This window comes from Pseudomonas sp. MONT-RG-20F-20-E-7-02, assembly GCF_022662395.1.
Lineage (GTDB): Bacteria > Pseudomonadota > Gammaproteobacteria > Pseudomonadales > Pseudomonadaceae > Aquipseudomonas.
Map to the genome: position 1 here is coordinate 224993 of NZ_JAKNQN010000006.1, position 56530 is coordinate 281522.

Consider the following 56530-nt stretch of genomic DNA (forward strand, 5'->3'; position numbering starts at 1 on the left):
AGCTAACGGTAACTGGAAACCGGCTGAGCCTTATGTCATCACTGCTGGCCCCCCATCCGGCCAAGTCAACGTTGCCCCATCCCAGATGCCTTGAACGCCGCGCCCGATGCTGAACATTGGGTGTTTTGGCTCGACGTTACTTATAAGCGTCCAGGTCAAGTACAAAAAAAGGGCCTCGCATCGCAAGGCCCTTTCTTGGGGGGTTGAAACATTTCAACGCTCTATTCAACTCTGCGGCCTCATGCCCTGAGACATCCCGAACATGAACAGCAACAACTCATGATCAGGCTTGACCGCCACACTCGTCTTGGCGACGCGCGGCAACAGGCACTGCCCGCTACCTTGCACCGCACTGAGCACTTGTGTGCGAGGTTGTTCCCACGCAGCCAATGCGAGGGCTGCAATGCCCAACGCACCGACCAGGAACAAACCTCGTGCTATTTCTAGCTTCATCTGGTTAAACCCTTGATAGCGCTGCCAAACGCCGTCTCGTAAAAGTAGCTGAGTTTTTTCCAGTCTGTATCACTCCACGACGAATGGCGCCGCAGTTGCTGCATGTCATGGGAGGCGGCCCGATAAGCGGTCAAACGCTGGCGGCATTTCTCAAAATCCAGCAACGCCACTTCCACATTGGCCGAGTCGCCCTCACCTGTCACCCGTAAAAAGATGTGCTTGATGTACAGGCAACCATGTTGCCAGCGGCCCTTGTGCATACGCGCCAGGGTGCCCGCCACCTCCTTGAGCACACGCTCATGCACCACCTCGCCATACTGCTCGCGGCCACCGGCGGCGTACCAGTTTTCGATCTCGTCGAAACCGTCGAGCGACGCGGTCACCAGCAGCGCTTTCCACTGGTGCTCGGGGTCACGGCGCGCCTCGCAGAACACCAGTTCAGGCACCCGTACATCCAATGAACGCAGGCCCTTGAGGGCATCACGTTCACGCAACACTGTCGGGCGCCCGAACGGGTGGAGCAAGCTACGGTAGATATGCCCGGTCTGGCGCTTGCTGTAGAGCAAACGACCATTGGGGCTGATCACGCGTTGCACACCACTTTCACCACCGCGTCGACGATTGGGTTCCTCGACCCATTCGCCCTTCAGGCGCCAAAAATAATCAAACCGTTCTTCGGGAGCTACATGACTGCCTACTACGCACTCAACTGCCATCCTGTTACCTCTTACGCAATACATACACACGCCACATGGCGTAGAGCGGTATGAAGTCCAGGGATTCCTGAACACGGAAACCGGCCTGCTCGAACTCTGCCTCAACAGTAGCAGCCGGTAACACGAACCGGTTTTGGTAACCTTCCTGCTCACCTTTACTACGACGTTTCACTTCGGCGCGCTTGCGTTTCCAAGCCTTGAAATTGCCGTCCACCCACAGCGAAATAATCACGCTGTCGCGGGTAACCCGCTGAAATTCCCGCAGTATCGTCATACGGTGCGCCGGGTCACCAATGTGGTGCATCAAGCGCATGCAGAAGATGCTGTCGACCGAATTGTCAGGCAAATCGATATCAAAGGCAGATGTCTGCAAGGGTCGTACCCGTTTAACCACGTCCGCCGGCTGAGCGACGGTCGCCACCTTCAACATCGACGCCGAATTGTCGGCCCCGATAATCACTCGGTTGGGTTTCTCCGCCAGCAACGGCCAAAAACGCCCGGCCCCGCAGGGCAGGTCCAACACCAGGCCAGGTTCGCCAGCCATGGCCAGCGCACCGCGCGCCAATTGCTCGTCGCGTTTGTGGGACAACCGGCGAGCCAGATTGTCCTGATGCTTGAGCAAATAATTCTGCGCGTGCTGATCGTCGTACTTTTCGGAAAAATCGAGCTTGATCGGGGTAGACATCAACGGATCTCCAGTAGCTGATGCCTACAACCTTAAGCACCGCCCTGTGATCAACTGGTCAACCCGTTGTGAAAAACTTGTCCTGTCCAATCTCATACATTTCAAGACTTTACAGACACAAGCAATATCATGGGGCCATCTTCGCCGAATTACGGCGATGTCTGGCAGGATAACGGCAGGGACTTGCGTCAGGGCTTGACCTGACTCAACTGGACGTGAAAACGGCAGCCGTGGGGGTCCATCGGGTTGAGGCTGACCGTCCAGCCCTGGTTCTCGCAGATGCGCTGCACCAGCGATAAACCCAGGCCAAGGCCTTCGCCACGCTTCTCGCTGCCACGCACAAACGGCTCGAACATCGCCTCACGCTTGTCTTCGGGGATCCCTACACCGGTGTCTTCCACCACAAAACCGCTGGGTTCAAGGGTCAGGCGGATAAAGCCGTGTTCGGTGTAATGCAGGGCATTGCGCAACAGGTTGCCCATGACCGCATGCAGGAAGGTGGTGTTGTAGCGCGCATCCGAAGGATTGCCGGGCTGGTAAATCAATTCCAGCCCCTTGCGCTCGATTTGCTCGCGCCAGATGCCGAGCAAATCGTCAGCGACCTGCGCCAGCGTCACCTGCGGTGACATCGCCGCTTCATCATGTTCGGCACGCGCCAGCATCAGGAAGGTTTGCACCAGTTCACGCATTTCTTCGCAGGCACGGGCGATGCGTTCCACTTGATTACGCCCGCGTTGGTCGATGGCCGGGTTTTCCAGCAGCAGCTCGCAGGAACTGGCCAGCACCATCAATGGTGTGCGCAATTCATGGCTGACATCACTGGTAAACAGCTGCTCGCGCGACAACGCCTGGCGCAAGCGGCCCAAGGTGGCATCGAAGGCCACCGCCAGTTCGCCGACTTCATCGGCCGCGTAATCCGGCGCCAGCGGCGGCGCCAGGCCCAGCAGTTGGTCGCGATGTCGCACCTGGCGGGCCAGCCGCACCACCGGCGCCATCACTTTGCGCGCCAACACCCAACCGAGAAACACCGCCAGCGCCAGGCTGAGCACGAAGCCCACCAGCACCACGGCGAACAGAACACGCTCGCGCTCTTCAAAATCGCTTTGGTCTTGCAACAGCACATAGCGCCGGCCATCCACCACTTCGACCATGGCGTGATACGACAGCGACTCGCGGAACACCTCGTGAAAGCCCGGTTCCAGATGGCGCAAATCCTTGGGCAGTTCGAAATCCCCGCGCCCACCGCTGAAATAGAACAGCTGGTCGGGCTCGGGCCGGTGGCTCCAGTCCTCGACGCTGTCCATCAGCAACAAGCGTTGCAAGTCGCCGCCCAGGCCTGCCGAGATGAGTTTTTCTTCCACCAGGTGCACGGTTGCGACGATGCCCATGGCGAACGCCCCCGCCACCAATGCACTCATCAATGCAAAGGCGATGATGATCCGTTGAGCAAGGCTTTGCTTAAACTCCATCACGACCCTCGGCCAGGCGATAACCCACACCGTGTACCGTTTGCAGCAGCGGCTTGGCGAACGGTTTATCGATCACTTGGCGCAATTGGTGAACATGGCTGCGCAGGCTGTCGCTGTCAGGGCAGTCATCGCCCCACAGGGCTTCTTCGAGAATCTCACGGCGCAAAACATGCGGGCTCTTTTGCATCAACACCGCGAGCAACTTCAAGCCCACAGGGTTGAGTTTGAGCAGGCGCCCTTCGCGGGTCACTTCCAGGGTGTCGAGGTCATAGTTCAAGTCGCCAACCTGCAGGGCACGGCGGCCGCCACCTTGGGCGCGGCGCAATACGGCTTCGATGCGGGCGGCCAATTCCGACAAGGCAAACGGCTTGAGCAGGTAATCATCGGCGCCGGACTTGAAGCCCTGCAGCCGGTCGTCCAACTGGTCACGGGCGGTGAGCATGATCACCGGCGTGTCACGGCGCGCGTCTTCACGCAGGCGTTTGCACAAGGTGTAGCCATCGATGCCCGGCAGCATGATGTCGAGCACGATCAAGTCGTAATGCTCGGTGGCGGCCAGGTGCAGGCCTGATAAACCGTCCTGCGCACAGTCCACGGTGTAGCCCTTCAGCCCCAGGTAATCGGCCAGGTTGGCCAGAATATCGCGGTTGTCTTCAACCAATAAAATTCGCATGGGCAGTGTCTCCGTACGCGGTAACGGCCGTGTTGGCTCGCGCAGCTTAAGGCCAAGTGTGGCTCAGGGATAGACCTTGAGGGCCTGTCGATAAATGTTTTCAACCAATTGCACGAACCAACAAGTTTTTCACTATAGCTTCACAAACTGACTACAGTGTCAGGCTGAAGATCACCGCCCATTGATATAAGGAATGTAGACATGGGGTTTCTCAAAACGGCGCCTATGCGCTTTTTGCTGCTCGTCACCGGCGCCTGGCTGGTTGTTTTCTTGCTGACGCGCAGCGTGCTGCTGCTGACCCATCTGGATGAAGTCGGCGGCAACCTGCTGCCGGTGTTTGGCGTGGGCCTGTTATACGACCTCGGCTTCCTGGCCTATGCCGCCTTGCCGCTGGGCTTGTACCTGCTGCTCTGCCCGCCTGCGCTGTGGCGCCGCCGTGGTCACCGCTGGTTTCTGCAGGCAGTGCTGACCGTCAGCCTGTTCGCCATGCTGTTTACGTCGGTCGCCGAGTGGCTGTTCTGGGATGAGTTCGGCGTGCGCTTCAACTTTATCGCCGTCGATTACCTGGTGTACTCCGACGAGGTGTTGAACAACCTGCTGGAGTCTTACCCGATCGGCAAGCTGCTCAGCCTGCTGGCAATGCTCGCGGTTGTGTTGAGTGTGGTTCTGCGCAAGCCGTTCAATGCCGCCATGAACGCACCCTTGCCGCCGCTGCGAGGTCGCCTGCTTAACGCCCTGTGCCTGTTGATTGTCGCCGGCCTCAGCCTGCAACTGATCAGCCAGGACAGCCCGCGTACCCAAGGTGGCAACGCCTACAAGAACGAGCTGGAGAGCAATGGCCCATATCAATTCTTTGCGGCCTTTCGCAACAACGAGCTGGATTACCCACAGTTCTACCAAAGCCTGCCCACCGAGGTGGTCGCCAAGCAGTTGCGGGCCGAACTCAGCGAACCCAACGCGCGCTTTATTGGCAAAGACCCGTTGGACATCCGCCGCGCAATCAACAACCCCGGCACGTTGCGCAAACCCAATATCGTGCTGGTGACCATCGAAAGTTTCAGCGCCAAATACATGGGCAGCAATGGCGACGGGCGTAACCTCACGCCGAACCTGGATGCCCTGCGCAAACAAAGCCTGTACTTCAATAACTTCTATGCCACCGGCACCCGCACGGACCGTGGCCTGGAAGCGATAACCCTGGCGATTCCACCCACGCCTGGCCGTTCAATCGTCAAGCGCATCGGCCGTGAAAGCGGCTTCGCCAGCCTCGGCCAGCAACTCAGCGCCATCGGCTACGACAGCGTGTTCGTATACGGCGGCCGCGGTTATTTCGACAACATGAACGCGTTTTTCAGCGGCAACGGTTATCGGGTGGTCGACCAGAGCAGCGTGCCGGAAACCGACATCTCATTCAAAAACGCCTGGGGCATGGCCGATGAAGATCTTTATCGGCAAACCCTGAAACTGGCCGACGCCGATTACGCCAGGCAGCAGCCCTTTTTGCTGCAACTGATGACCACCTCCAACCATCGCCCCTACACCTACCCGGACGGGCGCATCGATATCAAATCCGGCAATGGCCGTGACGGTGCGGTGAAATACACCGACCACGCGATCGGCGAGTTCCTTGAGGCGGCACGCCAGAAACCGTGGTTCGATAACACGATCTTCGTGTTCGTCGCCGACCACACGGCCGGCAGCGCGGGCAAGGAAGACTTGCCCATTACCAACTACCAGATCCCGCTGTTTATCTATGCACCCAAGCTGATCGACGCCCGGGAAACCGCGCAACTGGCCAGCCAGATCGACTTGGCGCCGACCTTGTTGGGCCTGATCAACCTGAGCTACGAGTCGACGTTTTTCGGCCGCAACCTGTTGCAGGACAACCCGCTGCCGCCGCGCGTGGTGGTCGGCAACTACCAGCACCTGGGGTTGTTTGACGGCAAGGACCTGGCAATCCTCAGCCCACGCCTGGGCCTGCGTCGCCATGACCAAGCCTTGGCCGAGAGCCAGGAGTTGCGCGTGGGCAGCGATGACCCATTGATCCTGCGCGCGATCACCTACTACCAGGCCGCCAGCTATGGCTTCAAACAGCAATTGCTGAGCTGGAAAGCGCCGAAGGATGAGCCTGCGGCCATCAGCATCCGCTGACAGCCCCACTCAAGCCCTTGCCTGCCACAGGGCAAGGGCGTAACACTTGCGCCCATTCCCTGGCGACGACGCCCGTTCATGTCCGACACCCTGCTGCTGATTGAAGATGACCGCCCACTGGCCGCGCTGACCGCCGAGTTTCTGCGCGCCGAAGGTTTCACCGTGGCCATTGAGCACCGGGGCGACCGCGCCGCCCAGCGCATTCGCGACGAGCAGCCGGCGCTGTTAATCCTGGACGTGATGCTGCCGGGTATCGACGGCTTCACCCTGTGCCGACAGATTCGCGACCAATACCCTGGGCTGATCCTGATGATGACGGCACTGGACGAAAACGCCGAACAGCTCACCGGGTTCAACGTCGGGGCAGACGATTACGTGGTCAAGCCTGTCGACCCACAGTTGTTGCTGGCCAGGATTCGCTCGTTGCTGCGCCGCCACCCGCAAGCCCCTCGCGCGTATTACCAGTGGGGCGCGTTTCGCTTGGACCTCAACAGCCATTTCGCCTGGCTGAATGACGCGCCCTTGCAGTTCTCGGTTGCGGAGTTCGAATTGCTGGCGATTTTTGCCCGCCATTGCGGCGTCTTGCTGACGCGGGAAAAACTCCTGCAAAGCCTGCGCGGCCTGGAATACGACGGGCTCAACCGCTCCATCGATATGCGCGTATCGCGCTTGCGCAAAAAGCTGATGAGCCTGGAATGCCCGGTGACCATCCAGACCATCACGGCCCAAGGCTATCTGTTCGTCGAAATCCCGCAGGAAGCCGCGCGTGTTCTCTAAACTGCGGCCCTGGATGGTGGCGACGGCCGGCGCGGGCTGGACCGGCTTGACGCTTTACCTGCTCTGGCTGTGCACCAACGCCTCAGTATTTGTGGGTGACGACAGCTTCTTGCGCCTGATGGCCGGGCCGGGCTACCTGGTGGCCGAACAGCTCAAAGGCGTGCCCGCCGACCAGCGCGAAGCGCGGATGGATACCCTGCGTGCGCACTTTCAGTACCCGGTGAACCTGATCGCGCTGGACGATGTGGAGCTGCCGCCGGAAGCCATGGTCATGCTGGAACATGGGCAACCGGCGCTGAACAGCGACGAAGACATCAGCTACTTCCCGCTCGACGACGAAACCGTGATCCGATTCGGTCCCATGTGGGGCAGCGCCGAGGTCAAGGACCTGCTGAAATTCCCGGTGTTCTGGATCACAGCCTGCGTCGCAGGCTTGCCGGTGCTGCTACTGCTCGGGATTGGTTTACGCCTGCACCGTCGGCGCCACGCCGACCTGCACACACTCAATAACTGCCTGGCGACACTGGCGCGCAGCCCGAACGTGATGTTGCCCGCCATGGGCAAGGAATGGACACCGTTGCTGCTGACGCTGCAACAGCATGCACGGGACATCAGCGCCATGAGTGAACGCCACCGCGAAGTCTCCCAGGCGGTGTCCCACGAACTGCGCACGCCCCTGGCGCGCATGCGCTTTGCCTTGTCGCTGCTGGGCAAAAGCGAAGACCCGCCCACCCGAGCGCGCCTTCAAGAACGTTTGCTCATCGATGTCGAAGAGCTCGAAGCCTTGGTTCGCGCCAGTTTGGCGTTTGCTCGCCTTGCGGGCGCGCCGACCGACTTGCAGCACGAACCGATCAACCTGCGTGACTGGTTGCATCAAGAGTTCGCCTTGCTCGACGGGCACCATCGACGGTTGAGCCTGGAAACCGAGCCGGCCGGGCTGGAACTGGTCGGCGACCGCGCCTTGTTACACCTGATCGTACGTAACCTGTTGAGCAACGCCATCACCTATGCCCGCGAGCAAGTGTGTGTCAGCGCGGCGTATCAGGGGCAACATCACTTGGTGCTGCACGTGGATGACGATGGGCCCGGCATCCTCGCGGAAAACCGCGAAAAGGTCTTCGAGCCCTTTGTGCGGCTTGCCATGGGCGGCGACGCACCCGGAGGCTTCGGCCTCGGCCTGGCGCTGGCCAAACGTGCGACCCAGTGGCACCACGGTGAATTGACGGTGGCCCGTAGCCCGCTGGGTGGTGCACGCCTGACCCTGGTGTTGCCGCTGCGCCCACTCTAGATAGCGTGTTACAGCCGGTGACAGCGAAACGCTGCCATTACCCCTACTCTCTGCCGCCTGAATCCCAGGTTGGAGAGCCCGTACATGCGTCCCCCCAAGAAGCATTTGTTCACGCTGCTGCTGTCGTTGTGCATCGTCACCGGCACAGCGTCGGCCTTGCCACTGGCGGTCACACACTCGCCAGCGCAGCGCATAGACCAATACGTCGCCGACTACACACGCAAAGCCGTGTGCTACCCAAGCGTGACAGGCAAGGTCGTTGTAGCCGAACACCGGAGGCGGCCCAGAGCCACCCGCGCTGAAAAACTCGCGCACCTGCCTGTCACTCACCCACTCAACGAAGCTGCTGCACCGCAACCCCTGGCACTTATGCCGCATGCCGAACTGATGCTGGCCCGGGGCATGACCTTCAAAAAGCTGTTGCGGCGCCGCTCCATCGGTTGATGTATTGAATAAAGCCCATAAAAAAACCCCGCCTGCATCGCTGCAGGCGGGGTTTTTCAGTAGCCGGGTGAGGCTGGCTTACATCATGCCGCCCATGCCACCCATGCCGCCCATGTCTGGCATACCGCCGCCAGCCGAGCCTTCTTTCTTCGGTGCATCAGCAATTGCGGCTTCGGTGGTCAGGATCAGACCGCCGATGGAAGCTGCTGCTTGCAGTGCCGAACGAGTCACCTTGGTAGGGTCCAGGATGCCCATTTCGATCATGTCGCCGTAGACGCCAGTCGCAGCGTTGTAACCGTAGTTACCTTTGCCGTTCTTGACTTCGTTGACCACAACGCTTGGCTCGTCGCCGGAGTTGGCAGCGATCTGGCGCAGCGGTGCTTCAACGGCACGACGCAGTACAGCGATACCGACGTTCTGGTCAGCGTTGTCGCCTTTGAGGTCAACCAGCGCTTCCAGAGCACGGATCAGCGCAACGCCACCGCCAGGTACCACGCCTTCTTCAACGGCTGCACGGGTTGCGTGCAGGGCGTCTTCAACGCGGGCTTTCTTCTCTTTCATTTCAACTTCGGAACCCGCGCCAACCTTGATCACTGCAACGCCGCCGGACAGCTTGGCCAGACGCTCTTGCAGTTTTTCACGGTCGTAGTCGGACGAAGTTTCGGCAACCTGGGCACGGATCTGAGTGATGCGCGCCTGGATGTCCTGCTCTACGCCAGCACCGTCAACGATGATGGTGTTTTCCTTGGAGATGGTCACGCGCTTGGCGCTGCCCAGGTTTTCCAGGGTGGCGCTTTCCAGGCTCAGGCCGATCTCTTCGGAGATAACGGTACCGCCGGTCAGAACAGCGATGTCCTGCAGCATGGCCTTGCGACGGTCGCCGAAGCCTGGAGCCTTGACGGCTGCGACTTTAACGATGCCACGCATGTTGTTCACAACCAGCGTCGCCAGGGCTTCGCCTTCAACGTCTTCGGAAACGATCAGCAGTGGGCGGCCGGCTTTGGCAACGGCTTCCAGTACTGGCAGCATTTCACGGATGTTGGAGATTTTTTTGTCGACCAGCAGGATCAGCGGGCTGTCCAGCTCGGCAACCATGGTCTCTGGCTTGTTGACGAAGTACGGGGAAAGGTAGCCACGGTCGAACTGCATGCCTTCTACAACCGACAGTTCGTTTTCCAGGCCAGTGCCTTCTTCAACGGTGATCACGCCTTCTTTACCGACTTTTTCCATGGCTTCGGCAATGATATCGCCGATGGAGCTGTCGGAGTTGGCGGAGATGGTGCCTACCTGAGCGATAGCCTTGGTGTCGGCGCATGGCTTGGACAGGTTCTTCAGCTCAGCAACAACGGCGATGGTCGCCTTGTCGATGCCGCGCTTGAGGTCCATCGGGTTCATGCCGGCAGCGACGGCTTTGTAGCCTTCGTTGACGATAGCCTGAGCCAGAACGGTGGCGGTGGTGGTGCCGTCGCCTGCGTCATCGTTGGCACGGGAGGCAACGTCTTTGACCAGCTGCGCGCCCATGTTCTCGAAACGGTCTTCCAGTTCGATTTCTTTGGCGACGGAAACGCCGTCCTTGGTGATGGTCGGAGCGCCGAAGCTCTTCTCGATGATCACGTTACGGCCTTTAGGGCCCAGGGTCGCTTTTACTGCGTCAGCCAGGACGTTAACACCGGTGAGCATTTTTTTGCGGGCGGAATCGCCGAATTTAACTTCTTTAGCAGCCATGATCGATATTCCTTAAATACTTAGTAGTAACGGGAAAATGAGCGGGGAATCAGTCTTCCAGAACGGCGAGAATTTCGTTCTCGCTCATTACCAGCAGGTCTTCGCCGTCGACTTTCACAGTGTTGCTGCCGGAGTAAGGGCCGAAAACAACCTTGTCACCCACTTTCACAGCCAGCGCACGTACTTCACCGTTTTCCAGAGCCTTGCCTGGGCCTGCAGCGATGATCACACCGTGGTTGGCTTTTTCAGCAGCCGAACCTGGCAGAACGATACCGCCAGCGGTTTTCTTTTCTTCTTCGCTGCGACGGATTACGACGCGGTCGTGCAGAGGACGAAGCTTGCTCATTGTCGATCTCTCCTAATTGTGTTTTTCATCGGCCGGTATCGGTACCGGCGGGTTGTATTCCGGCGGTGCCGGTCGCGCCTCGCCAAGCAAGACGCGGAAGTCTGTCTGGTGTCGCCACCAGAAACCTTGCGGTGACCGTTACATAAGGGCGCATAAGCTTATTACAAGGGGTCGCAGCGGAAATTTTTTGTGTCTGCCGGCAACCAAATGCAACACGGCACCCGAAGGTGCCGTGCTCATAAAGCGGTTATTTGCTGTCGCGGTGTTCGAACTCGCCTTCGATCACATCACCTTCACGCCCCAACGGCTGGCGCGGGGCCGGGCCGCCACGGGGTTGCAGGTCGTCGGCGAACGCACGCTGGCGAATCGCAGCCTCTTCGGCGCGCTGGCGCATCTTGCCGGCCAGCAGCTTGCGGGTGACCGGCAGCAGCATGACCAGGCCGACCACGTCACTTATGAAACCCGGCAGGATCAACAGGCCACCGGCCAAAGCCATCATCAGGCCTTCAAGCATGGTCTGGGCCGGCAGTTCGCCGCGATTCAAGCTTTCACGGGCACGCAACGCCGTGGCCAGGCCGGCGACGCGCAGCACCAGAACGCCGAGCATCGAGCCGAGAATGATCAGCAACAGGGCCGGGAAAAACCCGATCGCACCGCTGACTTGTACGAATACGAACAGCTCCAACACCGGAAATAGCAGAAAGAGCAATAAAAAAGGGCGCATCAAATGGTTCCTCAACGCAAGAATGCCTTGCCAGTCCACCTTAGATGACGTCGCCATTTCGTGAATTCAAGCGCTGGCAGGCTCTTTTTTCGGCCAGACCTCGGCGTGAGCCAATGAAACCAGGGCTTCGCGTACTTGTGTCGGAGTGTTGCAAGACGCTGCGAAGGGCAGCCAGTGCAACGACTGGCCAATGCGCAAGTGCATGCCTTCGCTGTCGATGCCGGCCAATTGCGCCGGTTCAAAGGTCGGCAAGCCGGTCAACGCGACGTAATGCGCGATGGCCTTGGTGTGATCACTGTTCATGTGCTCGATCATGCTGCGCTCGGCCTTGCCCGCGAACGGATTGGCCAGGGTCAATTGATCGACCCAGTGAATGGCGCCAAACCCGCCGATATAACGATGACGCACAGGCTTGAGCAGCCAGAAGTCGAAATCGTGGGCCTTGTGGTAGTTGGCGGAATCGGGGAAGTAGCGGTAATAACGCTCGGCGGCCGCGTCAATGGCGTCGGCGTCTTCGAGTTTCTCGGCTTCGGCCAGGTACGTCAGGCGGCCGACGGCCTGTACATCATCGGCCTCGCGCTCGCCTACCAGCAGCGAGCACTTGGGGTCTTTCTGCAGGTTATGGGTGTGCTGGGCGATACGGCTGATCAGGATCAGCGGTCGGCCCTGCTCGTCGAGGCAATACGGCACGACCGAGCCAAAGGGAAACCCGGGCATGGCTTTGGACAATGTGGAGAGAGCCCCACGGTATTCCTTGAGCAACAGCTCTCGGGCGTTCTTGGCAACGTGCGCGCTCAACGTATGACTCCTCGGGTAATCAGCCGCCCATAGCCTATGGCGTCTATGGGAATGAATCTCAACACAAGGTAATCAATAACCGCGCAGGTTGCCAGAGCGCTCCGTGCTGCTTTTACCAGGCCACGCCAAAGCCTGCGGTATAACGGGTCTTGCTCAAGCTGCCTTGCGAATCGCCATCAATGATGTCGCGTTCGGCCTTGAGGTTCAGGGACGCCCACTCGGTGACTTTGTAGCGCAGGCCCATTTCCGAATCCAGCGAGTACTTGGCCGGCCCGGAGAGTGGCTTGCCCACTTCACCGTTAGTGAAGAACTCAACGGTTTTGCCCACCAGGTAGCGGTTGTAGTTCCACTTCATGGCCAGGGAATAGAAGTTGGTCTTGCGATCATCGGAATATTCATAATCGGTGCGGTTAACCAGCGAGCCGAGGGAGAACGCCCCCAGTTCGTCGTCCCAGAACTGGTAGCCCGGGCCTGTACCGACGGTGCGCTGGCGGGACAAGTCTTCAACCTTGTCGCGCTTGTAGGTCAGGCGGCCCTGCCAGAACCAATGCTCGGTGAGGAAACGGTCCAAGTCATATTCCAGGGCCCAGTTGTCGGTGGTGGTGACATCGTCCTGGAACTCGCGGTTGTATTCGCCCTGGCCGGTATGACGCCACTGGCCGTGACGGGCGGTGGTCTTGAAGTCGACGTCGTAGTCGTTGGTGTCTTTGTCGGCACGCTTGTAGTCGAGCGCCAGGTCGACGTTGCCCTTCCACACCAGGTCTTCAATCACAGGCTTGGGCTTGATGATTTGCTGGATGCTCGCCAGCTCCACGGTTTTGGGGGCTTCGCCATTGGCCAAGACCACCTTGCCATCCTCCGCTGCCTTCAAGGACTTGGCCTTCTCGCCGCTGTAGGCGTCCTGCTTGACCAGCAATTCCTGGTCGCTTTCCAGGGTTTTCACCTGTTTCCAGTCCACCGGGATTGCCCCTGCATAGTCGGTCTGAATCAGCAGTTTGCCACCGTCGAAGACCTTGATCTTGCCCGTCAGGCGGTCACCGTTCTTCAACCAGACGGTGTCGGCGAGCAAGGGCGTGGAGGCGCTGAAAACAGCGAGGCACAGCAGGGTTCTGGACAACATAAGCGTATTGGGGGCTCGGAGTTGGCGAAAAAGGGGCGTTATCGTGTTAGATAGCTAGGACTGACTCAAGTATTTATATTGAGTTCAATTCTCACCTGCATGATTACAGACGTTTCTTACAAAGACCCTGACGATGCCCACAGAGAATTCACCCGACGATACCCCTCAAAGCCCGGCCGAAATGCGCCGCACGGCGCTGTACCTGACCTTGGCGCAAGTGCCCGAGGGTTGCGTGGTGAGTTACGGCGAACTGGCCCATCTGGCCGGGCTGGGCCGCGCGGCCCGCTGGGTCGGGCGCACGCTGAGCCAACTGCCGCAGGACACTCGCCTGCCCTGGCACAGAGTGCTGGGTGCCGGTGGTCGGATAAGTCTGCCGGTGGGCAGTGCCTCAGGCGACGAACAACGTGCGCGTTTACGCAGCGAAGGTGTCAGTATCCTGAACAATCGCGTTGATATTCAGCGTCATGGCTGGCGCCCGGTAGAGCACAGCGGTTAGAGTGCGCGCTTTGTTTCCGCAAATCTGAGGCAGACTCCAGCCCATGCCCCGTAAAACCTGGCGCGCCGCGCTCGCTGCCTATGCCAGCCCCTCGACGTTAGTACTGTTGTTGCTCGGCTTCGCCGCCGGCTTGCCTTACATGTTGGTGTTCTCGACGCTTTCAGTGTGGTTGCGCGAGGCCGGTGTGGCCCGCGAGACCATCGGTTATGCGAGCTTGATCGGTTTGGCCTACGCCTTTAAATGGGTCTGGTCGCCGCTGCTCGACCAATGGCGCCTGCCGCTGCTCGGTAAACTCGGACGTCGTCGTTCCTGGCTGGTGCTGGCCCAAACGCTGGTGATCCTCGGGTTGATCGGCATGGGCTTTTGCGACCCGCAAAAACACCTGTCCTGGCTGATCGCCATTGCCGTCATCGTTGCCTTCGCTTCGGCTACCCAAGACATTGCGGTGGACGCCTACCGCCTGGAAATCGCCGACGACAGCCGCCAGGCAGCCCTGGCTGCCAGCTATATGTCCGGTTATCGCATCGCGGCCCTGCTGGCCACGGCCGGCGCACTGTTCTTTGCCGAAGGCTTCGGCTCGACCGGGTTCAACTATAAACACTCGGCCTGGACCGGCACCTACGTGTTGTTCGGCGTGCTGATGATCCCCGCCTTGCTCACCACCTTGTTCATGCGCGAACCCAACGTGCCACTGCGCACCCAGTTGCAGGCCGGCCGTTACAGCTTCGTGCACCAGCTTGTTTCTGTATTTGTGCTGATCGTGCTGCTGGTGTCGGTCCCGGCGATGTTCACCCAGCTGTACAACACCGATTTCGCCAGCGTGTTGTTCCATGGCGTGAGCCTGTGGGAGCTATTGATGGAAGACCGCGCGTTCCTGCGCGCCATTCTGTACATCATCCTCACCACCCTGTGCCTGTCGGCCATGGGCCGTCGCGGCCTGGCGCCGGTGCTGACGCCGGTCAACGACTTTATCCTGCGCTATCGCTGGCAGGCGTTGCTGCTGCTTGGGCTGATTGCCACTTACCGCATGTCCGACACCGTGATGGGCGTGATGGCCAACGTGTTCTACATCGACCAGGGCTTTACCAAGGACCAGATCGCCGGGGTGAGCAAGATCTTTGGCCTGATCATGACCCTGCTCGGCGCCGGTATGGGCGGCCTGCTGATCGTGCGCTTCGGGATCCTGCCCATCCTGTTTATCGGCGGCGTGGCCTCGGCCGCCACCAACCTGCTGTTCGTGATGCTCGCCGACATGGGCCCCGACCTGCAGATGCTGATCTTCACCATTTCCCTGGATAACTTCAGCTCGGGCCTGGCCACGTCGGCGTTTGTCGCCTACTTGTCGAGCCTGACCAACCTGAAGTTCTCGGCCACTCAATATGCGTTGCTCAGCTCGATCATGCTCTTGCTGCCGCGCCTGATTGGCGGCTATTCAGGCGTGATGGTGGAGAAGTTCGGTTATCACAACTTCTTCCTGATCACCTGCCTGCTGGGCGTGCCGACGCTGTTCCTGATTGCCTTGCATTGGTTTCAGGAAAATCGACGGATTCGGTTGAGCCCGCCTGAACAGGAGTGACACTCCTCGGTCAATGTGGGAGCTGGCTTGCCTGCGATGCAGACGACGTGGTGTATCTGATACACCACGGTGATCCCATCGCAGGCAAGCCAGCTCCCACAAAGGCCCTGCGCCAACAAAAACACCCCGCGACCTCATGCCTGTACTCCGGCAGCAACCGCCCGTACAATCCCAAGTCATTTCAAGTCCAAGCAACCGACAACGGCCTACCATGCGTACCAGTCAATATTTGCTCGCCACACAGAAAGAAACGCCTTCCGACGCGGTTGTGATCAGCCATCAGCTGATGCTGCGCGCCGGCATGATCCGCAAGCTGGCCTCCGGCCTGTACACCTGGCTGCCCATGGGCTTGAAGGTGATGCGCAAGGTCGAAGCCATCGTTCGCGAAGAAATGAACGCCGCCGGCTCTCTGGAAGTGTTGATGCCGAGCACCCAACCGGCTGAGTTGTGGCAGGAATCCGGGCGCTGGGAAGAGTACGGCCCTGAATTGCTGCGCTTCAAGGACCGTCATGGCCGCGATTTCTGCGCCGGCCCGACCCACGAAGAAGTGATCACCGACCTGATGCGCAACGAGCTGAGCAGCTACAAACAGCTGCCGCTGAACCTGTATCAGATCCAGACCAAATTCCGTGACGAAATCCGCCCACGCTTCGGTTTGATGCGCGGCCGCGAATTCATCATGAAGGACGCCTATTCGTTCCACGCCGACCAGGCCTCCCTGCAGGTCACCTACGACCGCATGCACCAGGCCTACTGCAACGTGTTTACGCGCCTGGGCCTGAAATTCCGCCCGGTTGAAGCGGACAACGGTTCCATCGGCGGCGCCGGTTCCCACGAATTCCACGTGCTGGCCGAGTCCGGCGAAGACGATATCGTCTTCAGCAACGGTTCCGACTACGCGGCGAACATCGAGAAAGCCGAAGCCGTGCCACGCGAGACCTCGCGCCCGGCACCGGCTGAAGAACTGCGCCTGGTGGACACGCCAGAGACCAAGACCATTGCGGCCCTGGTGGAAAAATTCAATCTGCCGATTGAAAAGACCATCAAGACCCTGATCGTGCGCGCCGAAGAAGAAGGCAAGCTGATCGCCCTGGTCATCCGTGGCGACCACGAGCTCAACGAAATCAAGGCCGCCCAGCAACCTGGCGTGGCCAGCCCGCTGATCATGGCCACCGATGCCGAACTGCGCGACGCGATTGGCGCCGGTGCCGGTTCGCTCGGCCCGCTGAACCTGCCGCTGCCGATCATCATCGACCGTTCGGTCGAGCTGATGAGCGACTTCGCTATCGGCGCGAACATCGACGACAAGCACTACTTCGGCGTGAACTGGGAACGTGACCTGCCGGTGCCGACCGTGGCCGACCTGCGTAACGTGGTGGCCGGCGACCCAAGCCCGGACGGCAAGGGCACCCTGGAAATCAAGCGCGGCATCGAAGTCGGGCACATCTTCCAGCTGGGCAACAAGTACAGCAAGGCGATGAAGTGCGAAGTGCTGGGCGAGAACGGCAAGCCGATCACCCTGGACATGGGCTGCTACGGCATTGGCGTATCCCGCGTGGTTGCCGCTGCCATCGAGCAGAACAACGACGAGAAAGGCATCATCTGGAGTGACGCCCTGGCGCCATTCCAGGTGGCGTTGGTGCCGCTGCGTTATGAAACCGAGCAAGTTCGCGAAGCCACCGACAAACTGTATGCCGAACTGACGGCTGCCGGTTTTGAAGTGCTGCTGGATGACCGGGACAAGAAAACCAGCCCGGGCATCAAGTTCGCCGACATGGAACTGATTGGCATCCCGCACCGGATCGTGGTCAGTGACCGCGGCCTGGCCGATGGCAATCTGGAATACAAAAGCCGGACCGAAGCCGAAGCCCAACCGTTGCCGGTGGCTGACGTGCTGTCTTTCCTTCAGGCGCGTATTCGTCGCTGAAAACCAGATCAAGAGAAGTCATGTTCAAGCGAAACACCAGAGCCCTGGGGGGCGCCGCCTTGTGCGGCGCCCTGTTGGTCAGCGGCTGCGCCAACCAGATGTCGCAACGCAGTGAGCACGAGGAGCGGGTCGAGCGAAAGTTGCTCGACCACAGCCTGCAGATCGATGTAGGCGAACCCAAAGTGCTCGAACTGCCGCAACGCCGGGTTCGCATTCACGAGCAGAAGACCTTTGAGGTCACCGAATACGAAGTCACCCGCCGTTACGATCGCTACACACCGTACCAACCCTGGCGCAAAGTCTACGAAATGCCCCTGGGCGCGGTCGCTTTAGTGGCGGGCGCGGGCGCCAACGTGGCGAATATCTTCGCCCTCGGCAACCTGCCCACCAGCATGACCCGCGACTGGCTGAGCTACGGCGTGGACGGCATCAACCCGTTCATGAACGTGCAATCCCACGGCCGTGCGCAACAGAACCTGGCGGGTATCGATGAAGTCCAGCGCGACAAACGCACGGAGTATTCGAGCCTGCCGTGGAGCGAACGCCCGGTACAGGTCACCGCCGGCAAGCAAACCCATGAGCTGACCACCGACCGTAATGGCGTCCTGCGCCTGAACCTGTTGGACAGCCCATTCGCCGAGCAGGACCTGAACCGCATCAGCACCTTGAAGATCAGCGTGGAAGATGGCCAGGACGATGTGCATTCGGACTCGACCCTGGCGATCAGCAACACCCTGCGCGGCAAGTTGCTGGAAGCCCATGGCCTGATTTACGACGACCTGGAAGACGACGAAGTCAACCAGTGGGTGCACCGGGTCAAGCGCCTGTCGGAGCTGGGCCTGGAGGAAGAAGCCAGTGAACTGGAACAGAGCCTGATCGAACTGACCCGCAATGATCCGGAGTTGCAGCAGGAATTCCTGCAGGCACTGACCAAGGATGCGGGGCGGCTCGTCGCAGACCCGGGCGCTCACTGAGATTCCAGGCTGGATGAAAATCCAAATGTGGGAGCTGGCTTGCCTGCGATAGCGGTGTATCAGTTAAAGCATCAATAACTGACCCTCTGCTATCGCAGGCAAGCCAGCTCCCACAGTTTTTTCCGGTTTCTACCAGGGAAACTGAAGCTGCTCATTACCACTGCTCAAATCCAGCAACCTCACCCCAATCCCCAGCAACCGCACCGGCTTGCCGCCCCGATTGAACGCCTGGGTCAACAGCTGTTGATAACTTTCCAGGTCCCGCCCTGCCCCGGCCTGCTCCAAGGTGGTCTGGGTAAAGTCATGAAACTTCACTTTGACGAACGGCTTGCCCGCGCGATAGCTGCTGTCGATGCGCGCCATGCGCCCGGCAAGGGTTTCCATCAGTTCGGGGAGCTTCGCCAGGCAACTTGAGAGATCCGGCAGGTCCACATCGTAGGTGTTTTCGACACTGATGGATTGCCGGCGGCTGTCGTTCTGCACCACACGGTCATCAATCCCACGCGCCAGGCTCCACAGGCGCTCGCCAAAACTGCCGAATTCACGCACCAGCGCCAGCTTGTTCCAGTCACGCAACTGCAGGCAGTCTTCAATGCCCAGGCGCGCCAGCTTGTCGGCGGTGACCTTGCCGACGCCGTGCAGCTTTTTCACCGGCAACTGGGAGACAAAGTCTTCGATCTGATCCGGGGTAATCACAAACAGGCCGTTGGGTTTTTTCCAGTCGCTGGCGATCTTGGCCAGAAACTTGTTCGGCGCAACGCCTGCGGACACGGTGATATGCAACTGGTTGGAAACCCGACGGCGAATGTCCTGGGCAATACGCGTGGCGCTGCCGCCGAAATGCGGGCTGTCGGAAACATCCAGGTAGGCTTCATCCAGCGACAGCGGTTCGATCAGGTCGGTGTAGTCACGAAAGATCGTCTGGATTTCCTTCGACGCTTCCTTATAGGCATCCATGCGCGGCTTGACGATGGTCAGGTCCGGGCACAGCTTCAAGGCGTGGCGTGACGACATGGCCGAACGCACCCCGTACGCCCGCGCCTCATAGTTGCAGGTGGCGATCACCCCTCGCCTGTCCGCCGAACCGCCAACGGCCAGTGGCTTTTGTGCCAGGCTCGGGTCGTCGCGCATCTCGATGGCGGCGTAGAAGCAATCACAGTCGACGTGGATGATTTTGCGCTGCGTCATATAAACAGAGGGTGTAATCCAACGGGTGGCCAGTATCGCACTCACACCTGTATATAGCACCAGTAGTTTGATTCTTCCGCTTGAGCGGTAGGAAATTTCACAGATGAATTTATTTTCTCAATCGAAATCAGCCTTCCGATAGAGCCGAAACCCACGGCCTGACTGGCCCCGAGCCATTCCAAACCCCACCTTGGAGAGCTAAACGATTGAACCACAAGCTCTTTTCTTCAATTCACAGGTTGACACATCTGCGTTCCTCTGTAGAATGCCGACACACAGACGCGGGATGGAGCAGTCTGGTAGCTCGTCGGGCTCATAACCCGAAGGTCGTCGGTTCAAATCCGGCTCCCGCAACCAAACATCAAAAAAGGCTACTCGAAAGAGTGGCCTTTTTTGTGCGTGCCTGTTTTTGCTGTGTATGAAAATTGTAAGACAAAAAAGTCTTTGCCCTTCGCGCACTTACCGTGCGTAGCCGGTTCAAAACAGCTATTTCACACTAATTTGACCCATCAGCCCATTAACGGTTGACACCCCGCCGCTGGGCTGTAGAATGCCGCCCACAGACGCGGGATGGAGCAGTCTGGTAGCTCGTCGGGCTCATAACCCGAAGGTCGTCGGTTCAAATCCGGCTCCCGCAACCAAACATCAAAAAAGGCTACTCGAAAGAGTGGCCTTTTTTGTATCCGGTGAAAAAGTTCTTCTGAAACAATGGCATGGCATCTTTCATGAAACCCTGCGCGGTTTGTTGAGTCCATGTCTTTGCAAGCTATGCTCAATGCTCAAGCGCTATCCTCTACGACCAATGGCCGCAGTCGCCGCACCCGGCGATACGCGTTAATATTTGTAATTATTTTGTCCATAGGGATTGGTAACTTGGCTGGATACCTCCATCCTGTCGCGCACAATCCACGAGGTGATTGATGCGCGCCAACTCGTCTGAACCACAAGACACCGTCACAGCGACACAACCGATTCCACCCACCCGTTTGCGTTGGCTGGATCTGTTGAGTAAATACCGTCAGCCCATTGGGTTGGCCGTTACTCTGTTGCTGTTCGCAATCGCCCTGATCGCCTGCCGACACCTGTTGCTGGAGCTGGACCTGTACGCCCTCCACGACTCGATCCTGGAAGTGCCCAAGCCTGCCCTGCTCGGCGCGTTTGCGGCGGCGGTCGCCGGTTTCATCATTCTGCTCGGTTATGAATTCTCCGGCGCACGCTATGCCGGAGTGAAACTGCCGGCCAAGACCCTGGCGATGGGCGGCTTCACAGCCTTCGCCATCGGCAACGCAATTGGTCTGTCGATGCTCTCGGGCGGGTCGGTGCGTTACCGTCTCTATGCACGCCATGGCATCGGCGCTGCCGAAGTCGCCCACATGACCGTGTTCGCCAGCCTGGCCCTGGGCACCGCCCTGCCGCCACTGGCCGCGTTGGCCACCCTGAGTAATTTGCCAGCCGCCTCTACTTACCTGCATTTGTCCCAAGGATTGCTCGGCGGCATCGCCGCTGCAGTACTCGTGCTGTCCGCCGCGCTATGCATCGGCATCTATCGTCGTCGCCTGCCGGAGCAGCCCTACCCCGACAACCTGCTGGTCAAGGCCGGGCGCCGTACCCTGCGCCTGCCGGGCCGGCGCCTGACGTTCCTGCAACTGATCATCACCGCGCTGGACGTCGCCGCTGCCGCCACCGTGCTTTATATGTTGCTGCCGGAAGCACCGCCGTTCGGCCCGTTCCTGCTGGTGTACCTGCTGGCCCTGGCCGCTGGTGTGCTCAGCCATGTGCCGGGTGGGGTGGGTGTATTCGAGGCGATTCTGCTCGCCGCCTTCGCCGACAAGCTCGGCGCCGCGCCGTTGGCCGCCGCCCTGCTGCTGTACCGCATGATCTATGTGGTGCTGCCGCTGCTGATCGCCTGCATATTCCTGCTGGTCAACGAAGCCCAGCGCCTGTTCCAGACCCAGCAAAGCCTGCGGGTTGCCTCAGGCCTGGCCGCACCGGTGCTGGCCGTGCTGGTTTTTTTGTCCGGCGTGGTCCTGCTGTTTTCCGGCGCAACGCCGGAAATCGACTCACGCCTGGAAAACATCGGCTTCCTGATTCCCCACCGCCTGATTGACGCCTCGCACTTTGGCGCCAGCTTGATCGGCGTGTTGTGCCTGTTGCTCGCCCAGGGTTTGCGTCGGCGGTTGTCAGCCGCCTGGATGCTGACCATGGTGTTGCTGCTGACCGGTGCCCTGCTCTCGCTGCTCAAAGGCTTCGACTGGGAAGAAGCCAGCCTGATGATCATGACGGCGGTGCTGCTGGCGATCTTCCGGCGTTCGTTCTACCGCGCCAGCCGCCTGACCGAATTGCCGTTCTCGCCGCTGTACCTGGTGGCCAGCGTCTGCGTGCTGGGCGCCTCCATCTGGCTGCTGCTGTTTGCTTATCAAGACGTGCCGTACAGCCACCAACTGTGGTGGCAGTTCACCCTGGACGCCAATGCCCCACGCGGCCTGCGCTCGCTGCTGGGCGCGGCAGTGCTGTTGGTGATCGTGTCGCTGACCTGGCTGCTGCGCACCGCGCGCCCGGTGATCCACCTGCCGACGCCGGACGAACTGGAACGCGCCACCAAGATACTGATGGCCTCGTCCCAGCCCGACGGCGGCCTGGCGCTGACCGGCGACAAAGCCTTGCTGTTCCACCCTAACGATGAAGCCTTCCTGATGTACGCGCGTCGCGGGCGCAGCCTGGTGGCCTTGTATGACCCGATCGGCCCGACTCAACCGCGCGCCGAAATGATCTGGCAGTTCCGTGACCTGTGTGACATCCACCACGCACGCCCGGTTTTCTATCAGGTCCGCGCCGAGAACCTGCCGTACTACATGGACATCGGCCTCACCGCGATCAAGCTGGGCGAAGAAGCCCGCGTCGACCTGAAACGCTTTGACCTGGAAGCCAAGGGCAAAGAGATGAAGGATTTGCGCTACACCTGGAACCGTGGCACCCGGGACGGCTTGTCCCTGGAGATCTTCGACCCGGGCCAGGCGCCGATGGATGAACTCAAGGTCATCTCCGATGCCTGGTTGACCGGCAAGAACGTACGGGAAAAGGGCTTTTCCCTGGGCCGTTTCAGCGACGACTACCTCAAGCACTTTCGCATCGCGATCATTCGCTTCGAAGGGCGCCCGGTGGCCTTCGCCAACCTGCTCGAGACTTACAACCACGACCTGGCCAGTCTCGACCTGATGCGTGCGCACCCGGACGCGCCGAAGCTGACCATGGAATTCATGATGGTTGGCCTGATTCAACATTATAAGAACCACGACTACGCCCGCTTCAGCCTCGGCATGGTGCCGTTGTCGGGCCTGCAACCACGCCGTGGCGCGCCGTTGACCCAACGCTTGGGCTCGATGGTGTTCCGCCGTGGCGAGCAGCTGTATAACTTCCAAGGTTTGCGCCGCTTCAAAGATAAGTTCCAGCCTGACTGGGAACCCCGTTATATGGCCGTGCCCGCAGGACTTGATCCGCTGGTGGCACTGGCCGATACCGCCGCCCTGATTGCGGGCGGCTTGACTGGATTGGTGAAACGCTGATGATTCGACGCTCCTGGCGGTATGTATTGGCCTTTGTAGTGCTGCTCGCGCTGATCGCGGCGGGTGGCTTTTGGTACTGGAACCGCCCTGCCCCGCAACCGACCCTGGAACAACTGCCCCAGGCCGACGGTTCGGTGATGACCCGTGTCACCCCTGCCGGTTCGGCAAAAGCCCGCGTGGCTGTAGCCGTATTGGCCGATGCAACCTTGACCGACAGCCAACTGATTGCCCTGAGCCAGGGCGGCTCTGCGCAAATCGTTCAAGTGATCCTGCCCAAAGACGACTGCAAGTTGCAGGAACAAGCGCTGCAAAGCGCCCTGGGCCAGCTTAAAGGCCCGGCGACGCTGGTCAGCGGCATCGGCCCTGGCGCAAGCCTGGCGTGGCGCTGGTTGGCCGCACAGACCGACGACAAGGCCAACGCCATCTCGGTCGGCTTCGCCATGACCCAGGAAGGCTGCAAGGACCCACTGCCGAAAACCGCCGCCCACGGCAATTGGCTGGTGGCTTGGAACGATAACCCTGACGATGATGCCGCCAGTTTCGTGCGCGACACCCCGCGCGCCACCACCAGCATCAGCGACTACGACATTCATTACCCGCAAGTGCTGAACAACGAACTGCGCAAGCAGCTGGTGGGTTCTGACAACGGCGGCCTGGCGATTCCTGTGGTTGAAGTACCGGCCGGCCAAGCCAAGGACACCGTCACCCTGTTCCTCTCCGGTGACGGCGGCTGGCGCGACCTGGACCGCGACGTGGCCGGTGAAATGGCCAAGATCGGCTACCCGGTGGTGGGCATCGACACCCTGCGCTACTACTGGCAGCACAAGACCCCGGAACAGAGCGCCAAAGACCTCACCGAGTTGATGCAGCACTACCGGCAGAAATGGGGCACCAAGCGCTTCGTGCTGACCGGCTACTCGTTCGGTGCAGACGTACTGCCCGCGATCTACAACCGCATGCCGGAAAACGAACAACAGCGTGTGGACGCAATCATCCTGCTGGCCTTCGCGCGTACCGGCAGCTTTGAGATCGAAGTGGAAGGCTGGCTGGGCAACGCCGGCAAAGAAGCCGCGACCGGCCCGGAAATGGCCAAGCTGCCGGCTGACAAAGTGGTGTGCATCTATGGCGCCGAAGAAGTCGACGAGAGTGGCTGCACCGACAAGACGGCGGTTGGCGAGGCGGTGAAACTGCCGGGCGGGCATCACTTTGATGAGAACTACCCGGCGCTGGCACAGCGCTTGGTGGACATCATCGTGAAGCATCAGGCCAAGGATAAGGCCGAGTAACTCCGGCCGCCCACAAAACTAAAGGTGGGCACTTCTGTGGGAGCTGGCTTGCCTGCGATAGCATCACCTCGGTGCAACTGAAAAACCGAGGTGCCTGTATCGCAGGCAAGCCAGCTCCCACATTTGTTTTGTGGTGGGGCTGAGTTTTAGCGCGGCTCGATATGCGCAATCATCAACTGCACAGTTTCATTCCCACGAAACTCGTTCACGTCCAGCTTGTAGGCCAACTCCACCCAACGCACCGTCGGGTTCGGCCAGACTTCACGGTCTACACCAAACGCAATGCCATCGAGCTTCACAGACCCGCATTCGCTCTTGAGCACTACCTTCAGGTGCCGCTCTCCCACGACGCGCTGCTCGACCAACTGAAACACGCCGTGAAACAACGGCTCGGGAAAGTGCTGCCCCCACGGCCCGGCATGCCGCAAGGCGCGCGCCAGTTCCAGGTGAAACTCTTCCACCGCCAACGTACCGTCAGACAGCAATCGGCCAGTCAGGTCTTCTTCACGCAGTTGCCGACGCACTTCAGCGTCGAAGGCTTCGGCAAACAGTGGGAAGTTTTCTTCGCGCAAGGTCAAGCCAGCCGCCATCGCGTGGCCGCCGTATTTGGCGATCAGGTTGGGATGCTGGCTCGCCACGACCGCCAGGGCGTCACGGATGTGAAAACCCTGCACAGAGCGCCCTGAGCCCTTGAGCAGGCCATCACCGGCGTCGGCAAAGGCGATGGTCGGGCGGAAATAGCGCTCTTTCATCCGCGACGCCAGAATGCCGATCACACCTTGGTGCCATTCCGGGTCGAACAGGCACAACCCGTAAGGCATCGACTCCACCGGCAAGTCCTTGAGCTGGGCGAGCGCCTCGCGCTGCATGCCCTGTTCGATGGATTTGCGGTCCTGGTTCATGCCGTCCAGTTGCGCCGCCATTTCCCGCGCGGCAGCGACGTCGGTCGTGAGCAGGCATTCGATGCCCAGGCTCATATCGTCCAGGCGCCCGGCGGCGTTCAGGCGTGGCCCGAGGATAAAGCCGAGGTCGGTGGAGGTGATGCGCGCGTGATCGCGCTTGGCGACTTCAAGGATCGCCTTGATCCCCGGCCGCGCTCGGCCGGCGCGAATACGTTCCAGGCCTTGATGGACGAGGATGCGGTTGTTGGCGTCCAGGGGCACCACGTCGGCGACGCTGCCCAAGGCCACCAGGTCAAGCAATTCACCAATGTTCGGCTGAGGCTTGTTGTCATACCAACCCAGGCTGCGCAACCGCGCGCGCAAGGCCATCAGCACGTAAAAGATCACGCCTACACCGGCCAGCGCCTTGCTGGGGAACTCACAGCCAGGCTGGTTCGGGTTGACGATGGCATCTGCCGCCGGCAACTCATCACCCGGCAAGTGGTGATCGGTGACCAACACCTTCAACCCTGCCGCTTTTGCCGCCGCTACGCCTTCGACGCTGGAGATGCCGTTGTCCACGGTGATCAGCAGCTGTGGCTCGCGCTGCAGCGCCACCGCGACGATTTCCGGGGTCAGGCCGTAGCCGTACTCAAAGCGGTTAGGCACCAGGTAGTCGACATGGGCCGCGCCGAGCAACCGCAGGCCCAGGGTGCCCACGGTGCTGGCTGTGGCGCCATCGGCGTCGAAGTCACCGACGATCAGGATGCGCTGGCGCTGCTCCAAGGCCACCACCAGCAGGTCCACCGCTGCATCAATCCCCTTGAGCTGCTGGTAAGGAATCAACCGCGCAAGGCTCTTGTCCAGCTCGGCCTCCGACTGCACCCCGCGTGCAGCGTAGAGACGGGTCAACAGCGGTGGCAATTCACCGAGAAACGGCAGGACAGCAGGCAACGGGCGAGGATCGATACGCATGGGGTGACGGAAACTTCTCTTCTAGTACAACGGTTAAACAACAATGCTGAAAACAACATGGATCAACTGTAGAAGCCGGCTTGTGTAGGAGCCAGCTTGTGTAGTAGCTGGCTTGTGTGGGAGCTGGCTTGCCAGCAATGCAGACACCTCGGTCTTTCAGCCATACCGAGGTGATGCTTTCGCGAGCAAGCCCGCTCCCACACAAGCCCGGCTCCCACATCAAGCCAGCTCCCACACAAGGCGGCGCCTACAGGGTCAACCGCGCTCGCCGGCCAGCCATTCCAGCTGGACTTCGTGCTGGCCACGGTCGTCAGTCACAAAAACCGTGCCTTCGCTGATCATCACGTCCCACTTGATCACCCGTGGCATGTCCTTGGCCAGGGTTTCCAGGATTTCCTGGGGCACGGCGGCGATGTGCACATTTTTCAGGTTTTTCGCCACCGGCACTACTTTGCCTTCCCAGACGCGCAGGCTGCCATAGGCCAGCAACGTGGTGCGTTCGGTGCGACGGGAACACCAGGTCAGGCGCTCCGCATCCGGCTGGCCCACTTCGATCCAGTGCAGGACGCGGTCATCCAGGCTTTTTTCCCACAAGGCTGGTTCGTCTACATCTGACAGGCCACGACCAAAAGCCAGCTGCTCGTTGTAGAAAAGGGCGTAGGCCAGCAGGCGCACAGTCATGCGCTCTTCGGTTTCCGAAGGGTGGCGGGCGATGGTCTGTTTGACGCTCTCGTACACCGAACGATCGAGGTCGGTAAGGTTGAGTTCGAATTTGTAGGTCGTGGACGGCTGGGCCATGAACGGGCTTCTAGAGACAGGGAAAGGCGGCCAGTCTAACCGATGGTGGGGCCAATCAACGAATACTGCGCTGCATCATCCTTATCCCTGGGCCGCTCGCCTATGTTAAAAGGCATCACACCACCGCCCTGCGCTTGCTAAGGATCCTCATGTCGTTTAATGCCAAACCGCTTGCCGGCCTGAAAGTCATCGAACTGGGCACCTTGATCGCCGGCCCGTTTGCGTCACGCATTTGTGCCGAGTTCGGGGCCGAAGTGATCAAGGTCGAATCCCCGGACGGCGGCGACCCACTGCGCAAATGGCGCAAGCTGTATGAAGGCACGTCACTGTGGTGGTTTGTGCAGGCACGTAACAAAAAGTCGCTGACACTCAATCTCAAGCATCCGGATGGCCTGGCGATCCTCAAACAGTTGCTGGCGGATGCCGACATCCTGATCGAGAACTTTCGCCCCGGCGTACTGGAAAAACTCGGCCTGAGTTGGGAAACCCTGCATGCCCTGAATCCCAAGCTGGTGATGGTGCGTCTTTCAGGTTTTGGCCAGACCGGGCCGATGAAGGACCAGCCGGGGTTTGGTGCAGTGGGCGAATCAATGGGCGGCTTGCGCTATATCACCGGTTTCGAAGACCGACCGCCGGTGCGCACCGGGATTTCCATCGGCGATTCGATTGCCGCCTTGTGGGCGGTGATCGGCGCGCTGATGGCGCTGCGTCATCGCGAAGTCAACGGCGGCCTGGGCCAGGTGGTGGATGTGGCGCTGTATGAAGCCATTTTCGCCATGATGGAAAGCATGATCCCGGAGTTCGATGTGTTCGGCTTTATCCGCGAGCGCACCGGCAACATCATGCCCGGCATCACGCCGTCGTCGATCCATACCAGCGCCGATGGCAAGCATGTACAGATCGGTGCCAACGGTGATGCGATCTTCAAGCGTTTCATGAGCGCGATCGGCCGTGAGGACTTGGCCAATGACCCACAATTGGCCAGCAATGATGGGCGCGACAGCCGCCGTGATGAGCTGTACGGCGTGATCGACCGCTGGGTCAATTCGCTGCCGCTGGACCAGGTCGTCGAGCTGCTCAACACGGCAGACGTGCCCGCCAGTCGCATCTACAGCGCTGAAGACATGCTTGGCGACCCCCAGTTTCTGGCGCGGGAAATGTTTCTCAAGGCGCAGTTACCGGGCGGCAAGGACTTCAAGATGCCGGGGATTGTGCCCAAGCTCTCGGACACCCCCGGCAGTTGTGAATGGGTCGGCCCGCAGTTGGGCGAGCACAACAGCGTGGTGCTCAACGCGTTGGGCTATGACGCGCCAGCCATTACCCGCTTGCGTGAGGATGGCGCGATCTGATGGCTCGTCCGCGCAAGCGCCGGTTCATCCGTGTGTACCTCGCCGGCGCGATGTTCGGCGTATGGCCATTCTTTGCGCACGCCGAAGAAACCTTGATTTGGCTGCTGCGCGACTTGCCGCCCATTACCATTTTCGAGGGCCCGCAGAAAGGCCAAGGGGCGCTGGACCAACTGCTGCCGATACTCAGCGAGCGCCTGCCGGAATACCGCCACACAGTCATGCACGTCAACCGTGCGCGCGGCATTCAAATGTTGCGCGCGCCCTCCCTCACCTGCGACCCGTCGCTGTTGTGGACCGCGGAACGCGCCAAGTATGTGGTGTTTTCCAAACAGGCATTCGTGGCGGTGGCCAATGGGGTGACCATCCGACGCAGCCAGCAGCAAGCACTGGCGCCGTTTATCGTCGAGGGCCAATTCGACCTGCAAGCCTTTCTCGACTCCCATAAGGCACGGATCGGCGCAACCGCCGAGCGCAGCTATGGCCCTGTGATCGATGAACAGCTCAAAGGCGTTGACTCACACACCTTGGCACTCCATTACGGCAATGACGCCCTTGGGAGCCTGTTGCAAATGCAGCGCTTGGGGCGATTGGAAGCGGTGTTGGGCTATTGGCCAGAAATTCGCTATCACGCCAAGCAACAGGGAATCGCCGCCCAAGACCTGATGTTCTACACCATCAAAGGCTCAGCGCCTTACCAGCGCACGCATATCGGTTGCTCGGACACGCCGCAAGGCCGCAAGGCCATGACGCGCATTGACCAGGTACTACGCGAGATCCCACAGGCGCAACTGCAGCAATCCTACGCCTCATGGTTGGACCCGGGCATGCGTGAACAGTATTTGCGCGACAACCCGAGGTTTTTCCAGGATTCCCCCGAGCCCTGAGCAGCCACAGGGTAAATCGCAGGCAAAAAGAAACCCCGAAGAGTGGGGAGACACTTCGGGGTTAAACGTGGCCTACAAAGACCAGTACAACAAGCCACAAACACCGGAGCACAATGTTTGCTCTTGCTGTTACAAAATCTGACCGGCCATGCTGTAGGAAGTTTCGCCGATTAAATTTTTCTTCATGCGACGGCAGCGCCACGCGTCTGTGCAGCGTTACGCAGGGCCGCGATGACCGAGGGCTCCAGGCGACCTTCGGCGATTTTCAGGTCGCGCAACAGGCAATCCACCACATCCACCAAAACGCGCTTGTCGGTCAATTGTGCGCGGTCGACTTCACGCTCGACTACGATGGCACCGGCCGGATTCTTCACGGTCACCAGGCACTCGTCCTGCATACCCGAGGTGGTCAACGTAACCTGATAAGGGCTCAGTGCTTCTTCGAGCAATAGGCTGATATTTTCCATCTCGATCACCACTCAATAGTTCGGGAACAATCGTTTCAACGGCAGCTGCCTCTATCCTAAGTGACTGGTTATGTCGTAGGAAAGTTCGCTTTATCGTCTTTACGCGGTCGTCAGGGAGTGACGTGAACCAGCATGCGCTTGCAACATGACAGACAAAAAACGCCGCTGACCCAAGGAAGGGAAAGCGGCGTTTTTGTCTACGCGGTTCGCCTTACAACGGCTTGCCCCGATTCCCGTGCTGGCTGACAAACGCCTGCACTGTCTTCAGGTCATTGGCCAGCACCGTGCAACGCTCTTCACGTTCGAACAGGTCAGCCAGGTGCTCCGGCAATTCCAGCGCCTTGCCCACACCTGCCTTCTCCACCGCTTCCGGGAACTTGACCGGGTGAGCGGTGCCGAGGATCACCATAGGAATGTCCAGGCTACGACGGCATTCGCGTGCAGCCTTCACGCCGATAGCGGTGTGCGGGTCGAGCAGCTCGCCGGTCTGGGCGTAGACTTCGGCGATGGTTTCGCAGGTCTGTGCATCGTCCACGGCCAGGGAGTCGAACAGCTTGCGGGTTTCGGTCCAGCGCTCCTGTTCGACGCTGAAACCGCCACCGCTCTTGAAGCTGTTCATCAGCTCGGCCAGGGCAGCGCCGTTGCGACCGTGCATGTCGAACAGCAGGCGTTCGAAGTTCGACGAGACCATGATGTCCATCGACGGCGACAGCGTCGCGTGCAGGGTTTCCTTGACGTACTGGTTGCCGCTCATGAAGCGGTGCAGGATGTCGTTGCGGTTGGTGGCGACGATCAACTGGTTGATCGGCAGGCCCATGTTGCGCGCCAGGTAACCGGCGAAGATGTCGCCGAAGTTGCCGGTCGGCACCGAGAACGATACCGAACGCGCCGGGCCGCCCAGCTGCAGCGCTGCATGGAAGTAGTAGACGATCTGGGCCATGATCCGCGCCCAGTTGATCGAGTTCACCGCCACCAGGCGTGTGCCTTTCAGGAAGCTCTGGTCAGCGAAGCTGTTCTTGACCATTTCCTGGCAGTCATCGAAGTTGCCTTCGATGGCGATGTTGTGGATGTTCTCACCAAAAATGGTGGTCATCTGGCGACGCTGTACTTCCGACACGCGCTTGTGCGGGTGCAGGATAAAGATGTCGACGTTTTCGCAGTGCTTGCAACCTTCGATGGCCGCCGAGCCGGTATCACCCGAGGTCGCACCGATGATCACCACGCGTTCGCCGCGTTTTTCCAGCACGTAATCCAGCAGACGACCGAGCAGTTGCAGGGCGAAGTCCTTGAACGCCAGGGTCGGCCCGTGGAACAGCTCAAGCACCCACTCGTTGCCATTGAGCTGACGCAATGGCGCGATGGCGCTATGGGAAAACACGCCGTAGGTTTCTTCCAGGATCTTCTTGAAGTCTGCATCCGGAATGCTGCCGGTGACGAACGGGCGCATCACGCGGAACGCCAGTTCGTGGTACGGCAGGCCGGCCCAGGAAGCAATTTCTTCCTGGGTGAAGCGTGGCAGGTTTTCCGGCACGTACAGGCCGCCGTCAGTGGCAAGGCCTGCCAGCAAAACGTCTTCGAAATTCAGGGCCGGTGCCTGGCCGCGGGTGCTGATGTAACGCATGACTGGCTCCTCTAAAACATTCTCGAACAGGGGCCGCCGAATGCGCGGGGCCCCTGGAACAAATCGGTTAGTTCAAGTGCTCGACGCGAATCCGCACCACCGGGCCGACCACACCTTGCAGGGCTTCGAGGGCGGCGATGGCATCGTTCATGTGCTGCTCGAGCACGCGGTGGGTCAGCAGGATCATCGGCACCTGGCCGTTTTGCTCCTCGACTTCCTTCTGCATGATCGACTCGATGTTGATACCGCGCTCCGACAGGATGCTCGCCACCTGGGCCAACACGCCCGGATGATCCTGGGCCTGGATGCGCAGGTAGTAAGCGCTTTCGCACGCTTCAATCGGCAAGATCGGGTGAGCCGACAGCGAATCGGGCTGGAAGGCCAGGTGCGGTACACGGTTTTCCGGGTCGCTGGTCATGGCGCGAACCACGTCCACCAGGTCAGCGATCACCGACGAAGCAGTTGGCTCCATGCCGGCGCCCGCGCCGTAGAACAATGTAGAACCGGCAGCATCGCCGTTGACCATCACCGCGTTCATCACGCCATTGACGTTGGCGATCAGGCGGTCGGCCGGGATCAGCGTCGGGTGCACACGCAGCTCGATACCGGCCGGTGTGCTGCGCGCCACGCCCAAGTGCTTGATGCGGTAGCCCAGCGCTTCGGCGTAGTTCACGTCGGCAGTGGTCAGCTTGGTGATGCCTTCGGTGTAGGCCTTGTCGAACTGCAGCGGGATGCCAAAGGCGATGGACGCCAGGATAGTCAATTTGTGCGCAGCGTCGATGCCTTCCACGTCGAAGGTCGGGTCGGCTTCGGCGTAGCCCAGGGCCTGGGCTTCGGCCAGCACGTCTTCGAAGGTACGGCCCTTCTCGCGCATTTCGGTAAGGATGAAGTTACCGGTGCCGTTGATGATGCCGGCCACCCAGTTGATGCGGTTGGCGGACAGGCCTTCACGGATCGCCTTGATCACCGGGATGCCGCCGGCCACGGCGGCTTCGAACGCAACGATCACGCCCTTCTCGCGGGCCTTGGCGAAGATCTCGTTGCCATGTACGGCGATCAGCGCCTTGTTGGCGGTGACCACGTGCTTGCCGTTCTCGATGGCCAGCAACACCAGGTCACGGGCCACTGTGTAGCCGCCAACCAGCTCGATGACGATATCGATTTCAGGGTTGGTGGCCACGGCGAAGACATCGTTGGTAATCGCAATACCGGTCGTTTGGAACTGAGGCTTTGGCGAACGCGTGGCAATCTGCGCCACTTCAATCCCGCGCCCTGCACGGCGGGAAATTTCTTCAGCGTTACGCTGAAGTACGTTGAAGGTGCCGCCACCGACGGTCCCTAACCCACAGATGCCTACTTTGACCGGTTTCACTGAAGAACTCCCCATGAAACGGCCGACTCAAGGTCGGCCGTGGAAAACAGCCGCACAACTGCGGCTCTCAATTAATGACCCGCCGACTGTTCGGCGGGCCATGATCGTCAAGGCTCGACGATTACTGCTTACTCGCACCCAGTGCCAGTTTGGCAACTTGTGGCGCCGGCTGGTAGCCCGGAATCACTTGGCCGTCAGCCAAAACGATGGCCGGCGTACCGTTCACACCAATCGACTGGCCCAAGGCGAACTGCTTGGAAACCGGGTTGGCGCATTTGGCGGATTTGATTTCCTTGCCATCGACCATTTTGTCCATGGCGGCTTTCTTGTCGGCCGAGCACCAGACTGCCTGCAATTGCTCGTCACCCGGTGAACCCAGGCCCTGGCGCGGGAACGCTACGTAGCGCACTTCCACGCCCAGCTTGTTCAGCGCAGGCACTTCGGCGTGCAGCTTGTGGCAGTACGGGCAGGTGGTGTCGGTGAACACGGTGATGTGGGTCTTGGTCTCGCCGATGGCCGGGTAAACCACGGTTTCAGCCACCGGAATACCGTTGATCAGCTTCGACACGCCCAGGCGCTCGGCTTTCTCGGTGAGGTTGACCGGCTTGCCATCTTTCAATTGGAACAGGTAGCCCTGGACGATGTACTGGCCATCGGCACTGGCGTACAGCACGCGGCTGCCCTTGAGCTTGACTTCATACAGGCCGGCCATCGGGCTGGCACTGATGCTTTCGATGGGTGTGTCGAGCTGCAGGTTGGCCAGGCTCTTGCGAATCGTTTGCTCGGCGGCGTCGTCGGCGACAACAAAGGTGGAAACCAACGCAATCGCTGCGGCGGCAATAATCTGGGTCAAGCGCATGGGAACTCCTGAAGGCAGATGCAGGGACGGGAAGGAACACCGGTCTGAAAACACGGGCTGAGGCCGTCCCCTTTGCTAACCGGCAAAGCCTACCACAGTTGGGCCACAGGGCAGACTGCGGTGGGTAAATTGGGCCGTTTCCCACGTAATTTCATCCGCGCGGATGGTGCTTGGCGTGCATATCCTGCAAGCGCGCCCGCGCGACATGCGTGTAGATCTGGGTGGTGGATAAGTCGCTGTGCCCAAGCAGCATTTGCACGACGCGCAGATCCGCACCGTGGTTGAGCAAATGGGTGGCAAACGCGTGACGCAAGGTGTGAGGCGAGAGCGCCTTGCCGATCCCGGCCACTTTGGCCTGGTGCTTGATACGGTGCCAGAAGGTCTGGCGGGTCATCTGCTCGCCGCGCAGGCTGGGGAACAGCACATCGCTGGGCCGCCCACCGAGCAATTCGCCACGGGCATCACGCATGTAGCGCTCGACCCACACAATCGCCTCCTCACCCATCGGCACCAACCTTTCCTTGCTGCCCTTGCCCATCACGCGCAGCACGCCCTGGCGCAGGTTGACCTGCTCCAGGGTCAGGCTGATCAGCTCGGTCACGCGCAGGCCGCAGGCGTAGAGCACTTCCAACATGGCACGGTCGCGCTGGCCAATGGCTTCGCTCAAGTCGGGCGCAGCGAGCAAGGCGTCGACGTCGGCTTCCGACAGGGATTTGGGCAATGGCCTGCCGAGTTGCGGCATATCGATTTGCAGGGTCGGGTCGACGACGATCAACTTTTCCCGCAGCAGATAACGATAAAAGCCACGCACACCCGAGAGGAATCGCGCGGTGGAACGTGGCTTGTAGTTCTGCTCCAGGCGCCAGGCCAGGTGATCGAGGATCAACTCGCGACCGGCATTGATCAATTCGAGGTTTTTCTCCTGCAACCAGCCATTGAACAGGGCCAGGTCGCTGCGATAGGCCTGGCGGGTGTTGTCTGACAGGCCTTTTTCCAGCCAGAGGGCGTCAAGGAAGCGGTCGATCAGAGGGTGGTCAATGGCGGGCATAGGGGCTCAGGCTGATTTCTTGGATATCTGGTAGATCCTATCGCAGGCAAGCCAGCTCCCACATGGGTTTTGTGTTTTGCCTGATAGCAGGATCAACACCGAACAAATCTGTGGGAACTGGCTTGCCTGCGATAGCCGCGACTCGGTACCGGATCAGTCAACAAACCCGGGCAATACCGGCACCGGGCGCTTGTCGGCATCAATCGCGACAAAGCTGAACACGCCCTGGATCGCCTTTTCACGACCATCGGCGCTCATGCTCTCGACAAACACTTCAACTTCCACCTTAAGGCTGGTATTGCCCACTTTGATCACGCGGCCGATCAGCTCGACGATGGAGCCGGCCGGGATTGCATGGTTGAAGTCGATGCGGTCGGTAGACACCGTCACCAGCGGCAACCGGCAAAACCGCGTGGCGGTGATGAACGACACTTCGTCCATCCAGGCCAACGCAGTGCCGCCGAACAGGGTGTTGTGGTGGTTGGTGGTCGGCGGGAACACGGCCTTGGTCACGTGGGTCACGGACAAGTCGGTACGACGCTGGATTTCTTCGAGGCGGGTGGTCATGTGGGGAATTACCGGCAAATTGACAAATTTCAGGCACAAAAAAGCAGCCCGTAGGCTGCTTTTTTCTGCATCGGGAAGCTGGACTTAAGCCAGTTTTTCCTTGATGCGAGCTGCTTTACCGGACAGGTCACGCAGGTAGTACAGCTTGGCTTTACGTACGTCACCGCGACGCTTAACGGCCATGCTGTCGATTTGCGGGCTGTAGGTCTGGAAAGTACGCTCTACGCCAACACCGTTGGAGATTTTACGAACAGTGAAAGCACTGTTCACACCACGGTTACGCTTGGCGATTACCACGCCTTCGAACGCTTGCAGACGCGAACGGTCGCCTTCCTTCACTTTCACCTGAACGACAATAGTGTCGCCTGGGGCAAAGGTAGGGATCTCTTTGGTCATCTGCTCTGCTTCGAGTGCAAGGATGATTTTGTTAGTCATGCTGTGCTCCTAAGGTAAGTCGTCGGACCTACCATCGATACGTTGTTAACTATCGTCCCGCGCGAGGATGTATTCCTCGAGCAGCTTCTTCTCTTCTCCAGAAAGCGAGCGGCTTTCCAGAAGATCGGCGCGTCGTTCATAGGTCCGACCAAGGGACTGCTGTAAACGCCAACGCCGGATGTGTGCGTGATTGCCACTTAGCAATACGTCGGGAACACGCTGATCCGCATACACCTCCGGTCGGGTGTAGTGCGGGCAATCCAGCAAACCATCCGTGAAGGAATCTTCCTCCGCGGAGTCCGCATGCCCTAAAGCTCCAGGCAGCAGTCGTGTAACCGCATCTATCAGGACCATCGCCGGCAGCTCGCCGCCAGACAGAACATAGTCCCCAATCGACCACTCTTCATCGACATGAGCTTCAATAAACCGCTCGTCAATGCCTTCATAGCGACCGGCAATCAGGATCAGTGCTTCCTCATTCGCCAGTTCGCGTACCGCAGCCTGTTTCAGCTGACGGCCTTGAGGGGACAGGTAAATTACCTTCGCCTTCTCCCCGGCGGCGGCCTTGGCCTCAACCAACGCGTCTTCCAGGGGCTTGATCTTCATCACCATGCCCGGGCCACCGCCAAATGGGCGATCGTCCACAGTGTGATGTCGATCCGTCGTGTAGTCTCGCGGGTTCCAACAGGTAAGCTGCAACAGCCCCTGTTTCACCGCCCGACTGGTGATGCCGTACTCGCTGATGGCGGAGAACATCTCGGGAAACAAACTGATCACTTCAATGCGCAAATTAGCCACGCTTAGAAGTCCGCGTCCCATTCCACCTTCATCTCGCCCGCTGCCAGGTCGACGGCCAACACACATTGCTCGGTATACGGCAACAGGCGTTCGCGATCATCCAGGCTGCCAGCGCAAGGCTTGACCACCATTACATCATTGGCGCCGGTTTCCAGAAGATGATCGATTTTCCCGAGCAATTGCCCGAGTTGATCAATAACCTTCAGACCTTCCAGCTGGTACCAGTAGTACTCGCCGTCGGTCAATTCAGGGAACAGGTTGCGCGGCACGCAGATCTCATAACCGGCCAGAAGACGCGCTTCTTCACGATCATCAAGACCCTTGAGCTTTGCGACCAGGAACTTATCGCTCCCGCGTCCACTGACCAGCTCAACCTGTTTCACACTCCCTTCGCGCTTGAGCGTCCAGGTTTTGTACTGCAACAGGTTTTCAGTCGGATCAGTAAAGGAATACACCTTCACTTCGCCGCGAACGCCATGAACAGAGTAAATCTTGCCGATAACGATCAAATCATCAGCAACAGCTGGCGTCGCGTTCATATTGCTCAGGCTGCGGCCTTAGCCGAGTCCTTCAACAGTTTTGCTACGCGCTCGGATGGCTGTGCACCCACGCTCAGCCAGTAGGCTACGCGCTCTTGGTTCACGGACAGACGAGTTTCCTGACCACGAGCAACAGGGTTGAAGAAACCAACCTGTTCCTTGTGCGAACCGTCGCGCGGGTTGCGGCTGTCGGTTACGGTCAAGTGGTAAAACGGGCGCTTTTTGGAGCCGCCAAGGGCAAGACGGATTGTTAGCATGTGAACATCGTTCCTGTAGTCGGTGCTGCAAATCTAAATGCACAGCGGGCATAGGTGCCCGAAAGGCCGCATATTCTAAGGAATATCCGGACTTTTGCAAATGTCTTTTTCTGGCGCCTATCAGCGTGCCACTCAGATCTGCTATAGAGCCGTCGGTTAAAACGGCGAGTCAGCGCCCGCCAACGGCGGGTTTGCTGGAGATCCCACTTCCGTGTGGGTCGGAGCGCAAGCGTGCTTGCGCTCGAATACTTTACATTTTAGGCATGCCGCCGCCGGGCAACATACCGCCCATGCCGCGCATCATCTTGGCCATTCCGCCTTTTGCGGAGAATTTCTTCATCATCTTCTGCATCTGCTTGTGCTGCTTGATCAAGCGACCGATGTCCTGCACCTGGGTGCCGGAACCCATGGCGATCCGACGTTTGCGCGAACCGCTGATCAGCTCAGGGTCGCGGCGCTCGGCCGGGGTCATGGAGTTGATGATGGCTTCCATCTGCTTGAACTGCTTCTCTGCCGCGCCCTGGGCATTGCCCATTTGCGCCAGGTTCACACCGCCGATGTTCGGCAGCTTGTCCATCAGGCCGCCGAGGCCGCCCATGTTCTTCATCTGTTGCAGCTGGTCACGGAAGTCTTCGAGGTCGAAGCCCTTGCCCTTCTTCAGCTTCTTGGCCAGCTTATCGGCCTTGTCCTTGTCGAGCGTGGCTTCGGCCTGCTCGATCAGGCTGAGCACGTCGCCCATGCCGAGGATACGCGAGGCGATCCGCTCAGGGTGGAACGGCTCGAGCGCTTCGCTCTTCTCGCCCATACCGATGAACTTGATCGGCTTGCCGGTAATCGCACGCACCGACAATGCGGCACCGCCACGGGCGTCGCCGTCAACCTTGGTCAGGATCACGCCGGTCAGCGGCAATGCGTCGCCGAAGGCCTTGGCGGTGTTGGCCGCATCCTGGCCGGTCATGGCGTCAACCACGAACAGCGTCTCGACCGGGTTGATCGCGGCATGCAGCGCCTTGATCTCGCCCATCATCTCTTCATCGATGTGCAGGCGACCGGCGGTATCGACGATGACCACGTCGATGAACTTCAGCTTGGCTTCTTTAATAGCCGCGTTGGCGATGTCGACCGGCTTCTGGCTCAGGTCGGACGGGAAGAAGGTCACGCCCACTTCGCCCGCGAGCATTTCCAGCTGCTTGATGGCCGCCGGACGGTACACGTCGGCCGACACCACCATCACCGATTTCTTCTTGCGCTCTTTAAGGAAGCGCGCCAGCTTGCCGGCGGTGGTGGTCTTACCCGCACCTTGCAGACCAGCCATCAGCACAACGGCTGGCGGCACGGCGCTGAGGTTCAGATCTTCGTTGGCCGCGCCCATCAGGCTTTCGAGTTCGGCCTGCACGATTTTCACAAAGGCCTGGCCCGGCGTCAGGCTGCGGGACACTTCAGTGCCCACTGCGCGCTCTTTGACCGAGTTGACGAAGTCCTTGACCACAGGCAAGGCGACGTCGGCTTCCAGCAACGCCATGCGCACTTCACGCAGGGTGTCTTTAATATTGTCCTCGGTCAGCTTGGCCTTGCCGGTTACATGGCGCAGCGTCTGCGAGAGACGGTCAGTCAAGTTTTCAAACATGCGCGATCCTTTCAGGCCCTATTCATCGAAATGCATTAATAGACCGAGGTAGTGGCGGCCCAGGCTGGGGTAAATCGCTATTAAAAACAGCGCTCGGCGAGCCTGCGGCGTGGGCAGGTCGCGGATTATAGCGAAGACTGCGCCTGTGCACACCCGCTGTCTGGCCCAGGAGTCTTTCGTGCAGCGCAGGTGTGTGCCAAACTCAGCGCCTTTCGGGCTTGTCTATCAGGATTTATGGTCCCCTTGTCACCCAGTTTGCTACCCAGCCTCGCCGCCGCCATTTTGTACGCCGCTGCGACTTTCTATCAGGGCACTCGTCTGGCCCAAGGCGCAAAAGCGGACAAACGTCTGCTGGTCGGCTTGGGCGTCGTCGCCCTGCTGGCTCACGCCGCGAGCCTGTTCACCCACTTGATGACGCCGGTTGGCCTGGGCCTGGACTTTTTCAGCGCCGCCAGCCTGATCGCCGCAGCCGTCATCGCCCTGACGCTGCTGGCCTGCTACCGCATTCCCGTGGAAAACTTGCTGGTGCTGCTATTCCCATTGGGAGTGCTCACGGTGCTGCTGGCGCAATTCACCCCGACCGGCACCGTGCAGGTGATCGACGAGGAGCCGGGCATACTCGCGCATATCCTGCTGTCGATCCTGGCCTACGGCATGTTCACCATCGCGGTGTTCCAGGCCCTGCTCGTGCTGCTGCAGGACCATCAGCTTAAAAACAAGCACCCGTCCGGGCTGATCAAGAACTTCCCGCCGCTGCAAACCATGGAAAGCCTGCTGTTCGGCTTCCTGTGGGCCGGCTGGACGTTGCTGTCGCTGTCGCTGATTTCCGGCTGGCTGTTCGTCGAAAACCTGTTCGCCCAGCACCTGGTGCACAAAACCCTGCTGGCGTGCCTGGCCTGGGTGGTGTTCAGCGTGTTGCTGTGGGGGCGTAACCGCCTCGGCTGGCGTGGGCACAAGGCGATCCGCTGGACCCTGGCCGGTTTCTGCCTGCTGATGCTGGCCTATTTCGGCAGCAAGCTGGTTCGCGAATACATCCTGCATATCTGACGGGCAGCGATCATGGACAACTTGCCCCTTGGGCCGATGCTCGCGGTAATCGCCTTGCTGGTGTTATGGGCGGCGCTGTTTACCGCCATCGAAGCCGCGCAACAACACCTGCTGGCCCTGCGACCCGGCACACGCCAGGGTGACAAGGCGGCCGCCCGCCTGAATTTCCCGCGCAACAGCCTGATCCTGTGCAACAGCCTGTGCCGCGCCGCGGTGGTAATTCTCTGCACCCTGCTGGCGATTTACGCCTGGGCGCAAAACGGCCCTTGGCTCGGCTGGCTGATCTCCTGCGCGATTTTGCTGGTGCTCGCCGACTACCTGCCTCGCGCCCTCGCCATTCGCCACCCGCAAGCCGTGCTGGGTTTTGGCAACACGCTGCTGGGTGTGCCGCTGAAAATCCTTTATCCGCTGGCCTGGCTGCTCAATGGCATCAGCGTGTTACTGCTGCGCCCGTTCGCACGCAAATCCGGCGTGGTAAAAAAGAGCGACGAACCACTTCCCGACCACGACGATGAACCGGAGCCCGAGGCCGACGAAAACCGCACGCCCGGCATGCCCGGCATCCACGCCCTGGACAACATCACGGTCAACGACATCCTGGTGCCACGCAGCGAAGTGGACGGCATCAACCTGGATGACTCGGTCGAGGAAATCATCGAGCAACTGCGCACCTCCCAGCGCACGCGCCTGCCGGTGTTTCACAGCGACATCAACCAGGTCGAAGCGGTGCTCAATACGCGGCAGATCCAGCACCTGCTGCCCGATGCCAGCCTGACCAAAGAAGCCCTGCTCGCCGCATGCCACGAGCCTTACTTCGTGCCGGAAAGCACACCATTGCAGCTGCAACTGCTGAACTTCCACAAGCAGCAGCGCCGTCTGGGCATGGTGGTGGACGAATACGGCGAAGTGCTGGGCATCGTCACCCTGGAAGATATCCTCGAAGAAATCGTCGGCGAATTCGAAAGCGATCAGGCGGGAGACAACCCACATATCGAAGCGCAACCCGACGGCCGCTACATCATCGACGGCGCCGCTTCGATCCGCGAACTCAACAAAAGCCTCGGCTGGCACCTGCCAAGCGACGGCCCTAAAACCCTCAACGGCCTGGTGACCGAAGCGCTGGAGACCATCCCGGACTGCGCGGTATGCCTGAAGATCGGCCGCTATCGCCTGGAAATCCTCGAGACCGAGGACAACCGCGTGAGCAAGGTGCTGATCTGGCACACCAGCCGCGTGCCCGTGGCCGCCTAGCCTCCTGGCACAACACAATCCAGTGCAGGAATTGGCTTGTGTGGGAGCTGGCTTGCCTGCGATGCAGGCACCTCGGTCATTCAGTTAAACCGAGGTGATGCCATCGCAGGCAAGCCAGCTCCCACACAAACCAGTCCCCACATAAGCCAGCCCACACACTTAGACTATCTGCGTGCCAGCGCCCCCTTGTTGGATCCGCAAACCCCTTCCTATAATCGGTGCGGCTTACCAGAGCCCCGCCCGACCGCGTGCTACCCGCACTCAGCGCGTCCAGGCACTGCTTTACCTTGTCTGACCGGTGTTTGCTCCCATCCCGAGCCGCCCCGCGCGCACCCCTGAACCATGGGTGTTCGACCAATAATAATCCGCGTCCAAACGCGCAACGACCGTCAGGGATACTTCAATGAGCACCACCTACAACGAGGCCGCGACCGCCGCCCCGCTTAACTCGACCGCACGAGTCGCGACCGCGAGCATCGTCGGCACCGCCATCGAATTCTACGATTTCTATATCTACGCCACGGCTGCTGCGCTGGTGATTGGCCCGGTGTTCTTCCCGCAGACCTCCGGCACTGCACAGATGCTGGCGTCGTTCCTGACCTTCGGCATCGCCTTTATCGCCCGCCCGCTGGGCTCGGCCCTGTTCGGCCACTTCGGCGACCGTATCGGCCGCAAGTCGACGTTGGTCGCCTCGTTGCTGCTGATGGGCGTGTGCACCACGCTGATCGGTTTGCTGCCGGGTTACGACAGCATTGGCGCCTGGGCACCCATCCTGTTGTGCGTATTGCGTTTCGGCCAGGGCCTGGGGCTTGGCGGCGAATGGGGTGGCGCGGCGTTGCTGGCCACCGAGAACGCGCCCAAGGGCAAGCGCGCGTGGTTCGGCATGTTCCCGCAACTGGGCCCGTCGATCGGCTTTCTGGCCGCCAACGGCCTGTTCCTGATCCTGGCCATGAGCCTCAACGACGAGCAGTTCCGCAGCTGGGGCTGGCGCATCCCATTCATCCTCAGCGCAGCGCTGGTGATGGTCGGCCTGTATGCACGACTCAAATTGCATGAAACCCCAGTGTTCGCCAACGCCGTGGCCAAAGAAGCCCCGGTGAAAGTGCCATTGGTGGAGCTGTTCAGCCAGCATTGGCTGCCGGTGCTGCTGGGCGCCGCGTCGATGGTGGTGTGTTATGCGCTGTTCTATATCACCACCGCGTTTTCCCTGAGCTATGGCGTATCGACACTGGGCTACAGCCGCGAAATGTTCCTCGGCTTGCTGTGCTTTGCCGTGTTGTTCATGGGCCTGGCCACGCCATTGGCGGCCTTGGCCAGCGACCGCTACGGGCGCAAGCCGGTGCTGATCGTCGGCGCGATCCTGGCGATTCTGTCGGGCTTCACCATGGAGCCACTGCTGACCCATGGTTCGACCTGGGCGGTGGCGTTGTTCCTGGCGCTGGAGTTGTTCCTGATGGGCGTGACCTTCGCCCCGATGGGCGCGATGCTGCCGGAACTGTTCCCGACCCGCGTGCGTTATACCGGCGCTTCGGCGGCGTATAACCTGGGTGGGATTGTGGGTGCGTCGGCCGCACCGTTCTTCGCGACCAAGCTGGTGGCGATGGGTGGGCTGAGTTATGTCGGCGGGTATGTGTCGGCGGCAGCGTTGCTCAGCTTGATTGCTGTGCTGTGCCTGAAAGAGACGCGGGATAATGACCTGAACAAGGTCGCTTGAGCGAAGATCGTTCCCACGCTCTGCGTGGGAATGCAGCCCGGGGCGCTCTGCGTCCCAAAGCGTGACGCAGAGCGTCACATAAGGCATTCCCACGCGGAGCGTGGGAACGATCACGGTAAAGTTAGAGTTCTACGACAACAGCTTTGGAAGCACGAGTAGCCTTGGCCCGCGCCGCCTCAATCGATTCATCCCGCGCCAACGCCACACCCATCCGGCGCTGACCATTCACTTCTGGCTTGCCAAACAGGCGCAACGCCGTGTCCGGCTCGCTCAAGGCCGCGCCGAGGTTAGCGAATGCGGTCTGGGTCGACTGCCCTTCCACCAGGATCACCGCCGAAGCCGAAGGCCCGAACTGGCGAATCAGCGGAATTGGCAGCCCCAGAATGGCGCGAGCGTGCAAGGCAAACTGCGACAGGTCCTGAGAAATCAGGGTCACCAAACCGGTGTCATGCGGGCGCGGCGACACTTCGCTGAACCACACTTGATCGCCCTTGATGAACAATTCCACGCCAAACAGACCACGGCCACCCAGCGCCTCGGTCACGGCTTTGGCAACCCGCTCGGATTCCGCCAGGGCAATCGGGCTCATGGCTTGCGGCTGCCATGATTCCTGATAGTCGCCTTTCTCCTGACGGTGGCCGACCGGCGCACAGAAGGTGGTGCCGCCGATGTGGCGCACGGTCAGCAGGGTGATTTCGTAGTCGAAATCGATAAAGCCTTCGATGATCACGCGGCCTTTACCGGCACGCCCGCCTTCCTGGGCGTAATCCCAGGCTTTCTGCACGTCATCGGCGCTGCGCAGTAGGCTCTGGCCTTTGCCCGAGGAACTCATCACCGGCTTGACCACGCACGGGAAGCCCAGGTCTTGCACGGCCTTGCTGTAGTCTTCGAAGGTGTCGGCGAAGTGGTACGGCGAGGTCGGCAGGTCCAGCTCTTCGGCAGCCAGGCGGCGAATGCCTTCACGGTTCATGGTCAGCGAGGTGGCCCGCGCGGTCGGGATCACGGTGAAGCCTTCGGCTTCCAGCTCAACCAGCGTGGCAGTGGCGATGGCTTCGATTTCCGGCACGATAAAGTGCGGTTTTTCCGCCTCGATCACGGCACGCAAGGCGGCGCCGTCGAGCATGTTGATCACGTGGCTACGGTGCGCAACCTGCATGGCCGGCGCGTTGGCGTAGCGATCCACGGCAATCACTTCAACGCCCAGGCGTTGCAGTTCGATTACCACTTCCTTGCCCAGCTCACCGCAGCCACACAGCAAAACGCGGGTCGCGGTTGGCGACAATGGAGTTCCGATTCGGGTCATCTCAGGTCCTCAGGGGAGCGGATCATGGGGAGAAAGGCCGGCATTTTACATGAACTGCAAGAATTGGCCTCAGTTGGCGACGGCGCGTTTGCGCATGCGCCAGGCCATGATCAGCCACACTACCGTGACGCCGGCGAATTTAGACACCAATGCCGTGCCCGCCACTGCCGGCGTCAGCGCGCCGATCAGGCCGAAGAAGATAAACGTATCGAGGGGAATGCTCAGCGCCGAACTTATCCACAGGCGGTCGTGCAGTGGGCGCTTGGTGATGCTGAACACCAGCCAGTCGATGCACTCGGACACTGCAAACGCCGTGGCACTGGCCAGGGCGATGGACGGGTCGGAGGTGATATACGACAGCACCAGCGCCGCCAGCATGGCGATGATTGCACCGTGGCCGAAGCGGGTTTGCACCATGTCGCGCAGGATAAACACCAGGCCACCCCAGGCGGACCAGATGACATCCAGGTGCGGGGCGGTGGAAAAGGCGAAGTTGATCAGCACGACGCTGCTGATGTAGGCGATCAGGAAGAGCATGGAGATGGACCTGTGGGTAATGCCGCACAGGGTAATGCACAGCAACCATTGTGGCGAGCGGGCTTGTCCCGCGTTGGGCTGCGCAGCGGCCCCAATAAGAACGCCGCGTTTTATCAGTTAAACCGAGGCGCCTGTTTTAGGGCTGCTACGCAGCCCAACGCGGGCGGTGCGACGATTCGACAAGCCCGCTCGCCACAACAAGCCAGCTCCCACGTTTGAAGGTATTCACAAATCAAGTGTGGGAGCTGGCTTGCCTGCGATAGCGATGGCTCAGGCGCCGGATTTCCCCGGCATCATCCACACCAACCCACTCGCCTTCGCCCGCTCATGACACAACCCCAACACCACTCGGCGTTCGGTATTGTCCATGCGGCTCCAGCGTGTAATTTCATCCACGGTACGCTGGCAACCTGTACAGATGTCATCGTCATCCAGCGCGCAAATACTCACGCACGGCGAGGCAACAGGGCGTTCAGTCGGGTTCATTCTTCCTGCTCAACCAAGTCACGCGCATACCGCTGCGAGTTATGCACATAGTGCGCGGCGCTGGCTTCGAGCATGCGTTTCTGCGCCTCGGTGAGTTCGCGCACCACCTTGCCCGGCGAGCCCATCACCAGCGAGCCATCGGGAATTTCCTTGCCTTCGCCGATGAGCGAATTGGCGCCGATGATGCAATGCTTGCCGATCTTGGCGCCGTTGAGGATCACCGCGTTGATGCCGATCAGGCTGTAGTCGTCGACCGTGCAGCCGTGCAGCATGGCGTTATGGCCGATGGTCACGCCGGTGCCCAGGGTCAATGGGTAGCCCATGTCGGTGTGCATCACGCTGCCATCCTGCACGTTGCTGTTCTTGCCGATCAGGATCAGTTCGTTGTCACCGCGCAACACCGCGTTGAACCAGACGTTGGCGCCCTCCTCCAGCTTGACCTTGCCGACGAGCGTGGCGTTAGGTGCCACCCAGCTTTGCGGATGAGTCTCGACGCGGGCGTCGCCCAGGCGGTATTTCATGGTGTGTCCTCACGGCGCTGCCATTCAAGCGATGGCTTACGTATTGATGAAACTTTTAGGTGGGTGGTGCAGGCTGATCTTGGCGTCGTCATAGAGCAGGTTGATCAGCTCGACAATCATGATTGCCGTCAGCCCCCAGATCTTGTATTCGCCAAACCGATAGCTGGGCACATACCAACTGCGGCCCTGGTAATCGATGCGGTGAGTATGTTCGCGCGGGTCCTGGCGGAAAAACTCCAGAGGCACGCTGAAGACCGCAGCGATCTCGGCATCGTTGGCGAGGTATTCGACGTAATCGGGAATCACGCCGACGTAGGGCGTCACGCGAATACCGTGCAGGGAAATCAACGGGCTCAACGGGCCAATGACTTCCACCAGACCGGGCGGCAGGCCGATTTCTTCTTCGGCTTCACGCAGCGCAGTAAAGATCAGGTCCGGGTCTTCGGGGTCACGCCGCCCGCCAGGAAACGCCACTTCGCCGCCATGGGTCGACAGGCCGCTGGCGCGCAGGGTCAGGATCAGCTCAGGTTCGTCGCTGCGGGTGATCGGCACCAACACGGCGGCCTCGGGGAAACGCCCGTCAGTTTCCAGTGTATGAGGGGTGTGATTGCTTACCCGGCGAAGTAGCTCGTCCAGCATGAGTCATCTCGGTCTGTTGGCTACCTTGCATCATGCACCAAAGCGGGCAGGCACCCAACCCCAAACCCTGCGCATGTCGCGAAACGACAACTTGCAGGGCCCTGCCCGTCAAGCCAAGATAGGCCCACTCTCCAGGAACCCCAGCATGAACTTCTGCAGCCAGTGCGGTAAACCGGTCACTCAGCACATTCCCGAAGGCGACACACGCCTGCGTTATGTGTGTGATCACTGCTCGACCATTCATTATCAAAACCCCAACATCGTCGCCGGCACCGTGCCGGTCTGGGGCGATAAAGTGCTGCTGTGCCGCCGCGCCATCGAACCACGCCTGGGTTACTGGACCCTGCCCGCAGGCTTTATGGAGAACGGCGAGACCGTGGAACAGGCCGCCGCCCGCGAAACCCTGGAAGAAGCCTGCGCCCGCGTGCGCAACCTGAGCATTTACACGCTGATCGATGTGCCGCATATCAGCCAGGTGCATGTCTTCTTCCGCGCCGAACTGGTCGACCTCGACTTTGCCGCAGGCCCCGAAAGCCTTGAAGTGAAGCTGTTCGATGAAGCCGACATCCCTTGGTCAGAGCTGGCTTTCCGCACGGTCGGGCGTACTTTAGAATACTTTTTCGCTGACCGTCGGCAGCAGGCGTTCCCGGTGCGCAGCGAAGCTGTACCGCCCATGGGCAAACCCACCGAATAAAAAACCGGCAGATAGCCTCTAAGGGAAACCGTTTTAATGCGTCTGTTGCTCGCTTTGATCTGCCTGTCGTTCGCTACCTTTTCGTCGGCCTCCACGGTGGAAATCATCGGCGGCAAACCTGTGGAAAAAATCCTGGTGCTCAAGTCCGCCCACCAGTTGCAGTTGATCAATGACGGCAAGCCGCTGAAGACCTATCGCATTTCCCTCGGTAAAAACCCCAAAGGCACCAAGCTGGTTGAAGGCGACCGCCGCACGCCGGAAGGCTTCTATTGGATCGACTGGCGCAAAACCAGCGACCGCTTCAACCTGGCCATGCACATCTCCTACCCGAACATCAGCGACTCCGCGCGCGCGCGCCGCGAAGGCGTGAAGCCGGGCAGCATGATCATGATCCACGGCACGCCCGACACCGAGGAATACCCGGAGCAGTGGTTCCACACCCTGGACTGGACCGACGGCTGCATCGGCATGCGCAACGTGGACATGCGCGAAGTCTGGAACCTGGTCAAAGACGGCACCATGATCGAGATTCGCCCCTAGTTTCGTACCGTTCGTAAAATAATCTGAAAATAATTCCTGCCCCTGGCAGCGCCCGCCGGTGAATACCAGTTCACCGCGCCGGGCTGCGTAGTTCTGCGCGCGATAAAGACCTCTCTAATACCACTTGATACCAGGCACCATTAAAGCGCCCACAAACCGGGATTCGCACCGTTTTGGCAGCATTGACATGGTATTTAAGTGGTATTAATTTCCGGCCACTACCGGGCGACAACACTCCAATAACCGCATCGGAACCTTCACAGATGAACCCCATCCTGACGCTGCGCCCCGACGACAAACAATCTACGCCGCTGTACCTGCAGCTGGCGCGCAACCTGGAAGCGGCGATCCATGCCGGCCAGTGGAAATCCGAGCAGGCCTTGCCGTCGGAACGCGCCCTCAGCGAGCAACTGAGCATTTCGCGGGTGACTGCACGCAAAGCGCTGGAAGTGTTGTTCGCCCAAGGCCTGATTCGCCGCAGCCAAGGCTCCGGCACCTTCATCACACCGCGCCTGGAACAACCGCTGTCACGCCTGTCGGGCTTCAGCGAGATGCTGCGACTCAAGGGTTTTGTGCCCACGTCACAATGGCTGGAACGCGACATCACCCCGCCAACCCACGAAGAGCTGATCCGCCTGGGCCTGTCGCCGACCGACAAAGTCGCGCGCCTCAAACGCCTGCGTAAAGCCGATGACACGGTGATGGCGATTGAAATGACCGCCATGCCCGCCTCGGTACTGCCGCAGCCGCAAGCCATCGGCAATTCGCTGTACGAATACCTGGAAAGCATCGGCAAGCCCATCGTGCGTGCGCTGCAGCACATCCAGGCGATCAACGCCTCCGATGAGTTCGCCAAGCTGGTGGGCATCGCCCCCGGCACCGCCATGCTGCTGATGACGCGGGTCGGCTACACCGCCGATAACACGCCGATTGAAATCACCGACACCTACTGCCGCAACGACTACTACGACTTTGTCGCAGAGCTGCGCCGTCATGACTATTCCGCTGAACTGCGACGTTAGAGAACTGCCCATGTCCGAAGACAATATCCTCACGCCCCACGGCTGGATTCGCGGCCGCCTGGTGCACGAACACGGCAAGGTGGTCGCCATCGAAGGCACGCCGTGCGACCCGGCAGACAACGACCTGCCCTACTTGCTGCCGGGCTTTATCGACCTGCACGTACACGGCGGTGGCGGCAAAGACATCATGGAAGGCGTCGACGCCTTCGAGACCATCACCCGCACCCACGTGCGTTTTGGTACGACGTCATTGCTGGCGACCACCATGACGGCACCGGTGAACGAAATCTCCCGCGTGCTCGGCGAACTGGGCAGCTTCTGCGAACAACGCCCGACCGGCAGCGCCCGTGTACTTGGCGTGCACCTGGAAGGCCCCTACATCAACCCAGGCAAACTCGGCGCCCAACCCAACTTCGCCCACACCGCGCTGATGGCCGAAGTGGAGGCCTATCTGCGCCTGGCGCCGATCCGGGTGATCACTATCGCACCGGAAATCGCCGGGCATGACGCCTTGATTCGCGCGCTCAGCCAACGCGGCGTGCGCATGCAGATCGGCCACACCCTGGGCAGCTATGAAGAAGGCGTCGCCGCCCTCGCAGCCGGCGCCACCAGCTTCACGCATTTGTACAACGCCATGAGCCCGCTGCATCACCGCGAGCCGGGCATCGTCGGCGCCGCGCTGGCCCACGCCAAGTACGCCGAGTTGATCCCCGACTTGCTGCACGTGCACCCCGGCGCCATGCGCGTGGCCCTGCGTGCAATCCCGTGCCTGTACTGCGTCACCGATTCAACCGCCGCCGCCGGCATGCCCGACGGCGAATACAAGCTGGGCAGCCACACCGTGACCAAATGCCTGGGCGGCGTGCGCCTGGCGGACGGCACCTTGGCCGGCAGCATCCTGACCATGGATCAGGCGCTGCGCAACCTGGTGAAAATCGGCCTGCCGATCAGCGAAGCCTCACAACGCCTGTCGCAATTTCCTGCGGATTACCTGGGCCTGGAAGAACGCGGCCGCCTGCAACCCGGCAGCTTTGCCGACTGCGTGCGCCTGGACCGCTCCCTGCACCTCACCGACGTAATGGTCGAAGGAGAAACCATTGACTTCAAAAATGCTTGAAGAGGCCCTGGCCTCCTGTGACGCCGTCGCGGCGCAGCTGCAACGCCTGGACCCGCTGCTGGAAGAAGTCGCCGGGCGCCTGCGCCGTCAGCCGCCGCAAGTGGCCATGACCATTGCCCGTGGCAGTTCGGACCATGCCGCCAGCTACTTTGCCTACCTGGCCATGCAGCACGTGGGCATTCCGGTGGCGTCGTTGCCGATGTCGGTGGTGACCTTGTTGCAGGCACCGTTGAAAGTCAGCGGCCAGGTGGCGTTCGGTTTCTCGCAGTCGGGGCAAAGCCCGGACCTGGTCAACAGCCTGCGCCTGCTGCGCAAACGCGGTGCCCTGAGCATTTCGCTGGTCAACGCCGAAGAGTCACCGCTGGAAGCCGCCTGCGAATTCCACCTGCCGCTGTGCGCCGGGCCGGAACACAGCGTGGCGGCGACCAAAAGTTTTATCGCCACCCTCAGCGCCAGCGCGCAATTGATCGGCCACTGGAACCAGGAGGCCGACCTGCTGCAAGCCTGCCGCGCCTTGCCTGACGAGTTGCGTGCCGCCGCCAGGCAGGATTGGAGCACCGCCATCGACGCCCTGCGTGACAGCCAGCGCTTGATGGTGATCGGCCGGGGCGCTGGTTTTGCCATCGCCCAGGAAGCCGCGCTCAAGCTCAAGGAAACCTCGGCGATCCAGGCCGAAGCCTTTAGCAGCGCCGAAGTGCGCCACGGGCCGATGGCCTTGATCGACGAGAACTACCCGCTGCTGATTTTCGCCCCACGTGGCGCCGAGCAAGCCGGCCTGTTGAGCCTGGCCGCCGACATGCGCCAACGCGGCGCCCGTGTGCTGCTGGCCGCGCCGGACGATATCAGCGAACGCGACCTGACCCTGAGCCGTGCCGAACACCCGAGCCTGGACCCAATCCTGGCGATACAAAGCTTTTACGTAATGGCCGCAGGCCTGGCGCAAGCCCGGGGCATGGACCCGGACCAGCCGCGTCACCTGAGCAAAGTTACCCGCACTCACTGAGTCGCGTTTTCCTGATGAGTACCGTGCCCATGTCCAACAAGAATAATGAATTGACCCTAAGCGCCCCACTCAGTGGCCCGGTGCTGACCCTGGGCAACGTTCCCGACGAAGTGTTCGCCAGCGGCGCGATGGGCGACGGTATGGCCATCGACCCGCTGAACGATTGCCTGCACGCGCCGTGTGACGGCGTGATCATCCACGTCGCGCGCACCGGGCATGCACTGACGATTCGTGCCGACAACGGCGCCGAAGTGTTGATGCATGTGGGCATCGACACCGTGGAACTGAACGGCGAAGGGTTTGCGCTGCTGGTCAAGGAAGGCGCGCGTGTCAGCAAAAGCCAGGCGCTGGTGCAGTTTGATCTGGACCGCATTGCGCGCCAGTGCAAAAGCCTGGTCAGCCTGATTATCCTCACCAATGGCGAGCGCTTTGAACTGCGCCCGGTGGCGGCAAACACCGTCAAGGTCGGTGAGCCCTTGCTGCAGATTGTGCCGCGCTCGGCGGCAGCCCCGCTGGCGGCTGTGGATAACTCGGTGACCGAAGTCCGCGCCAGCGTGCGCATTACTCACCGTGGCGGTTTGCATGCACGCCCCGCTGCGTTGATCCGCAAAACCGCGCAAGGCTTCAGCAGCCACGCGCAGTTGCACTTTGCCGGGAAGTCGGCGCCATGCGACAGCCTGATTGGCTTGCTGGGGCTGGGCATCGGTGAAGGCGACGAAGTACGCGTCACCTGTCGCGGCAAGGATTGCGAGGCGGCGTTGCAGGCGTTGGTGGCGGCGCTGTCGGTGGCCGTCAGTGAAGAACATCACGCGCCGGTGGCCGTTGCTGCGCGCCCTGCGAACACCGAAGTTGGCGTACTGCAAGGTGTGTGTGCTGCGCCGGGCCTGGTCTGCGGGCCGATGTTTCGCTTGAGCGGTATCGAACTGCCGGCAGACACCCGCAACCACTCCGCCGACGACCAACTGCAACGCCTGGATGCGGCCCTTGAGCAAGTGCGCGGCGAGATCCGCACGACGCTGGACCACGCTCGCCAACGCAAAAACATTGATGAAGAAGAGATCTTCGCCGCCCACCTCGCCCTGCTGGAAGACCCGGCCCTGTTGGAAGCGGCCACCGCCGCCATCGAGCAAGGCAGCGCCGCCACCCACGCCTGGCGCGATGCGATCCAGGCGCAATGCGCGGTATTGCTGGCACTCGGCAAACCGCTGTTTGCCGAGCGTTCCAATGACCTGCGCGACTTGCAGCAACGGGTGCTGCGCGCGCTGCTGGGTGAAGCCTGGCACTTCGAATTGCCTGCCGGGGCGATTGTCAGCGCCCATGAACTGACGCCATCCGACCTGCTGCAATTGAGCGCACAACACGCTGCGGGCATCTGCATGGCCGAAGGCGGCGCCACCTCCCACGTGGCGATTTTGGCCCGTGGCAAAGGCCTGCCCTGCGTGGTGGCGTTGGGCGCAGAAGTACTCGATGTGCCGCAAGGCCAACGCGTGGTACTCGACGCGGCCAATGGTCGCCTGGAACTGGCTCCCAGCGAAGCGCGTCACGCCGAGGTGCATCAGATTCGCGACGCGCAAAAACTGCGCCGCGAGCAACAACAGGCCCAGGCGCACCAAGCGGCGCAAACTCGCGATGGCGTGCGCATCGAAGTGGCCGCTAATGTCGCCTCCAGCGCCGAAGCCCAAGTGGCGTTTGAGAACGGCGCCGATGGCGTCGGCCTGCTGCGCACTGAATTCCTCTTCGTCGACCGTCGCACCGCGCCGGATGAACAGGAACAGCGCCAGGCTTATCAAGCCGTGCTGGATGCCATGGGCGACAAGGCGGTGATCATCCGCACCATCGACGTGGGCGGCGACAAACAGCTCGACTACCTGCCGCTGCCCATCGAGGCCAACCCGGTGTTGGGCTTGCGCGGTATTCGCATGGCCCAGGTGCGTCCCGAATTGCTCGACCAGCAACTGCGCGCGCTGCTGCAAGTCAGCCCGTTGGAGCGTTGCCGCATCCTGCTGCCGATGGTCAGTGAAGTCGACGAACTGCTGCAAATCCGCCAGCGCCTGGATGAGCTGTGCGCCGAGCTGGAACTGAGCCAACGCCCGGAGCTGGGCGTGATGATCGAAGTGCCCGCCGCCGCATTGATGGCCGAGCAACTCGCCAGGCATGCGGACTTTCTGTCCATCGGCACCAATGACCTGTCCCAGTACACCCTGGCCATGGACCGCGACCACGCCGGCCTCGCCGCTCGCGTTGATGCGCTGCACCCGGCGCTGCTCAGGCTGATCGCGCAGACCTGCGCCGGCGCAGCCAAACACGGGCGTTGGGTCGGTGTGTGTGGTGCCCTGGCGTCCGACCCACTGGCGACACCGGTGCTGGTCGGCCTGGGCGTCAGCGAGCTGTCGGTAAGCCCGCCGCAAATCGGAGAAATCAAGGACCGCGTCCGCCACTTGGACGCGGCTCAATGCCGGCAACTGAGTCTCGGGCTGCTCGACCTGAGCAGCGCCAAGGCGGTTCGCCAAGCCTGTCAACACCACTGGCCGCTGAGCTGACAACAACAAGAATAGGGAGACACGCCATGTACCAACATTTTATCGAAGGCTTACAACGCCTGGGCCGCGCGCTGATGCTGCCGATCGCGATTTTGCCGATCGCCGGCCTCTTGCTGCGCCTGGGCGACACCGACTTGCTCAACATCGCCGTGATGCACGATGCCGGGCAGGCGATTTTCGCCAACCTCGCGCTGATCTTCGCCATCGGTATTGCCGTGGGGTTTGCCCGCGACAATAACGGCACGGCGGGCCTGGCCGGCGCGATTGGTTACCTGGTGATGGTCTCCACGCTCAAGGTGATGGACACCACTATCAACATGGGCATGCTCGCGGGTATCGCCAGCGGTTTGATGGCGGGCGGGCTGTATAACCGCTTCAAGGACATCAAGCTGCCGGAGTACCTCGCCTTCTTTGGTGGGCGACGCTTTGTGCCGATTGTCACCGGGTTTTCGGCGGTTGCCCTGGGCGTGATCTTTGGCCTGATCTGGCCGCCGATCCAGCACGGCATCAACAGCTTCGGCGTGCTGCTGATGGAAAGCGGCAGCTTGGGCGCCTTCGTGTTCGGCGTGTTCAACCGCCTGCTGATCGTTACCGGCCTGCACCATATCCTCAACAACATGGCGTGGTTCGTGTTCGGCACCTTTACCGACCCGACCACCGGCGCCGTCGTCACGGGCGACCTGACCCGCTACTTCGCCGGCGACCCAAAAGGCGGCCAATTCATGACCGGCATGTTCCCGGTGATGCTGTTCGGCCTGCCCGCCGCGTGCCTGGCGATGTACCGCAACGCGCTGCCCGAGCGCCGCAAAGTGATGGGCGGGATTTTCCTGTCGATGGCGCTGACCTCGTTTTTGACCGGCGTGACGGAGCCGATTGAATTCGCGTTCATGTTCCTGGCGCCGTTTTTGTACCTGATTCACGCGGTACTCACGGGCCTGTCGATGGCCGTGACCAACATGCTGAATATCCACCTCGGTTTTACCTTCTCCGGCGGGTTTATCGACATGGTGCTCGGCTGGGGCAAGTCCACCAACGGCTGGCTGGTGTTCCCGGTCGGGTTGGCATACGCGGTGATCTACTACAGCGTGTTCAACTACTGCATTCGCCGCTTCAACCTGAAAACGCCGGGTCGTGAAGATATCCAGGTGGTGCAGGCTGAGGCGATGAGTGATAACCAACGGGCCGGTGCGTATATCCGTGCGCTGGGCGGTGCGGATAATTTGCTGAGTGTCGGCGCCTGCACCACGCGTCTGCGCTTGGACATGGTGGATCGCAACAAGGCGGTGGATGCAGAGCTCAAAGCACTCGGCGCGATGGCCGTGGTTCGGCCGGGTAACGGCGGCAGCTTACAGGTGGTGGTCGGGCCGATGGCCGACAGCATTGCTGATGAGATTCGCTTGGCCATGCCGTCATTTGTTGCCAGCGCGCCGGTGGCGGTTGCGCCTGTGGATAAGCCGGTTGCGGTGAATGTGCAGGAGGCCGAGAAATGGCTGAAGGCCTTGGGTGGCCGTGAAAATGTACGGCAGTTGGACGCCGTGGCGGTGACCCGGCTGCGGGTGGAGTTGGGGGATGATTCGGTGTTGTCTGAAGCTGATCTGACGGCGCTGGGCTGCCAGGGTGTGAGCCAGCTGGACAGTGGCGTTTGGCACTTGTTGATTGGTGAAAAGGCCTTGGGTTTGGGTGAGGCTTTGGAGCGGTTGGTTACCCGCCCTATCAACGCCTGACCGATCGTTCCCACGCTCTGCGTGGGAATGCCGCCCAGGACGCTCCGCGTCCCGCTCAAGCCCTGCACAAGGGTGACGCGGAGCGTCACAGGATGCATTCCCACGCGGAGCGTGGGAACGATCAACGCCTAAGCAGACGCCGCACGCTGCTCGGCTTCGTAATGGCGCGTCTGGAAAGGCATCAGCGCTTGAGCCTTCAAACCCAGCCCCTCACTCAACCCCCAAGACAGCGCGAGTTCATCACGACGGCTGCGCAGCGCAACAGCGCCTTGTGGTTTCACTTCTTGCTTGGCGGCAGAAGCCGAAAATAACTCAAGGGCCTTCAACGCTTCCATTACCCGAGTATCCGTCGCACATGAAAAGCGCGTAAAGCGCTCAAGCAAATAGCCTGCGCGACGAAGCTCCACTTCACTGGAATGTGCCTTTAGAAAAGCCCTCACCTCGCCCACAGGGTTCGCGTCCGAGTACCAAACCGCTTTTGCTGCACAGACAAGAGCAGCATCATCAGCCTGATTCAAAGGGCTTTTGACCAGCGTATCCAAGGCGGATGACAGGACGGGAGCGTTAAAAGGCTTCGTCAACTTCAGTCTCCAGATAATCGTGCAGAATGTTGGTCAGGATGGATCTAGGTGGCTCCTTGTTGCCAACATAACGATCAGCTAGTGGGTGCTGGTACTTCGTGAAGATCCAATACCCGATCCACCATCAACTGGATACCTTCCAACATCCGGTGAATCCCCAGCACCGCATCACGCTGCGGGCCGTCGATGTCAAACGCCAGATTGCCCGCCAACGCCTGCACGGATGCGAGGTCTTGGGAGGCATTGGCGAGGAGGGTTTCACTGTTCAGGTTGGGGAGTATGGTGAAGATTTGGTCGGCGGGCTGAGAGTCAGATGGAGGATTTGGACTGTCTTTGATCATGGTAAAACTCCTAACAAAAATGGGAGCTACCGACATCACTTGCAGATGATGGGTGGCAGCTGTGTACGGGCCTGCAAGACCGAGTTGTTAGGAACCCCGGCAGACCCGAGGATCTCCCGCACACAGCCACCATGACTCAATAACCGCTTTATGAAAGCGGCACGATTATAGGTGTGCTGTTGAGTACTAACAAACTATCGGCGGGCTTGCAGTCCCGGTCGCCACATTGGCAGCGACCCGAGAAGATTAGTGAGGCCAGTTCCGAGGGACAACCTGAAAGGCCTGTGGGAAAGGTCTGAGGCGCCTGTCCCGACGCCTTCGCAGGCAAGCCAGCTCCCACAGTGGGTTGATGTACGACATGATCACGCGGTCGAATGTGGGAGCTGGCTTGCCTGCGATTGGCCCGTACAGGCAACAAAAAACCCGCTGACCAAACTGGTCCAGCGGGTTTCTTGTTTTTGCAATCTGCGAATCAAAAATCCGCCAACTGCCACACCTCATATGCCGGTGTTTCATACGGATGACTGAGTTTCAAAGCAGCCACAACCGCCACAATCAACTCATCCGCCACCACCAGCTCAACCTTCCACTCTTCAACCACTTCAACCTGGCCG

The 56530-nt window shown here is 60.4% G+C and carries 55 protein-coding genes and 2 tRNA genes (2 of these 57 cut by a window edge); 25 read left to right on the top strand and 32 right to left on the bottom strand.

Annotated elements, in window-relative coordinates; genetic code table 11:
* Nucleotides 1-94, top strand: the 3' end of a protein-coding gene (locus L8I05_RS18890) for a hypothetical protein (RefSeq protein ID WP_242170925.1). It extends 341 nt beyond the left edge of the window; only the last 94 of its 435 coding nucleotides appear in the window; its start codon lies beyond the left edge, outside the window; its stop codon occupies nt 92-94.
* A 131-nt stretch (nt 95-225) separates the two neighbouring features.
* On the opposite strand, the gene L8I05_RS18895 is transcribed toward L8I05_RS18890, so the two are convergent.
* The 5 genes from L8I05_RS18895 to colR form a co-directional block, all read right to left on the bottom strand.
* Nucleotides 226-453, bottom strand: coding sequence for a hypothetical protein (locus L8I05_RS18895; RefSeq protein ID WP_159959561.1), 228 nt, complete (start codon nt 451-453; stop codon nt 226-228).
* Nucleotides 450-1169, bottom strand: a complete 720-nt coding sequence (locus L8I05_RS18900) for a lipopolysaccharide kinase InaA family protein (protein ID WP_177017049.1) — start codon at nt 1167-1169, stop codon at nt 450-452. The genes L8I05_RS18895 and L8I05_RS18900 overlap by 4 nt, the downstream gene beginning before the upstream one ends.
* Before the next feature lie 4 nt (nt 1170-1173).
* Nucleotides 1174-1854, bottom strand: a complete 681-nt coding sequence (locus L8I05_RS18905) for a class I SAM-dependent methyltransferase (protein ID WP_177017050.1) — start codon at nt 1852-1854, stop codon at nt 1174-1176.
* Between the two features lie 188 nt (nt 1855-2042).
* The gene (locus L8I05_RS18910; protein ID WP_159959565.1) at nt 2043-3323 is read right to left on the bottom strand and encodes a HAMP domain-containing sensor histidine kinase; all 1281 of its coding nucleotides are present in this window, start codon (nt 3321-3323) and stop codon (nt 2043-2045) included.
* A complete protein-coding gene (gene colR, locus L8I05_RS18915) occupies nt 3313-3996 on the bottom strand; it encodes a two-component system response regulator ColR (protein WP_003208587.1) in 684 nt (227 codons plus the stop codon). Before colR ends, L8I05_RS18910 begins: the two co-directional genes overlap by 11 nt.
* A gap of 201 nt (nt 3997-4197) precedes the next feature.
* On the opposite strand from colR, the gene L8I05_RS18920 reads away from it, so the two are divergent.
* From L8I05_RS18920 to L8I05_RS18935, 4 genes are all read left to right on the top strand, one after another.
* Nucleotides 4198-6147, top strand: coding sequence for an LTA synthase family protein (locus L8I05_RS18920; RefSeq protein ID WP_242170927.1), 1950 nt, complete (start codon nt 4198-4200; stop codon nt 6145-6147).
* A gap of 78 nt (nt 6148-6225) precedes the next feature.
* Nucleotides 6226-6924, top strand: coding sequence for a response regulator transcription factor (locus tag L8I05_RS18925; RefSeq protein ID WP_177017052.1), 699 nt, complete (start codon nt 6226-6228; stop codon nt 6922-6924).
* On the top strand, nt 6914-8212 hold the full coding sequence (locus L8I05_RS18930) for an ATP-binding protein (RefSeq protein ID WP_242170930.1): 1299 nt from the start codon (nt 6914-6916) through the stop codon (nt 8210-8212). Before L8I05_RS18925 ends, L8I05_RS18930 begins: the two co-directional genes overlap by 11 nt.
* Before the next feature lie 84 nt (nt 8213-8296).
* Nucleotides 8297-8656, top strand: coding sequence for a hypothetical protein (locus L8I05_RS18935; protein ID WP_242170933.1), 360 nt, complete (start codon nt 8297-8299; stop codon nt 8654-8656).
* A gap of 78 nt (nt 8657-8734) precedes the next feature.
* On the opposite strand, the gene groL is transcribed toward L8I05_RS18935, so the two are convergent.
* From groL to L8I05_RS18960, 5 genes are all read right to left on the bottom strand, one after another.
* Nucleotides 8735-10381, bottom strand: coding sequence for a chaperonin GroEL (groL, locus tag L8I05_RS18940; protein ID WP_064453985.1), 1647 nt, complete (start codon nt 10379-10381; stop codon nt 8735-8737).
* A gap of 49 nt (nt 10382-10430) precedes the next feature.
* Nucleotides 10431-10727, bottom strand: a complete 297-nt coding sequence (locus L8I05_RS18945) for a co-chaperone GroES (protein WP_094953007.1) — start codon at nt 10725-10727, stop codon at nt 10431-10433.
* Between the two features lie 247 nt (nt 10728-10974).
* Complete coding sequence (locus tag L8I05_RS18950; RefSeq protein ID WP_025854816.1) at nt 10975-11451, bottom strand: FxsA family protein; 477 nt, start codon at nt 11449-11451, stop codon at nt 10975-10977.
* 66 nt (nt 11452-11517) lie between these two features.
* Entirely contained in the window at nt 11518-12249 is a 732-nt protein-coding gene (locus L8I05_RS18955; protein WP_242170936.1) for a DUF2470 domain-containing protein, read from the bottom strand.
* Between the two features lie 112 nt (nt 12250-12361).
* Nucleotides 12362-13369 (bottom strand): DUF481 domain-containing protein, encoded by a 1008-nt coding sequence (locus L8I05_RS18960; RefSeq protein WP_242170939.1) that lies wholly within the window; start codon nt 13367-13369, stop codon nt 12362-12364.
* 133 nt (nt 13370-13502) lie between these two features.
* Here L8I05_RS18960 and L8I05_RS18965 point away from each other — a divergent pair, with 133 nt between their 5' ends.
* The 4 genes from L8I05_RS18965 to L8I05_RS18980 all read left to right on the top strand — a co-directional run bounded on the left by L8I05_RS18965 (nt 13503) and on the right by L8I05_RS18980 (nt 18342).
* Nucleotides 13503-13865 (top strand): MGMT family protein, encoded by a 363-nt coding sequence (locus tag L8I05_RS18965; RefSeq protein ID WP_242170942.1) that lies wholly within the window; start codon nt 13503-13505, stop codon nt 13863-13865.
* 43 nt (nt 13866-13908) lie between these two features.
* The gene (locus L8I05_RS18970) at nt 13909-15441 is read left to right on the top strand and encodes an AmpG family muropeptide MFS transporter (protein WP_177017057.1); all 1533 of its coding nucleotides are present in this window, start codon (nt 13909-13911) and stop codon (nt 15439-15441) included.
* 211 nt (nt 15442-15652) lie between these two features.
* Entirely contained in the window at nt 15653-17368 is a 1716-nt protein-coding gene (locus L8I05_RS18975; RefSeq protein WP_242170945.1) for a proline--tRNA ligase, read from the top strand.
* A gap of 20 nt (nt 17369-17388) precedes the next feature.
* A complete protein-coding gene (locus L8I05_RS18980; RefSeq protein WP_242170947.1) occupies nt 17389-18342 on the top strand; it encodes a hypothetical protein in 954 nt (317 codons plus the stop codon).
* 129 nt (nt 18343-18471) lie between these two features.
* On the opposite strand, the gene dinB is transcribed toward L8I05_RS18980, so the two are convergent.
* Nucleotides 18472-19530: a DNA polymerase IV gene (dinB, locus tag L8I05_RS18985; protein ID WP_159959587.1), complete on the bottom strand. Its 1059-nt coding sequence runs from the start codon at nt 19528-19530 to the stop codon at nt 18472-18474.
* Between the two features lie 280 nt (nt 19531-19810).
* Between dinB and L8I05_RS18990 the strand changes: the two genes are divergently transcribed.
* The 4 genes from L8I05_RS18990 (at nt 19811) to L8I05_RS19005 (ending at nt 24379) form a co-directional block, all read left to right on the top strand.
* Nucleotides 19811-19887, top strand: a tRNA-Met gene (locus L8I05_RS18990).
* A 207-nt stretch (nt 19888-20094) separates the two neighbouring features.
* Nucleotides 20095-20171, top strand: a tRNA-Met gene (locus L8I05_RS18995).
* A gap of 279 nt (nt 20172-20450) precedes the next feature.
* Nucleotides 20451-23093 (top strand): bifunctional lysylphosphatidylglycerol flippase/synthetase MprF, encoded by a 2643-nt coding sequence (gene mprF / locus L8I05_RS19000; protein ID WP_242170949.1) that lies wholly within the window; start codon nt 20451-20453, stop codon nt 23091-23093.
* Nucleotides 23093-24379, top strand: a complete 1287-nt coding sequence (locus L8I05_RS19005; RefSeq protein ID WP_177017060.1) for a virulence factor family protein — start codon at nt 23093-23095, stop codon at nt 24377-24379. The genes mprF and L8I05_RS19005 overlap by 1 nt, the downstream gene beginning before the upstream one ends.
* Nucleotides 24380-24525: 146 nt before the next feature.
* On the opposite strand, the gene recJ is transcribed toward L8I05_RS19005, so the two are convergent.
* Nucleotides 24526-26235 carry a single-stranded-DNA-specific exonuclease RecJ gene (gene recJ, locus L8I05_RS19010; protein WP_197626873.1) on the bottom strand — a complete coding sequence of 570 codons (1710 nt, stop codon included), beginning with the start codon at nt 26233-26235 and terminating at the stop codon, nt 24526-24528.
* Between the two features lie 255 nt (nt 26236-26490).
* Nucleotides 26491-27033, bottom strand: coding sequence for a YaeQ family protein (locus L8I05_RS19015; RefSeq protein ID WP_242170950.1), 543 nt, complete (start codon nt 27031-27033; stop codon nt 26491-26493).
* 149 nt (nt 27034-27182) lie between these two features.
* Here L8I05_RS19015 and L8I05_RS19020 point away from each other — a divergent pair, with 149 nt between their 5' ends.
* Both L8I05_RS19020 and L8I05_RS19025 read left to right on the top strand, forming a co-directional pair.
* On the top strand, nt 27183-28382 hold the full coding sequence (locus tag L8I05_RS19020) for a CaiB/BaiF CoA-transferase family protein (protein ID WP_242170952.1): 1200 nt from the start codon (nt 27183-27185) through the stop codon (nt 28380-28382).
* Complete coding sequence (locus L8I05_RS19025) at nt 28382-29266, top strand: TIGR02285 family protein (protein WP_242170954.1); 885 nt, start codon at nt 28382-28384, stop codon at nt 29264-29266. Before L8I05_RS19020 ends, L8I05_RS19025 begins: the two co-directional genes overlap by 1 nt.
* A gap of 182 nt (nt 29267-29448) precedes the next feature.
* Here L8I05_RS19025 and L8I05_RS19030 read toward each other — a convergent pair whose 3' ends face one another.
* The 11 genes from L8I05_RS19030 to ffh all read right to left on the bottom strand — a co-directional run bounded on the left by L8I05_RS19030 (nt 29449) and on the right by ffh (nt 38856).
* Complete coding sequence (locus tag L8I05_RS19030) at nt 29449-29733, bottom strand: DUF3509 domain-containing protein (RefSeq protein WP_242170956.1); 285 nt, start codon at nt 29731-29733, stop codon at nt 29449-29451.
* A gap of 211 nt (nt 29734-29944) precedes the next feature.
* Nucleotides 29945-31354 carry a threonine synthase gene (thrC, locus tag L8I05_RS19035; RefSeq protein ID WP_177017064.1) on the bottom strand — a complete coding sequence of 470 codons (1410 nt, stop codon included), beginning with the start codon at nt 31352-31354 and terminating at the stop codon, nt 29945-29947.
* 67 nt (nt 31355-31421) lie between these two features.
* Nucleotides 31422-32726, bottom strand: a complete 1305-nt coding sequence (locus L8I05_RS19040; protein ID WP_159959606.1) for a homoserine dehydrogenase — start codon at nt 32724-32726, stop codon at nt 31422-31424.
* Between the two features lie 121 nt (nt 32727-32847).
* The gene (locus L8I05_RS19045; RefSeq protein ID WP_197626869.1) at nt 32848-33585 is read right to left on the bottom strand and encodes a thioredoxin fold domain-containing protein; all 738 of its coding nucleotides are present in this window, start codon (nt 33583-33585) and stop codon (nt 32848-32850) included.
* Between the two features lie 151 nt (nt 33586-33736).
* Complete coding sequence (gene xerD, locus L8I05_RS19050; protein ID WP_242170958.1) at nt 33737-34633, bottom strand: site-specific tyrosine recombinase XerD; 897 nt, start codon at nt 34631-34633, stop codon at nt 33737-33739.
* Nucleotides 34634-34786: 153 nt separating this feature from the next.
* On the bottom strand, nt 34787-35200 hold the full coding sequence (locus L8I05_RS19055; protein ID WP_003193963.1) for an acyl-CoA thioesterase: 414 nt from the start codon (nt 35198-35200) through the stop codon (nt 34787-34789).
* A gap of 84 nt (nt 35201-35284) precedes the next feature.
* The gene (rplS, locus tag L8I05_RS19060) at nt 35285-35635 is read right to left on the bottom strand and encodes a 50S ribosomal protein L19 (protein ID WP_003175895.1); all 351 of its coding nucleotides are present in this window, start codon (nt 35633-35635) and stop codon (nt 35285-35287) included.
* Nucleotides 35636-35680: 45 nt separating this feature from the next.
* On the bottom strand, nt 35681-36454 hold the full coding sequence (gene trmD / locus L8I05_RS19065; protein WP_177343966.1) for a tRNA (guanosine(37)-N1)-methyltransferase TrmD: 774 nt from the start codon (nt 36452-36454) through the stop codon (nt 35681-35683).
* A complete protein-coding gene (gene rimM, locus L8I05_RS19070; RefSeq protein ID WP_003175898.1) occupies nt 36436-36972 on the bottom strand; it encodes a ribosome maturation factor RimM in 537 nt (178 codons plus the stop codon). Before rimM ends, trmD begins: the two co-directional genes overlap by 19 nt.
* Before the next feature lie 5 nt (nt 36973-36977).
* Entirely contained in the window at nt 36978-37229 is a 252-nt protein-coding gene (rpsP, locus tag L8I05_RS19075; protein ID WP_159959612.1) for a 30S ribosomal protein S16, read from the bottom strand.
* A 250-nt stretch (nt 37230-37479) separates the two neighbouring features.
* Nucleotides 37480-38856, bottom strand: a complete 1377-nt coding sequence (ffh, locus tag L8I05_RS19080; RefSeq protein ID WP_003193965.1) for a signal recognition particle protein — start codon at nt 38854-38856, stop codon at nt 37480-37482.
* A 243-nt stretch (nt 38857-39099) separates the two neighbouring features.
* On the opposite strand from ffh, the gene ccsA reads away from it, so the two are divergent.
* The 3 genes from ccsA (at nt 39100) to L8I05_RS19095 (ending at nt 42868) form a co-directional block, all read left to right on the top strand.
* Complete coding sequence (ccsA, locus tag L8I05_RS19085; protein ID WP_242170961.1) at nt 39100-39903, top strand: cytochrome c biogenesis protein CcsA; 804 nt, start codon at nt 39100-39102, stop codon at nt 39901-39903.
* A 12-nt stretch (nt 39904-39915) separates the two neighbouring features.
* Nucleotides 39916-41154 (top strand): transporter associated domain-containing protein, encoded by a 1239-nt coding sequence (locus tag L8I05_RS19090; RefSeq protein WP_159959616.1) that lies wholly within the window; start codon nt 39916-39918, stop codon nt 41152-41154.
* A gap of 403 nt (nt 41155-41557) precedes the next feature.
* Complete coding sequence (locus tag L8I05_RS19095; protein WP_159959618.1) at nt 41558-42868, top strand: MFS transporter; 1311 nt, start codon at nt 41558-41560, stop codon at nt 42866-42868.
* 121 nt (nt 42869-42989) lie between these two features.
* On the opposite strand, the gene purT is transcribed toward L8I05_RS19095, so the two are convergent.
* From purT to L8I05_RS19120, 5 genes are all read right to left on the bottom strand, one after another.
* Complete coding sequence (gene purT / locus L8I05_RS19100; RefSeq protein ID WP_017139720.1) at nt 42990-44171, bottom strand: formate-dependent phosphoribosylglycinamide formyltransferase; 1182 nt, start codon at nt 44169-44171, stop codon at nt 42990-42992.
* A 69-nt stretch (nt 44172-44240) separates the two neighbouring features.
* Nucleotides 44241-44708, bottom strand: coding sequence for a VUT family protein (locus tag L8I05_RS19105; RefSeq protein ID WP_056858699.1), 468 nt, complete (start codon nt 44706-44708; stop codon nt 44241-44243).
* Between the two features lie 270 nt (nt 44709-44978).
* Nucleotides 44979-45194: a DUF1289 domain-containing protein gene (locus L8I05_RS19110; protein WP_242170963.1), complete on the bottom strand. Its 216-nt coding sequence runs from the start codon at nt 45192-45194 to the stop codon at nt 44979-44981.
* Nucleotides 45191-45715, bottom strand: coding sequence for a gamma carbonic anhydrase family protein (locus L8I05_RS19115; RefSeq protein ID WP_159959622.1), 525 nt, complete (start codon nt 45713-45715; stop codon nt 45191-45193). Before L8I05_RS19115 ends, L8I05_RS19110 begins: the two co-directional genes overlap by 4 nt.
* Before the next feature lie 36 nt (nt 45716-45751).
* Nucleotides 45752-46354, bottom strand: coding sequence for a CoA pyrophosphatase (locus L8I05_RS19120; RefSeq protein ID WP_177017070.1), 603 nt, complete (start codon nt 46352-46354; stop codon nt 45752-45754).
* Nucleotides 46355-46499: 145 nt separating this feature from the next.
* Between L8I05_RS19120 and L8I05_RS19125 the strand changes: the two genes are divergently transcribed.
* The 7 genes from L8I05_RS19125 (at nt 46500) to nagE (ending at nt 54994) form a co-directional block, all read left to right on the top strand.
* Nucleotides 46500-47048 (top strand): NUDIX hydrolase, encoded by a 549-nt coding sequence (locus tag L8I05_RS19125; RefSeq protein WP_242170965.1) that lies wholly within the window; start codon nt 46500-46502, stop codon nt 47046-47048.
* A gap of 36 nt (nt 47049-47084) precedes the next feature.
* Nucleotides 47085-47588 (top strand): L,D-transpeptidase family protein, encoded by a 504-nt coding sequence (locus L8I05_RS19130; RefSeq protein WP_177017072.1) that lies wholly within the window; start codon nt 47085-47087, stop codon nt 47586-47588.
* Between the two features lie 263 nt (nt 47589-47851).
* Nucleotides 47852-48610 carry a GntR family transcriptional regulator gene (locus tag L8I05_RS19135; protein ID WP_242170967.1) on the top strand — a complete coding sequence of 253 codons (759 nt, stop codon included), beginning with the start codon at nt 47852-47854 and terminating at the stop codon, nt 48608-48610.
* 10 nt (nt 48611-48620) lie between these two features.
* Nucleotides 48621-49727 carry an N-acetylglucosamine-6-phosphate deacetylase gene (nagA, locus tag L8I05_RS19140; RefSeq protein ID WP_242170969.1) on the top strand — a complete coding sequence of 369 codons (1107 nt, stop codon included), beginning with the start codon at nt 48621-48623 and terminating at the stop codon, nt 49725-49727.
* Nucleotides 49708-50730 (top strand): SIS domain-containing protein, encoded by a 1023-nt coding sequence (locus L8I05_RS19145; protein WP_242170971.1) that lies wholly within the window; start codon nt 49708-49710, stop codon nt 50728-50730. The genes nagA and L8I05_RS19145 overlap by 20 nt, the downstream gene beginning before the upstream one ends.
* A gap of 29 nt (nt 50731-50759) precedes the next feature.
* The gene (gene ptsP / locus L8I05_RS19150) at nt 50760-53270 is read left to right on the top strand and encodes a phosphoenolpyruvate--protein phosphotransferase (RefSeq protein WP_242170973.1); all 2511 of its coding nucleotides are present in this window, start codon (nt 50760-50762) and stop codon (nt 53268-53270) included.
* A gap of 26 nt (nt 53271-53296) precedes the next feature.
* Entirely contained in the window at nt 53297-54994 is a 1698-nt protein-coding gene (gene nagE / locus L8I05_RS19155; RefSeq protein WP_242170975.1) for an N-acetylglucosamine-specific PTS transporter subunit IIBC, read from the top strand.
* Between the two features lie 128 nt (nt 54995-55122).
* Here the strand turns inward: nagE and L8I05_RS19160 are convergent, their stop codons facing one another.
* The 3 genes from L8I05_RS19160 to L8I05_RS19170 all read right to left on the bottom strand — a co-directional run.
* Nucleotides 55123-55575, bottom strand: coding sequence for a hypothetical protein (locus tag L8I05_RS19160; protein ID WP_242170978.1), 453 nt, complete (start codon nt 55573-55575; stop codon nt 55123-55125).
* A 74-nt stretch (nt 55576-55649) separates the two neighbouring features.
* Nucleotides 55650-55916 carry a DUF6124 family protein gene (locus tag L8I05_RS19165; protein ID WP_242170981.1) on the bottom strand — a complete coding sequence of 89 codons (267 nt, stop codon included), beginning with the start codon at nt 55914-55916 and terminating at the stop codon, nt 55650-55652.
* Between the two features lie 472 nt (nt 55917-56388).
* Nucleotides 56389-56530 carry the 3' end of an NGG1p interacting factor NIF3 gene (locus L8I05_RS19170; protein WP_159959633.1) on the bottom strand. Its footprint extends 170 nt past the window's final position, so the window shows 142 of its 312 coding nt (coding positions 171-312); its start codon lies off the right edge, out of view; the stop codon is at nt 56389-56391.

What these genes read in the sequence shown, in the direction of transcription:
- L8I05_RS18895 (WP_159959561.1), bottom strand. Translation starts at nt 453, where the DNA reads ATGAAGCTAGAAATAGCACGAGGTTTGTTCCTGGTCGGTGCGTTGGGC.
- L8I05_RS18900 (WP_177017049.1), bottom strand. Translation starts at nt 1,169, where the DNA reads ATGGCAGTTGAGTGCGTAGTAGGCAGTCATGTAGCTCCCGAAGAACGG.
- L8I05_RS18905 (WP_177017050.1), bottom strand. Translation starts at nt 1,854, where the DNA reads ATGTCTACCCCGATCAAGCTCGATTTTTCCGAAAAGTACGACGATCAG.
- L8I05_RS18910 (WP_159959565.1), bottom strand. Translation starts at nt 3,323, where the DNA reads ATGGAGTTTAAGCAAAGCCTTGCTCAACGGATCATCATCGCCTTTGCA.
- colR (WP_003208587.1), bottom strand. Translation starts at nt 3,996, where the DNA reads ATGCGAATTTTATTGGTTGAAGACAACCGCGATATTCTGGCCAACCTG.
- L8I05_RS18920 (WP_242170927.1), top strand. Translation starts at nt 4,198, where the DNA reads ATGGGGTTTCTCAAAACGGCGCCTATGCGCTTTTTGCTGCTCGTCACC.
- L8I05_RS18925 (WP_177017052.1), top strand. Translation starts at nt 6,226, where the DNA reads ATGTCCGACACCCTGCTGCTGATTGAAGATGACCGCCCACTGGCCGCG.
- L8I05_RS18935 (WP_242170933.1), top strand. Translation starts at nt 8,297, where the DNA reads ATGCGTCCCCCCAAGAAGCATTTGTTCACGCTGCTGCTGTCGTTGTGC.
- groL (WP_064453985.1), bottom strand. Translation starts at nt 10,381, where the DNA reads ATGGCTGCTAAAGAAGTTAAATTCGGCGATTCCGCCCGCAAAAAAATG.
- L8I05_RS18945 (WP_094953007.1), bottom strand. Translation starts at nt 10,727, where the DNA reads ATGAGCAAGCTTCGTCCTCTGCACGACCGCGTCGTAATCCGTCGCAGC.
- L8I05_RS18950 (WP_025854816.1), bottom strand. Translation starts at nt 11,451, where the DNA reads ATGCGCCCTTTTTTATTGCTCTTTCTGCTATTTCCGGTGTTGGAGCTG.
- L8I05_RS18960 (WP_242170939.1), bottom strand. Translation starts at nt 13,369, where the DNA reads ATGTTGTCCAGAACCCTGCTGTGCCTCGCTGTTTTCAGCGCCTCCACG.
- L8I05_RS18965 (WP_242170942.1), top strand. Translation starts at nt 13,503, where the DNA reads ATGCCCACAGAGAATTCACCCGACGATACCCCTCAAAGCCCGGCCGAA.
- L8I05_RS18970 (WP_177017057.1), top strand. Translation starts at nt 13,909, where the DNA reads ATGCCCCGTAAAACCTGGCGCGCCGCGCTCGCTGCCTATGCCAGCCCC.
- L8I05_RS18975 (WP_242170945.1), top strand. Translation starts at nt 15,653, where the DNA reads ATGCGTACCAGTCAATATTTGCTCGCCACACAGAAAGAAACGCCTTCC.
- L8I05_RS18980 (WP_242170947.1), top strand. Translation starts at nt 17,389, where the DNA reads ATGTTCAAGCGAAACACCAGAGCCCTGGGGGGCGCCGCCTTGTGCGGC.
- dinB (WP_159959587.1), bottom strand. Translation starts at nt 19,530, where the DNA reads ATGACGCAGCGCAAAATCATCCACGTCGACTGTGATTGCTTCTACGCC.
- mprF (WP_242170949.1), top strand. Translation starts at nt 20,451, where the DNA reads ATGCGCGCCAACTCGTCTGAACCACAAGACACCGTCACAGCGACACAA.
- L8I05_RS19005 (WP_177017060.1), top strand. Translation starts at nt 23,093, where the DNA reads ATGATTCGACGCTCCTGGCGGTATGTATTGGCCTTTGTAGTGCTGCTC.
- recJ (WP_197626873.1), bottom strand. Translation starts at nt 26,235, where the DNA reads ATGCGTATCGATCCTCGCCCGTTGCCTGCTGTCCTGCCGTTTCTCGGT.
- L8I05_RS19015 (WP_242170950.1), bottom strand. Translation starts at nt 27,033, where the DNA reads ATGGCCCAGCCGTCCACGACCTACAAATTCGAACTCAACCTTACCGAC.
- L8I05_RS19020 (WP_242170952.1), top strand. Translation starts at nt 27,183, where the DNA reads ATGTCGTTTAATGCCAAACCGCTTGCCGGCCTGAAAGTCATCGAACTG.
- L8I05_RS19025 (WP_242170954.1), top strand. Translation starts at nt 28,382, where the DNA reads ATGGCTCGTCCGCGCAAGCGCCGGTTCATCCGTGTGTACCTCGCCGGC.
- L8I05_RS19030 (WP_242170956.1), bottom strand. Translation starts at nt 29,733, where the DNA reads ATGGAAAATATCAGCCTATTGCTCGAAGAAGCACTGAGCCCTTATCAG.
- thrC (WP_177017064.1), bottom strand. Translation starts at nt 31,354, where the DNA reads ATGCGTTACATCAGCACCCGCGGCCAGGCACCGGCCCTGAATTTCGAA.
- L8I05_RS19045 (WP_197626869.1), bottom strand. Translation starts at nt 33,585, where the DNA reads ATGCGCTTGACCCAGATTATTGCCGCCGCAGCGATTGCGTTGGTTTCC.
- xerD (WP_242170958.1), bottom strand. Translation starts at nt 34,633, where the DNA reads ATGCCCGCCATTGACCACCCTCTGATCGACCGCTTCCTTGACGCCCTC.
- L8I05_RS19055 (WP_003193963.1), bottom strand. Translation starts at nt 35,200, where the DNA reads ATGACCACCCGCCTCGAAGAAATCCAGCGTCGTACCGACTTGTCCGTG.
- rplS (WP_003175895.1), bottom strand. Translation starts at nt 35,635, where the DNA reads ATGACTAACAAAATCATCCTTGCACTCGAAGCAGAGCAGATGACCAAA.
- trmD (WP_177343966.1), bottom strand. Translation starts at nt 36,454, where the DNA reads ATGGGACGCGGACTTCTAAGCGTGGCTAATTTGCGCATTGAAGTGATC.
- rimM (WP_003175898.1), bottom strand. Translation starts at nt 36,972, where the DNA reads ATGAACGCGACGCCAGCTGTTGCTGATGATTTGATCGTTATCGGCAAG.
- rpsP (WP_159959612.1), bottom strand. Translation starts at nt 37,229, where the DNA reads ATGCTAACAATCCGTCTTGCCCTTGGCGGCTCCAAAAAGCGCCCGTTT.
- ffh (WP_003193965.1), bottom strand. Translation starts at nt 38,856, where the DNA reads ATGTTTGAAAACTTGACTGACCGTCTCTCGCAGACGCTGCGCCATGTA.
- L8I05_RS19090 (WP_159959616.1), top strand. Translation starts at nt 39,916, where the DNA reads ATGGACAACTTGCCCCTTGGGCCGATGCTCGCGGTAATCGCCTTGCTG.
- L8I05_RS19095 (WP_159959618.1), top strand. Translation starts at nt 41,558, where the DNA reads ATGAGCACCACCTACAACGAGGCCGCGACCGCCGCCCCGCTTAACTCG.
- purT (WP_017139720.1), bottom strand. Translation starts at nt 44,171, where the DNA reads ATGACCCGAATCGGAACTCCATTGTCGCCAACCGCGACCCGCGTTTTG.
- L8I05_RS19105 (WP_056858699.1), bottom strand. Translation starts at nt 44,708, where the DNA reads ATGCTCTTCCTGATCGCCTACATCAGCAGCGTCGTGCTGATCAACTTC.
- L8I05_RS19110 (WP_242170963.1), bottom strand. Translation starts at nt 45,194, where the DNA reads ATGAACCCGACTGAACGCCCTGTTGCCTCGCCGTGCGTGAGTATTTGC.
- L8I05_RS19115 (WP_159959622.1), bottom strand. Translation starts at nt 45,715, where the DNA reads ATGAAATACCGCCTGGGCGACGCCCGCGTCGAGACTCATCCGCAAAGC.
- L8I05_RS19120 (WP_177017070.1), bottom strand. Translation starts at nt 46,354, where the DNA reads ATGCTGGACGAGCTACTTCGCCGGGTAAGCAATCACACCCCTCATACA.
- L8I05_RS19125 (WP_242170965.1), top strand. Translation starts at nt 46,500, where the DNA reads ATGAACTTCTGCAGCCAGTGCGGTAAACCGGTCACTCAGCACATTCCC.
- L8I05_RS19130 (WP_177017072.1), top strand. Translation starts at nt 47,085, where the DNA reads ATGCGTCTGTTGCTCGCTTTGATCTGCCTGTCGTTCGCTACCTTTTCG.
- L8I05_RS19135 (WP_242170967.1), top strand. Translation starts at nt 47,852, where the DNA reads ATGAACCCCATCCTGACGCTGCGCCCCGACGACAAACAATCTACGCCG.
- nagA (WP_242170969.1), top strand. Translation starts at nt 48,621, where the DNA reads ATGTCCGAAGACAATATCCTCACGCCCCACGGCTGGATTCGCGGCCGC.
- ptsP (WP_242170973.1), top strand. Translation starts at nt 50,760, where the DNA reads ATGTCCAACAAGAATAATGAATTGACCCTAAGCGCCCCACTCAGTGGC.
- nagE (WP_242170975.1), top strand. Translation starts at nt 53,297, where the DNA reads ATGTACCAACATTTTATCGAAGGCTTACAACGCCTGGGCCGCGCGCTG.
- L8I05_RS19165 (WP_242170981.1), bottom strand. Translation starts at nt 55,916, where the DNA reads ATGATCAAAGACAGTCCAAATCCTCCATCTGACTCTCAGCCCGCCGAC.